The 56520-nt window shown below is 66.2% G+C and carries 51 protein-coding genes, 3 tRNA genes and 2 pseudogenes (2 of these 56 running past the window's edge); 25 read left to right on the plus strand and 31 right to left on the minus strand.

Translation table 11 applies throughout. From position 1 onward, the window contains the following. Nucleotides 1-867, plus strand: partial view of a protease HtpX gene (htpX, locus tag FHR73_RS07730; RefSeq protein WP_007162229.1) — the 3' portion only. 12 nt of this gene lie to the left of the window's left edge; 867 of the gene's 879 nt are visible here — the last part of the coding sequence; the start codon falls outside the window, past its left edge; the stop codon is at nucleotides 865-867. A gap of 39 nt (nucleotides 868-906) precedes the next feature. Here the strand turns inward: htpX and FHR73_RS07735 are convergent, their stop codons facing one another. Both FHR73_RS07735 and FHR73_RS07740 read right to left on the minus strand, forming a co-directional pair. Beyond that, complete coding sequence (locus tag FHR73_RS07735) at nucleotides 907-2082, minus strand: VWA domain-containing protein (protein WP_183630350.1); 1176 nt, start codon at nucleotides 2080-2082, stop codon at nucleotides 907-909. Between the two features lie 8 nt (nucleotides 2083-2090). Further along, the gene (locus FHR73_RS07740; RefSeq protein ID WP_183630351.1) at nucleotides 2091-2924 is read right to left on the minus strand and encodes a MoxR family ATPase; all 834 of its coding nucleotides are present in this window, start codon (nucleotides 2922-2924) and stop codon (nucleotides 2091-2093) included. A gap of 110 nt (nucleotides 2925-3034) precedes the next feature. Here FHR73_RS07740 and cysK point away from each other — a divergent pair, with 110 nt between their 5' ends. Continuing rightward, nucleotides 3035-4009, plus strand: coding sequence for a cysteine synthase A (gene cysK / locus FHR73_RS07745; protein WP_183630352.1), 975 nt, complete (start codon nucleotides 3035-3037; stop codon nucleotides 4007-4009). Nucleotides 4010-4112: 103 nt separating this feature from the next. Here cysK and FHR73_RS07750 read toward each other — a convergent pair whose 3' ends face one another. From FHR73_RS07750 to tig, 5 genes are all read right to left on the minus strand, one after another. Further along, nucleotides 4113-5969, minus strand: coding sequence for a SurA N-terminal domain-containing protein (locus tag FHR73_RS07750; protein ID WP_183630353.1), 1857 nt, complete (start codon nucleotides 5967-5969; stop codon nucleotides 4113-4115). Nucleotides 5970-6143: 174 nt separating this feature from the next. Beyond that, nucleotides 6144-8540, minus strand: a complete 2397-nt coding sequence (lon, locus tag FHR73_RS07755; protein WP_183630354.1) for an endopeptidase La — start codon at nucleotides 8538-8540, stop codon at nucleotides 6144-6146. 126 nt (nucleotides 8541-8666) lie between these two features. Continuing rightward, nucleotides 8667-9947 carry an ATP-dependent Clp protease ATP-binding subunit ClpX gene (gene clpX / locus FHR73_RS07760; RefSeq protein WP_183630355.1) on the minus strand — a complete coding sequence of 427 codons (1281 nt, stop codon included), beginning with the start codon at nucleotides 9945-9947 and terminating at the stop codon, nucleotides 8667-8669. A gap of 109 nt (nucleotides 9948-10056) precedes the next feature. After that, nucleotides 10057-10698: an ATP-dependent Clp endopeptidase proteolytic subunit ClpP gene (gene clpP / locus FHR73_RS07765; protein WP_183630356.1), complete on the minus strand. Its 642-nt coding sequence runs from the start codon at nucleotides 10696-10698 to the stop codon at nucleotides 10057-10059. A gap of 90 nt (nucleotides 10699-10788) precedes the next feature. Next, entirely contained in the window at nucleotides 10789-12099 is a 1311-nt protein-coding gene (tig, locus tag FHR73_RS07770; RefSeq protein ID WP_183630357.1) for a trigger factor, read from the minus strand. A 281-nt stretch (nucleotides 12100-12380) separates the two neighbouring features. On the opposite strand from tig, the gene FHR73_RS07775 reads away from it, so the two are divergent. Continuing rightward, nucleotides 12381-13688 carry an Nramp family divalent metal transporter gene (locus FHR73_RS07775; protein ID WP_183630358.1) on the plus strand — a complete coding sequence of 436 codons (1308 nt, stop codon included), beginning with the start codon at nucleotides 12381-12383 and terminating at the stop codon, nucleotides 13686-13688. Between the two features lie 56 nt (nucleotides 13689-13744). Continuing rightward, nucleotides 13745-14695 (plus strand): 2-hydroxyacid dehydrogenase, encoded by a 951-nt coding sequence (locus tag FHR73_RS07780; RefSeq protein WP_183630359.1) that lies wholly within the window; start codon nucleotides 13745-13747, stop codon nucleotides 14693-14695. Nucleotides 14696-14712: 17 nt separating this feature from the next. On the opposite strand, the gene FHR73_RS07785 is transcribed toward FHR73_RS07780, so the two are convergent. Then, entirely contained in the window at nucleotides 14713-15159 is a 447-nt protein-coding gene (locus FHR73_RS07785; protein ID WP_183630360.1) for a hypothetical protein, read from the minus strand. Between the two features lie 98 nt (nucleotides 15160-15257). After that, nucleotides 15258-16214, minus strand: coding sequence for a LysR family transcriptional regulator (locus FHR73_RS07790; RefSeq protein WP_183630361.1), 957 nt, complete (start codon nucleotides 16212-16214; stop codon nucleotides 15258-15260). A 208-nt stretch (nucleotides 16215-16422) separates the two neighbouring features. Here FHR73_RS07790 and FHR73_RS07795 point away from each other — a divergent pair, with 208 nt between their 5' ends. The 7 genes from FHR73_RS07795 (at nucleotide 16423) to FHR73_RS07825 (ending at nucleotide 24430) form a co-directional block, all read left to right on the plus strand. Further along, nucleotides 16423-18156: an AMP-binding protein gene (locus tag FHR73_RS07795; RefSeq protein ID WP_183630362.1), complete on the plus strand. Its 1734-nt coding sequence runs from the start codon at nucleotides 16423-16425 to the stop codon at nucleotides 18154-18156. Then, nucleotides 18153-19667 carry a CoA-acylating methylmalonate-semialdehyde dehydrogenase gene (locus tag FHR73_RS07800; protein ID WP_183630363.1) on the plus strand — a complete coding sequence of 505 codons (1515 nt, stop codon included), beginning with the start codon at nucleotides 18153-18155 and terminating at the stop codon, nucleotides 19665-19667. Before FHR73_RS07795 ends, FHR73_RS07800 begins: the two co-directional genes overlap by 4 nt. A 13-nt stretch (nucleotides 19668-19680) precedes the next feature. Further along, nucleotides 19681-20577, plus strand: a complete 897-nt coding sequence (gene mmsB / locus FHR73_RS07805) for a 3-hydroxyisobutyrate dehydrogenase (protein WP_183630364.1) — start codon at nucleotides 19681-19683, stop codon at nucleotides 20575-20577. Beyond that, nucleotides 20574-21626 carry an enoyl-CoA hydratase/isomerase family protein gene (locus FHR73_RS07810; protein ID WP_183630365.1) on the plus strand — a complete coding sequence of 351 codons (1053 nt, stop codon included), beginning with the start codon at nucleotides 20574-20576 and terminating at the stop codon, nucleotides 21624-21626. The genes mmsB and FHR73_RS07810 overlap by 4 nt, the downstream gene beginning before the upstream one ends. 11 nt (nucleotides 21627-21637) lie before the next feature. Continuing rightward, a complete protein-coding gene (locus FHR73_RS07815; RefSeq protein WP_183630366.1) occupies nucleotides 21638-22789 on the plus strand; it encodes an acyl-CoA dehydrogenase family protein in 1152 nt (383 codons plus the stop codon). A 138-nt stretch (nucleotides 22790-22927) separates the two neighbouring features. Continuing rightward, nucleotides 22928-23728, plus strand: a complete 801-nt coding sequence (locus FHR73_RS07820; protein WP_183630367.1) for a universal stress protein — start codon at nucleotides 22928-22930, stop codon at nucleotides 23726-23728. A 150-nt stretch (nucleotides 23729-23878) separates the two neighbouring features. Continuing rightward, nucleotides 23879-24430 carry an ATP-dependent Clp protease proteolytic subunit gene (locus tag FHR73_RS07825; protein WP_183630368.1) on the plus strand — a complete coding sequence of 184 codons (552 nt, stop codon included), beginning with the start codon at nucleotides 23879-23881 and terminating at the stop codon, nucleotides 24428-24430. A gap of 62 nt (nucleotides 24431-24492) precedes the next feature. Here the strand turns inward: FHR73_RS07825 and FHR73_RS07830 are convergent, their stop codons facing one another. After that, nucleotides 24493-26250 carry a glycoside hydrolase family 5 protein gene (locus tag FHR73_RS07830; protein WP_183630369.1) on the minus strand — a complete coding sequence of 586 codons (1758 nt, stop codon included), beginning with the start codon at nucleotides 26248-26250 and terminating at the stop codon, nucleotides 24493-24495. A gap of 397 nt (nucleotides 26251-26647) precedes the next feature. On the opposite strand from FHR73_RS07830, the gene FHR73_RS07835 reads away from it, so the two are divergent. Both FHR73_RS07835 and FHR73_RS07840 read left to right on the plus strand, forming a co-directional pair. Then, nucleotides 26648-27055, plus strand: coding sequence for a response regulator (locus tag FHR73_RS07835; RefSeq protein WP_133859315.1), 408 nt, complete (start codon nucleotides 26648-26650; stop codon nucleotides 27053-27055). Nucleotides 27056-27120: 65 nt separating this feature from the next. Next, the gene (locus tag FHR73_RS07840) at nucleotides 27121-27333 is read left to right on the plus strand and encodes a hypothetical protein (protein ID WP_183630370.1); all 213 of its coding nucleotides are present in this window, start codon (nucleotides 27121-27123) and stop codon (nucleotides 27331-27333) included. Nucleotides 27334-27348: 15 nt separating this feature from the next. On the opposite strand, the gene FHR73_RS07845 is transcribed toward FHR73_RS07840, so the two are convergent. After that, complete coding sequence (locus FHR73_RS07845; protein WP_183630371.1) at nucleotides 27349-27810, minus strand: Lrp/AsnC family transcriptional regulator; 462 nt, start codon at nucleotides 27808-27810, stop codon at nucleotides 27349-27351. 223 nt (nucleotides 27811-28033) lie between these two features. Between FHR73_RS07845 and FHR73_RS07850 the strand changes: the two genes are divergently transcribed. Genes FHR73_RS07850 through FHR73_RS07870 form a run of 5 tightly spaced genes read left to right on the plus strand, consistent with a single transcriptional unit; the run spans nucleotide 28034 to nucleotide 34018 of the window. Further along, a complete protein-coding gene (locus FHR73_RS07850; protein WP_183630372.1) occupies nucleotides 28034-29266 on the plus strand; it encodes a thiamine pyrophosphate-dependent enzyme in 1233 nt (410 codons plus the stop codon). Between the two features lie 4 nt (nucleotides 29267-29270). After that, on the plus strand, nucleotides 29271-30329 hold the full coding sequence (locus FHR73_RS07855; RefSeq protein WP_183630373.1) for an alpha-ketoacid dehydrogenase subunit beta: 1059 nt from the start codon (nucleotides 29271-29273) through the stop codon (nucleotides 30327-30329). Nucleotide 30330: 1 nt separating this feature from the next. After that, the gene (locus FHR73_RS07860; protein ID WP_183630374.1) at nucleotides 30331-31617 is read left to right on the plus strand and encodes a dihydrolipoamide acetyltransferase family protein; all 1287 of its coding nucleotides are present in this window, start codon (nucleotides 30331-30333) and stop codon (nucleotides 31615-31617) included. Nucleotides 31618-31619: 2 nt separating this feature from the next. After that, entirely contained in the window at nucleotides 31620-33002 is a 1383-nt protein-coding gene (lpdA, locus tag FHR73_RS07865; protein WP_183630375.1) for a dihydrolipoyl dehydrogenase, read from the plus strand. Then, entirely contained in the window at nucleotides 32999-34018 is a 1020-nt protein-coding gene (locus FHR73_RS07870; RefSeq protein ID WP_183630376.1) for an AraC family transcriptional regulator, read from the plus strand. The genes lpdA and FHR73_RS07870 overlap by 4 nt, the downstream gene beginning before the upstream one ends. On the opposite strand, the gene FHR73_RS07875 is transcribed toward FHR73_RS07870, so the two are convergent. The 9 genes from FHR73_RS07875 to tyrS form a co-directional block, all read right to left on the minus strand. Next, nucleotides 34015-34416: an ester cyclase gene (locus tag FHR73_RS07875; protein WP_183630377.1), complete on the minus strand. Its 402-nt coding sequence runs from the start codon at nucleotides 34414-34416 to the stop codon at nucleotides 34015-34017. The two genes, FHR73_RS07870 and FHR73_RS07875, sit on opposite strands and share 4 nt — an antisense overlap. Nucleotides 34417-34477: 61 nt before the next feature. Further along, on the minus strand, nucleotides 34478-35731 hold the full coding sequence (locus FHR73_RS07880; RefSeq protein WP_183630378.1) for an amidohydrolase family protein: 1254 nt from the start codon (nucleotides 35729-35731) through the stop codon (nucleotides 34478-34480). Next, a complete protein-coding gene (locus FHR73_RS07885) occupies nucleotides 35728-37035 on the minus strand; it encodes an MFS transporter (RefSeq protein ID WP_183630379.1) in 1308 nt (435 codons plus the stop codon). Before FHR73_RS07885 ends, FHR73_RS07880 begins: the two co-directional genes overlap by 4 nt. Before the next feature lie 183 nt (nucleotides 37036-37218). Continuing rightward, nucleotides 37219-38121, minus strand: a complete 903-nt coding sequence (locus FHR73_RS07890) for a LysR substrate-binding domain-containing protein (protein WP_183630380.1) — start codon at nucleotides 38119-38121, stop codon at nucleotides 37219-37221. A gap of 64 nt (nucleotides 38122-38185) precedes the next feature. Then, the gene (locus FHR73_RS07895; protein ID WP_183630381.1) at nucleotides 38186-38971 is read right to left on the minus strand and encodes an enoyl-CoA hydratase; all 786 of its coding nucleotides are present in this window, start codon (nucleotides 38969-38971) and stop codon (nucleotides 38186-38188) included. Between the two features lie 14 nt (nucleotides 38972-38985). After that, on the minus strand, nucleotides 38986-40170 hold the full coding sequence (locus tag FHR73_RS07900) for an acetyl-CoA C-acyltransferase (RefSeq protein ID WP_183630382.1): 1185 nt from the start codon (nucleotides 40168-40170) through the stop codon (nucleotides 38986-38988). 184 nt (nucleotides 40171-40354) lie between these two features. Then, complete coding sequence (locus FHR73_RS07905; RefSeq protein WP_183630383.1) at nucleotides 40355-41122, minus strand: SDR family NAD(P)-dependent oxidoreductase; 768 nt, start codon at nucleotides 41120-41122, stop codon at nucleotides 40355-40357. A 98-nt stretch (nucleotides 41123-41220) separates the two neighbouring features. Beyond that, nucleotides 41221-41898 carry an SDR family NAD(P)-dependent oxidoreductase gene (locus tag FHR73_RS07910; protein WP_183630384.1) on the minus strand — a complete coding sequence of 226 codons (678 nt, stop codon included), beginning with the start codon at nucleotides 41896-41898 and terminating at the stop codon, nucleotides 41221-41223. A gap of 10 nt (nucleotides 41899-41908) precedes the next feature. Continuing rightward, complete coding sequence (tyrS, locus tag FHR73_RS07915) at nucleotides 41909-43153, minus strand: tyrosine--tRNA ligase (RefSeq protein WP_183630385.1); 1245 nt, start codon at nucleotides 43151-43153, stop codon at nucleotides 41909-41911. Between the two features lie 606 nt (nucleotides 43154-43759). Between tyrS and FHR73_RS07920 the strand changes: the two genes are divergently transcribed. Together FHR73_RS07920 and FHR73_RS07925 are read left to right on the plus strand one after the other, a co-directional pair. After that, nucleotides 43760-44929, plus strand: coding sequence for a GAF domain-containing protein (locus tag FHR73_RS07920; RefSeq protein ID WP_183630386.1), 1170 nt, complete (start codon nucleotides 43760-43762; stop codon nucleotides 44927-44929). A 5-nt stretch (nucleotides 44930-44934) separates the two neighbouring features. Beyond that, on the plus strand, nucleotides 44935-45540 hold the full coding sequence (locus tag FHR73_RS07925; RefSeq protein WP_183630387.1) for a histidine phosphatase family protein: 606 nt from the start codon (nucleotides 44935-44937) through the stop codon (nucleotides 45538-45540). Between the two features lie 2 nt (nucleotides 45541-45542). Here the strand turns inward: FHR73_RS07925 and FHR73_RS22755 are convergent, their stop codons facing one another. From FHR73_RS22755 to FHR73_RS07950, 7 genes and pseudogenes are all read right to left on the minus strand, one after another. Continuing rightward, nucleotides 45543-46085 carry a methyl-accepting chemotaxis protein gene (locus FHR73_RS22755; RefSeq protein ID WP_371099719.1) on the minus strand — a complete coding sequence of 181 codons (543 nt, stop codon included), beginning with the start codon at nucleotides 46083-46085 and terminating at the stop codon, nucleotides 45543-45545. Further along, a pseudogene (locus tag FHR73_RS22760) lies at nucleotides 46086-47000 on the minus strand (PAS domain-containing protein); the annotation flags it as partial. A gap of 105 nt (nucleotides 47001-47105) precedes the next feature. Next, nucleotides 47106-48572: a chemotaxis protein CheW gene (locus FHR73_RS07935; RefSeq protein WP_311629338.1), complete on the minus strand. Its 1467-nt coding sequence runs from the start codon at nucleotides 48570-48572 to the stop codon at nucleotides 47106-47108. Continuing rightward, entirely contained in the window at nucleotides 48569-49177 is a 609-nt protein-coding gene (locus tag FHR73_RS22765) for a methyl-accepting chemotaxis protein (protein ID WP_409258678.1), read from the minus strand. Before FHR73_RS22765 ends, FHR73_RS07935 begins: the two co-directional genes overlap by 4 nt. A 3-nt stretch (nucleotides 49178-49180) precedes the next feature. Continuing rightward, a pseudogene (locus FHR73_RS07940) lies at nucleotides 49181-51043 on the minus strand (PAS domain S-box protein); the annotation flags it as partial. A 142-nt stretch (nucleotides 51044-51185) separates the two neighbouring features. Then, entirely contained in the window at nucleotides 51186-51971 is a 786-nt protein-coding gene (locus FHR73_RS07945) for a sulfite exporter TauE/SafE family protein (RefSeq protein WP_183630390.1), read from the minus strand. Nucleotides 51972-52088: 117 nt separating this feature from the next. Then, nucleotides 52089-52451: a hypothetical protein gene (locus FHR73_RS07950; protein ID WP_183630391.1), complete on the minus strand. Its 363-nt coding sequence runs from the start codon at nucleotides 52449-52451 to the stop codon at nucleotides 52089-52091. Between the two features lie 166 nt (nucleotides 52452-52617). Between FHR73_RS07950 and FHR73_RS07955 the strand changes: the two genes are divergently transcribed. From FHR73_RS07955 to FHR73_RS07960, 3 genes are all read left to right on the plus strand, one after another. After that, nucleotides 52618-52821, plus strand: a complete 204-nt coding sequence (locus FHR73_RS07955; RefSeq protein ID WP_183630392.1) for a hypothetical protein — start codon at nucleotides 52618-52620, stop codon at nucleotides 52819-52821. 75 nt (nucleotides 52822-52896) lie between these two features. Next, complete coding sequence (locus tag FHR73_RS22530; protein ID WP_260175664.1) at nucleotides 52897-53025, plus strand: hypothetical protein; 129 nt, start codon at nucleotides 52897-52899, stop codon at nucleotides 53023-53025. A gap of 178 nt (nucleotides 53026-53203) precedes the next feature. After that, on the plus strand, nucleotides 53204-53389 hold the full coding sequence (locus FHR73_RS07960) for a hypothetical protein (RefSeq protein WP_183630393.1): 186 nt from the start codon (nucleotides 53204-53206) through the stop codon (nucleotides 53387-53389). Nucleotides 53390-53490: 101 nt separating this feature from the next. Here FHR73_RS07960 and FHR73_RS07965 read toward each other — a convergent pair. The 3 genes from FHR73_RS07965 to FHR73_RS07975 form a co-directional block, all read right to left on the minus strand. Next, nucleotides 53491-53575: transfer RNA gene (locus FHR73_RS07965), tRNA-Leu, on the minus strand. 51 nt (nucleotides 53576-53626) lie between these two features. Beyond that, nucleotides 53627-53702: transfer RNA gene (locus tag FHR73_RS07970), tRNA-His, on the minus strand. Nucleotides 53703-53737: 35 nt separating this feature from the next. Continuing rightward, a tRNA-Arg gene (locus FHR73_RS07975) sits at nucleotides 53738-53814 on the minus strand. 247 nt (nucleotides 53815-54061) lie between these two features. On the opposite strand from FHR73_RS07975, the gene folD reads away from it, so the two are divergent. Beyond that, entirely contained in the window at nucleotides 54062-54916 is an 855-nt protein-coding gene (folD, locus tag FHR73_RS07980) for a bifunctional methylenetetrahydrofolate dehydrogenase/methenyltetrahydrofolate cyclohydrolase FolD (RefSeq protein ID WP_183630394.1), read from the plus strand. Nucleotides 54917-54958: 42 nt separating this feature from the next. Here folD and FHR73_RS07985 read toward each other — a convergent pair whose 3' ends face one another. Continuing rightward, complete coding sequence (locus FHR73_RS07985; protein ID WP_371099721.1) at nucleotides 54959-55804, minus strand: glycine betaine ABC transporter substrate-binding protein; 846 nt, start codon at nucleotides 55802-55804, stop codon at nucleotides 54959-54961. A 269-nt stretch (nucleotides 55805-56073) separates the two neighbouring features. On the opposite strand from FHR73_RS07985, the gene FHR73_RS07990 reads away from it, so the two are divergent. Continuing rightward, nucleotides 56074-56520, plus strand: partial view of a serine/threonine protein kinase gene (locus FHR73_RS07990; protein ID WP_183630395.1) — the beginning only. 864 nt of this gene lie beyond the right edge of the window; the window shows 447 of its 1311 coding nt (coding positions 1-447); the start codon lies at nucleotides 56074-56076; its stop codon lies beyond the right edge, outside the window.

The following is a 56520-nucleotide window of genomic DNA, read 5'->3' on the forward strand; positions in this document are numbered from 1 at the left end:
CTGTTGTTTCTGGCTACCAACCTGGCGGTGCTGATCGTTGCCAGCATCACCTTGAAGGTGCTTGGCGTGGATCGCTACACCGGTCAGAACTATGGCAGTCTGCTGGTGTTCTGTGCCGTGTTCGGTTTCGCCGGCTCGCTGGTCTCGCTGTTCATCTCCAAGTGGATGGCGAAGATGAGCACCCGCACCGAGGTCATCAGCCAGCCGCGTACCCGCCATGAGCAGTGGCTGCTGCAGACCGTCGAGGAGCTGGCCCGCGAAGCCGGCATCAAGACCCCCGAGGTCGGCATCTTCCCGGCTTACGAGGCCAACGCCTTCGCCACCGGCTGGAACCGCAACGACGCCCTCGTCGCGGTCAGCCAGGGCCTGCTGGAGCGTTTCTCGCCCGAAGAGGTGCGTGCGGTCCTGGCCCACGAGATCGGCCACGTCGCCAATGGCGACATGGTGACCCTGGCGCTGATCCAGGGCGTGGTGAACACCTTCGTGATGTTCTTCGCGCGGATCTTCGGCAACTTCGTCGACAAGGCCATCTTCAAGAACGAGGAAGGCCACGGGATCGCCTACTTCGTGACCACCATCGTCGCCGAACTGGTGCTGGGCATCCTGGCCAGCATCATCGTCATGTGGTTCTCGCGCAAACGCGAATTCCGCGCCGACGAAGCCGGTGCGCGCCTGGCCGGCCCCAATGCCATGATCGGCGCCCTGCAGCGCCTGCGTGCCGAGCAGGGCATCCCGGTGCAGATGCCCGACACCCTGAACGCCTTCGGCATCAACGGCTCGCTGAAGAACGGCCTGGCCGGTCTGCTGATGAGCCACCCGCCGCTGGAAGACCGCATCGAAGCCCTGCGCCGCTACGGCCAGCGCTAAGTTCGAGCCATGAAAAAACCCGGCCAAGGCCGGGTTTTTTCATGGGCGGGTCAACACCCGGATGGCCTCGCCCAGGCCTTCGCCGGTCAGGGGAAACATGCGCTGGGCCATGAGTTCGCGCAGCAGCTGGATCGAGGTACTGCTGGCCCAGCCCTCCTGCGGATAGGGGTTGAGCCAGGCCGCCCGCGGGAAGTGCTGGCACAGCCGCTGGATCCACAGGGCACCGGGCTCTTCGTTCCAGTGCTCGACGCTGCCTCCCGGATGGGTGATCTCGTAGGGGCCCATGCTGGCGTCGCCGACGATCACCAGGCGGTAGTCCGCGCCATGGCGGCGCAGCAGTTCGGCGGTGTCCAGCCCTTCCTCATGGCGCCGGGCGTTGTCACGCCAGACGCGTTCATAGACGCAATTGTGGAAGTAGTAGTACTCCAGGTGGCGGAACTCCAGGCGACAGGCGCTGAACAACTCGCTGCACAGGCGCACATGCAGATCCATGGAGCCACCGACATCGAGCAGCAGCAGCACCTTGGTCGCGTTGTGCCGCTCCGGTCGATAGCGCACGTCCAGCAGACCGCCCTCGCGCGCCGTGGCCGCGACGGTACCCTCCAGATCGAACTCCGCCGCCGCACCCTGGCGGGCGAAGCGCCTGAGCCGGCGCAGCGCCAGCTGCAGGTTGCGGCGGTCCAGCGGCGCACGATCGTCCAGGTTGCGGTAGTCGCGCTGCTCCCAGACCTTGGCCGCCCGACCCTGCCGGGTACCGGCCTCGCCGACGCGTACGCCGAAGGGATTGTAGCCACCGCTGCCGAAGGGACTGGTGCCCCCCGTGCCGATCCACTTGTTGCCGCCGGCATGCCGCTCGCGCTGTTCGGCGAGGCGCTGCTGCAGGGTAGCGAGCAATTCATCCAGGCCACCCAGGGCCTGGAGCCGCTGGCGATCCGCTTCGGACAGCCGCCGCTGCAGCTCTAGTCGCAGCCAATCCGCGGGAAGCGCCTGCGTATCCGCCGATCGCTCCGACCTGGCCAGCTCGCCGGCATAGACCTGGTCGAAACGGTCGAAGAAGCGCTCGTCCTTGACCAGCACGGCGCGCGCCAGCAGATAGAAGGCGTCGGGATCGGCCACCGCCAGACCCGCATCCAGGGCGGCGTGCAGATCCAGCAGTTCGCCCAGGGATACCGGGATGCCCGCCGCCCTGAGCCGGGTGAAGAAATCGAGGAACATGCCTCTCCTCAGCTCCGCCGACGACGCATGAAAGCCTGGCGCTCGAGCAGCTGCAGATCCTGTTCGTTCTTCAACAGGGCGCCCGCCAGCGGCGGCAGACCACCCTCGCCGTGCAATGCCCGCTGCGCCGCCTCATCGCCCAGCAGCAGCGCCAGCCAGTCCACCAACTCCGAGGTGGACGGCTTCTTCTTCAGCCCCGGCACGCTGCGCAGGTCGAGGAACAGATCCAGGGCCTCCTGGACCAGGCGCTGCTGGAGATCGGGATAGTGCACCTGGACGATGCGTTCGAGGGTGTCGCGCTCGGGAAAGCGGATGAAGTGAAAGAAACAGCGGCGCAGGAAGGCGTCCGGCAGTTCCTTTTCGTTGTTGGAGGTGATGATGATGATCGGCCGCCGCTGGGCGCGGATCGTCTCGCCGGTCTCGTAGACGTGGAACTCCATGCGATCGAGTTCCAGCAGCAGGTCGTTGGGAAACTCGATGTCGGCCTTGTCGATCTCGTCGATCAGCAGCACCACCGGATCCTCGGCGGTGAAGGCGTCCCACAGCTTGCCCGGCTTGATGTAGTTCGCCACCTCCTGCACCCGGGGATCGCCGAGCTGGGAATCACGCAGGCGACTCACCGCGTCGTATTCATAGAGGCCTTGCTGCGCCTTGGTGGTGGACTTGACGTGCCAGGTGATCAGCCGCGCGCCCTGGCTCTCCGCCACCTGCTCGGCCAGCAGCGTCTTACCGGTGCCCGGCTCGCCCTTCACCAGCAGCGGACGCCCCAGCTGGATCGCCGCATTCACTGCCAGACTGAGTTCGGCCGTGGCCACATAACGCTCGGTACCCTGAAAGGCCATCACTGATCCTCGGCAGCTGTTTCGCCTGACGATAGCACGCCGCGCCCGGGCTGGACGCCATCGGACGCAAGGCCTAGGCTGCGAGTTTTCCGCGCCGTACAGGATCCGCCATGAGCCGCATCTTCGCTGACAATGCCCAGTCCATCGGCAACACGCCGCTGGTCTACATCAATCGCCTCGGCCCCAAGGGCGTCACCCTGCTCGCCAAGATCGAGGGACGCAATCCGGGCTATTCGGTCAAATGCCGTATCGGTGCCAACCTGATCTGGGACGCCGAAGCCAAGGGGCTGCTCAAGCCCGGCATGAGCCTGGTGGAGCCCACCTCGGGCAATACCGGCATCGGCCTGGCCTATGTCGCCGCCGCCCGTGGCTATCGCCTGGTGCTGACCATGCCCGCCTCCATGAGCCTGGAGCGGCGCAAGGTGCTCAAGGCGCTGGGCGCGGAACTGGTGCTGACCGAGCCGGCCAAGGGCATGAAGGGCGCCATCGAGAAGGCGCGGGAAATCGCCGACTGCGAGCCCGATCGCTATTTCATGCCGCAGCAATTCGACAACCCGGCCAACCCGGCCATCCATGAAAAAACCACCGGTCCCGAGATCTGGAACGACACCGATGGCGCCATCGATGTGCTGGTGGCCGGCGTCGGCACCGGCGGCACCCTGACCGGCATCTCGCGCTTCATCAAGAACACCAAGGGCAAGCCGATCCTCTCGGTCGCCGTCGAGCCGGAGACCTCGCCGGTCATCAGCCAGACCCTCGCCGGTGCCGAGGTGAAGCCCAGCCCGCACAAGATCCAGGGTATCGGCGCCGGCTTCGTGCCCGGCAACCTGGATCTCGCCATGGTCGATCGCGTCGAGCAGGTGAGCGATGAGCAGGCCAAGCTGATGGCCCAGCGACTGATGCGCGAGGAAGGCATTCTCTGCGGCATCTCCTGCGGTGCCGCCATGGCCGCGGCGGTCCGACTGGCCGAGACGCCGGAGATGCAGGGCAAGACCATCGTGGTCATCCTGCCGGATTCCGGTGAGCGCTATCTGTCGACCATGCTGTTCGATGGCCTGTTCGACGAGCAGGAGCTGGTCCAGTAGGACCCGGGCGGCGACTGCCCTCTCCCATCGCGGGGCTGTTCGACAGCCATCGAGCCCCTTGCACCACCCAAGAAAAAGCCCGGTTTCCCGGGCTTTTTTCGTATCAGAGATGCTTGATCTCGGCCTTGGCGTCCAGGGCCCGACGGTAGGCCGCGAAATCGACCTGTCCCGCGCGCGAAGCCAGGTAGCGACGATACAGCGCCTTGTCCTCGGCGCTCAGGGCTTCCTTGGGTACCCCGACGCCCTGCAGACGAATCAGCACGAAGTCGCCATTCTGCAGGCTGATGCCGGCATAGGACGGCTTGTCGGCTTCCGGCTTGGCCATGCGGAAGGCCGCCTGCAGCACCTGGGGATCGACGCCCTCTTGGTTACGGGTAGCGGCTTCGACGGTACGCCAGTCACCCGCAGCTGCCTTGCCACCGGCACGCAGGGTCTTGAGCTGCTCTTCGCCAGCCTGCTTGGCCACCGCGGCGGCCTTTTCCTGGGTCAGGCGGGTCACGATCTCCTTCCTGACCGCCTCCAGGGGTTGCAGCTGCGGCGTGCGATGCTCCTTGTCGCGGATCACCACCAGGGTCTCCGGATCGAGCTGCAGCGCGGTGCTGTTGGCGCCGTTGCGCAGGACGTCTTCGCTGAAGGCCGCCTCGATCACCTGACGGTTGGCGGTCAGCCCCTCGCCGCCTTCACGACCGAAGGGAGCGCTGGTCTTGACCTGCAGACCCAGTTCCTGGGCCGGCTGGCTCAGGTCGGAGGATTCATAGGCGGAGCTTTCCAGCTTGCGGCCCGCTTCCACGAACAGGCGGTCGGCGTCTTCCGCCTTGAGCTGCTGCTCCAGACGCGGCCGGACACTGGCCAGGGTGGGCACTTCCGGCGCCTGGACGCCCTGCAGCTTGATCAGGTGCCAGCCAAAGCTGGTACGCACCGGCGCCGACACCTGCTGGGGCGCCAGCGCATAGAGCGCCTCTTCGAAGGCTGGATCATAGACGCCGCGACCGGCGAAGCCGAGGTCGCCGCCATTGGCTGCCGAACCCGGATCCTGGGAGAACTCCTTGGCCAGCTTGGCGAAGTCTTCACCCTTCTTCAGGCGTTCCTGGACCTGCTGGATCTTGGCCTTGGCCTGCTCGTCGTTCTGCTTGTCGTTGACCTCGATGAGGATATGGGCAGCGTCACGCTGCTCCGACAGGTTGGCGATCTCGGACTTGTAGGCGGCCTGCAGGCGGCTTTCGTCGACCTTGGCCTTGGCCAGGAAGGCGGACTTGTTCAGCTCGACGTACTCGATGACCACCTGCTCGGGGGTCATGAAGGCGTTCTTGTGGCTGTCGTAGTAGGCCTGGACTTCATCCTGGGTCGGCGTGATGCCGGACGGCGAGGCCTTGACGGTACGCATGGCGAAATCACGGGTCTGACGCTCGAGCGCGGCGGAGGCCTCGATGTCGGCATCGGTGACGAAGTTGCTGCCGACGATGCCGGCGCGCAGCTGACCGATCAGCATCTCGTCACGCAGCAGGTCGCGGAATTGCAGGCGGTTGTAGTTCATCTGGCGAACGGCCTGATCGAAGCGCTGGGGATCGAAACGCCCTTCGGTCTGGAATTCGGGGGTATTGAGGATCAGCTGATCCAGCGCCTGTTCGGAGAAGGCGAAGCGATCGGCCTTGGCGCTCTGCAGCAGCAGTTGCTTGTCGATCAGTGCCTTGAGCGCGGATTCGCGCAGCAGACGATCATCCAGGGTGGACGGATCGAAGCCCTGCCCCAATTGCTGCTGCAGCTGGCGACGCTGCATTTCCACGGCCTGGGCCAGCTCCGTCTGCTTGATCTCGTCGCCATTGACCAGGGCGACGGCGCCCTGGTGACCCGTGGCGCGGATGATCGCTTCGAAGCCGGTCAGTGCCATCAGCAGGATGATGAATCCGATGATGACTTTGGCAATCCATCCCTGCGAACGGTCCCTGATGTTTTGTAGCATGTTCCCCCCACGAGCTGTGGCCGGACCGGCCATGGCGAAATCGTCGAATAGCAAATAGCGAAAAGGCGCATCTCGAGATGCGCCTTTTCATCGATCAAGGACCTTGCATCCAGCAGGACGGCGGAGCACCAGCAACCTCGTCTGGCAGCCCGCCCATCAAGCCCAGGTACGCCGTCAGTGGGTACTGACGCGCTCCTTGCCTTCCTGATCCCGCTTCTCGTCCTTGCTGACGAGCTCCGGACCATCGTCCGGAAGCGGCTCCGGCGTGTATTGCAGCGCAACCTCCAAGACCTCGTCAATCCATTTGACTGGCTTGATCTGCAAGTCGGCCTTGATGTTGTCCGGAATGTCCCGCAGATCCCGGACGTTTTCTTCCGGAATGATCACGGTACGGATGCCGCCGCGGTGGGCTGCGAGCAGCTTTTCCTTGAGGCCGCCAATCGCCAGGACCTGACCACGCAGGGTGATCTCGCCGGTCATGGCCACGTCGGCGCGTACCGGGATGCGGGTAGCCGCCGAGACCAGCGCCGTGCACATGCCGATACCGGCACTCGGACCGTCCTTGGGCGTCGCGCCTTCGGGGACGTGGATGTGGATGTCGTGCTTCTCGTGGAAATCCTTGGGAATACCCAGGCTGCGACCACGGCTGCGGACCACGGTCAGGGCCGCGGTGATGGATTCGGCCATCACGTCGCCCAGCGAGCCGGTCTTGATCATCTGGCCCTTGCCCGGAACGACCGCGGACTCGATGGTCAGCAATTCGCCACCCACCTGGGTCCAGGCCAGGCCGGTCACCTGGCCGATCTGATCCTGCTGCTCGGCGAGCCCGTAGCGGAACTTGCGGACGCCCAGCCAGTGTTCAAGGGTGTCCACGGTGACGCTGGCGGTACGCTCCTTGCTCAGGGCGTGCTGCTTGACCACCTTGCGGCAGACCTTGGCGACCTGGCGCTCCAGGCTCCGGACGCCCGCTTCACGGGTGTAGTAGCGGATGATGTCGCGCAGGGCAGCTTCATCGAACTCCACCTCGCCCTTCTTCAGGCCGTTGGCCTTGACCTGCTTGGGAATCAGGTAGCGGGTGGCGATGTTGACCTTTTCCGCCTCGGTATAGCCGGGCAGGCGGATGACTTCCATGCGGTCAAGCAGTGGTGCCGGAATGTTCATGGAGTTGGCGGTGCAGACGAACATCACGTCGGAGAGGTCATAGTCCACTTCGAGGTAATGGTCGTTGAAGGTGTGGTTCTGCTCCGGATCCAGGACCTCGAGCAATGCGGAGGCGGGATCGCCGCGCATGTCGTTGCCCATCTTGTCGATTTCATCGAGCAGGAACAGCGGATTGCGCACGCCGACCTTGGTCATCTTCTGGATGAGGCGACCCGGCATGGAGCCGATGTAGGTGCGGCGGTGACCGCGGATCTCGGCTTCGTCACGCACGCCACCCAGGGCCATGCGCACGAACTTGCGACCGGTGGAACGGGCGATCGACTCGGCCAGGGACGTCTTGCCCACGCCGGGCGGACCGACCAGGCACAGCACAGGGCCGCGTACCTTTTTCACGCGCTTCTGCACGGCGAGGTATTCGAGAATGCGCTCCTTCACTTCCTCGAGACCGTAATGGTCCTTGTCGAGGACTTCCTCGGCGCGCGCCAGATCCAGGCGGACCTTGCTCTCGGCCTGCCACGGCACGTTCACCAGCCAGTCGATGTAGGAGCGCACCACGGTGGCTTCAGCCGACATCGGCGACATCTGCTTGAGCTTGTTCAGCTCGGCATTGGCCTTGGTCAGGGCATCCTTGGGCAGACCGGCGGCTTCGATGCGACGCTTGAGGTCATCGACTTCGTTGTGTCCTTCATCGATGTCACCCAGCTCTTTCTGGATGGCCTTCATCTGTTCGTTGAGATAGTACTCGCGCTGGCTGCGCTCCATCTGCTTCTTGACGCGGCCGCGAATGCGCTTCTCCACCTGCAGGAGGTCGATTTCGGCATCCAGCAGGGCCAGTACGTGCTCGACGCGTGCACCCAGCTCGGTGATCTCGAGGATCTCCTGCTTCTGCTCGATCTTCAGCGCCATGTGCGCGGCCATGGTATCGACCAGGCGGCTGGGGTCCTCGATGCTGTTGAGCGAGGACAAGACCTCGGCGGGGACCTTCTTGCCGAGCTGCACGTATTGCTCGAACTGGCTCATGAGGCTGCGCGAGAACACCTCGGATTCGCGATCCGGGGCTTCGCTGTCCTCGATCAGCGTGACCAGCGCACGGGCATAGGCCTGGCTCTCGACGAAGGACTCGATACGGCCACGCTGCTCGCCTTCGACCAGGACCTTGACGGTGCCATCGGGCAGCTTGAGCAGCTGGAGAACGGTTGCGACCGTACCCATGTGATACATGTCATCCGCAGCGGGATCGTCATCGCCGGGATTCTTCTGCGCGACCAGCAGGATCTGCTTGTCGCCAGCCATGGCGGCCTCGAGGGCCTCGACGGACTTTTCCCTTCCGACGAACAATGGGATGACCATGTGGGGATAGACCACTACGTCACGTAGGGGCAGCAGGGGAAGTTCTATCGTCGTAGTCATGGGATACGGGTCTCGGCAAATAATCGGCCGCAGATGCGGTTAAGGCCTCGGTTTTCTCTAACATGAGGTTGGCCGCCGCAAAATACAACCGTCGCTGAAATGAAAAAGGGGCCGAAGCCCCTTTTGTCACGCGTCCGGCGCCGCCTTGGCGGGCTCGCTGTTCTCATAGATGAGCAGCGGCTGGGAACTCCCGTCGATGACGCTCTCGTCGATGACCACCTTGCTGACTTCCTTCTGCGAAGGAATCTCGTACATGGTCTCGAGCAGGATGCCTTCGAGTATGGATCTCAGACCCCGGGCACCGGTCTTGCGCTCCAGCGCCTTGCGGGCAACCGCCTTGAGCGCGTCGGGACGGAATTCCAGGTCCACGTCTTCCATCTCGAACAGCTTGGCGTACTGCTTGGTCAGGGCGTTCTTCGGCTCGGTCAGGATCTGCATGAGCGCCGGCTCGTCCAGTTCGTCCAGGGTCGCGATGACCGGCAGACGACCGACGAACTCGGGGATCAGACCGAACTTGACCAGATCCTCGGGCTCGGCGTCACGCAGGGATTCGCCGATCTTCTTGCCCAGTTCCGGACTGCGTACCTCGGCGTTGAAGCCGATGCCGCCGCCCTTGGTGGAACGGTTCTGGATGACCTTTTCCAGGCCAGCGAAGGCGCCACCGCAAATGAACAGGATGTTGCGGGTATCGACCTGCAGGAATTCCTGCTGGGGATGCTTGCGGCCACCCTGGGGCGGAACCGACGCCACGGTACCTTCGATCAGCTTCAGCAGGGCCTGCTGCACGCCCTCACCCGAAACGTCACGGGTAATGGAGGGGTTGTCGGACTTGCGCGAGATCTTGTCGATCTCGTCGATGTAGACGATGCCCATCTGGGCCTTTTCCACATCGTAGTCGCACTTCTGCAGCAACTTCTGAATGATGTTCTCGACGTCCTCACCCACATAACCGGCTTCGGTCAGAGTGGTGGCATCAGCGATGGTGAAAGGCACGTTGAGCAGACGCGCCAGCGTTTCCGCCAGCAGGGTCTTGCCCGAACCCGTCGGACCGATGAGCAGGATGTTGCTCTTGCCCAGTTCGACGTCGTCCTTCTTCTCGCGCTGATTCAGACGCTTGTAGTGGTTGTAGACGGCAACGGCGAGGACCCGCTTGGCACGCTGCTGACCAATGACATACTGGTCGAGGATAGCGCTGATTTCCTTCGGCGCTGGCAGCTTGTGCGCATTGCTTTCGGCCTGAGCTTCCTGGACTTCCTCGCGGATGATGTCATTGCACAGGTCGACGCATTCGTCGCAGATGAAGACGGAGGGTCCAGCGATCAATTTACGTACTTCGTGCTGACTCTTGCCGCAGAAGGAGCAGTAAAGCAGCTTGCCGTTATCGTCGCTATTGCGCGTATCTGTCATTCGATCGATCCAATGGAATGTGCTTACATCAACAAGATGGAGCCTATTGCACGGTTTTTCAAGCCTACCTGCCCAAACGACGGCGCCTGGGCAGGTGGTCGAGGCGGGGTCAGGCGGGGATGTGGCGCTTCTCGAGGACCTTGTCGATCAGGCCGTAGGCAACGGCTTCGGGGCCACTCATGAAGTTGTCACGGTCGGTATCGCGGGCGATCACGTCCATGGGCTGACCAGTGTGATGCGCCAGTACCTTGTTCAGACGCTCACGGATGGTCAGAATTTCACGGGCGTGAATTTCGATGTCCGATGCCTGACCCTGGAAGCCGCCCAGGGGCTGGTGAATCATCATCCGCGAGTGCGGCAGGCAGAAGCGCTTCTCGGCGGCGCCGCCTGCCAGCAGCAGGGCACCCATGCTGCAGGCCTGGCCGATGCAGATGGTGGAGACGTCGGGCTTGATGAACTGCATGGTGTCGTAGATCGACATGCCAGCGGTCACCGAACCACCCGGGCTGTTTATATAGAGGTGGATGTCCTTGTCAGGATTCTCCGCTTCCAGGAACAGCAGCTGGGCGACGACCAGGTTGGCCATGTAGTCCTCGACCTGACCCACCAGGAAGATGACCCGCTCCTTGAGCAGCCGGGAGTAGATGTCGTAGGCGCGCTCGCCCCGGGCGGATTGCTCCACCACCATGGGTACCAGACCGCCAGCGGCTTGAATATCGGGCATGGATTGCATGTATGAATTGCGGGACATGTCCTGCACTAGCTCCCTATCTGGATGACCTGTCAAAAACACCTAAGCCAGCACGAGGCTGGCTTAGGTGAACGAGCAACTGGAGGCAGATCAGGCTGCTTGCGGAGCCTCGGCCGGTTTGACCGCGTCCTCGTAGGAGACCTGCTTGTCGGTGACTTTTGCCTGCTTGAGGACAGTATCCACGACTTGTTCTTCCAGTACAACCGAACGCACTTCGTTCAGCTGCTGCTCGTTCTGGTAGTACCACTTCACTACCTGCTCGGGCTCCTGATAGGCCGCTGCCATTTCCTCGATCAGCTCGCGGACGCGGGCGTCATCGGGCTTGAGCTCGAACTGCTTGACCATCTCGGCGATGATCAGACCCAGCAGCACGCGACGCTTGGCCTGTTCACTGAACAGCTCGGCCGGCAGTTGCTCGGGCTGGATGTTGCCACCGAACTGCTGGACGGCCTGGACGCGCAGACGATCCACTTCGTTGCTGATCAGGGCAGCCGGGACGTCGATCTGGTTGGCGGCCAGCAGACCGTCCATGACCTGGTTCTTGACCTTGGTCTTGAGGGCCTGGCGCAGCTCGCGCTCCATGTTCTTGCGCACTTCGGCGCGGAAACCTTCGACGGTGGTCTCTTCCACGCCGAACTGCTTGAAGAAGGCTTCGTTCAGTTCGGGCAGCTCGGGGGCGGCCACTTCCTTGACGGTGACCTTGAACTGGGCGGCCTTGCCGGCCAGATCCAGGTTCTGGTAGTCCTCGGGGAAGGTCAGGTCGAGCACGCGCTCGTCACCGGCCTTGGCGCCCACTAGGCCGTCTTCGAAACCGGGGATCATGCGACCCGAACCCAGCACCAGCTTGGTGCCTTCGGCGGAACCACCGGCGAAGGCTTCGCCGTCCTGGGTACCGACGAAGTCCAGAGTGAGCTGGTCATCGTTGGCGGCAGCGCGGTCAACGGCTTCGTAACGGGTGCCCTGCTTGCGCAGCACGTCGAGCATCTTGTCGATGTCGGCGTCTTCGACGCTTGCGTCCTGACGCTCGATCTCGATGCCGTCCAGGCCCTTGACTTCGAACTCGGGGAAGACTTCGAAGGTGGCGACGTATTCCAGGTCCTTGCCCTTTTCGAACACCTTGGGTTCGACGGCGGGTGCGCCGGCCGGGTTGAGCTTCTGCTCGACAACGGCTTCGTAGAAGGTTTCCTGAATGAGATCACCCAAGGCTTCCTGACGAGCCGAGGCTTCGTAGCGCTGGCGGATGACGCTCATGGGCACCTTACCCGGGCGGAAACCGGGAACCTTGGCACGCCGTGCAGTCTGCTGCAGACGCTTGTTCACTTCGGTTTCAATACGCTCGGCCGGCACGCCAATGGTCATGCGACGCTCGAGAGCAGAGGTGTTTTCAACGGAAACTTGCATGGATATTCCTCGTGGCACAGAAACAGGCCGGCACTCCGACCCCCCAGAATCAAGGGCGACCATTCTAGAGACAGTCTCAGGCGAAGTCACCTGGCTTGATCCAGCGGTGCGCACGGGCGCTACCGAAGCGAGCCCGACCGAGCGGGTCGAGAGCAACATTTTGTTGCCCGCCTCAAGTTGTACGACGTCGTATGTAGTGCTAAACCCTGAAGGGCAAGCTAACGAAAAGGCCGCCTCCGGCCCTATTCACAACAACAACAATCGTTAGGAGACCCGCCCCAATGGACCACTCCGGTTCCGTCGAGAAATCCGTTCCCGAGACAAAGGCGCAAAGCTCCGGCCTGCGCCGCCTGGCGAAGCTGCTGGGCCCCGGCATCATCGCGGTGCTGTCCTGGCTGGGCGCCGGGGACCTCATCACCTCCTCGGTGGCGGGCGCCAACTACGGCTACGCCATGATGTGGGTGCTGGCGGTGTCCCTGCTGCTGCGCTTTCTCATCGTCAACATCATCGCCCGTTTCCAGCTGTGCAATAACCGCGGCATGTCGATCCTCGAAGGCTATGCCCAGCTGCACCCGGTGTTCGCCTGGTTCATGCTCGGCTATGCGCTGATCATGGGGCACCTGACCAACGCCTACATGCTCAAGGGAGCGGGCGAAGCCCTGGCCACCCTGCTCCACCTCGACCAGCCGCTGCTCTGCTCGATGGCGGTGGTGATCGCGGTCTGGCTGCTGGTGGGCCGCAACTTCTATGCGCTGATCGAGGGGGTGATGAAGGTGTTGCTAGCCGTCATGACCCTGGCCTTCATCACCCTGGCGGTGATGTCGGGTCCGGACCTGGGCGGCATCCTGCGCGGCACCATCGGCTTCAGCATCCCGCCGGACGAAGGCGTGCACGGCGCCCTGCTGGTGGCCGTGTCGGTGATCGGCGCCGTGGCCGGCTCCATCGCCAACTTCGTGCATCCCTATGTGATGAAGGAAAAGGGCTGGACCGGCCCGGAACACAAGCGCATCCAGCGCAACGACCTGCTCTTCGCGGTGGTGGTCGGCATCGTCATCAACCTGGCCATCTGGGTGGTCGGGGTGGAGATCCTCAGACCCAACGGCCTGCAGGTGAACACCCTGAGCGACCTGGGCGCAGCGCTGGAGCTGTTCTTTGGCGCCGGCGGTTGGCTGATCTTCTTCACCGGGGTCTTCGCCACCCTGTTCGCCAGCGTGGTGGGCAAGACCACCGCCTTCCCCATGCTGATCACCGATGCCCTGCAGCACATCCGTCCGGAACGCCGCGCACGCTATGGCAAGACCTTTCACAAGGACCCGGCGCACCGGTGGTTCCTGCTCTTCATCCTGGTGACGCCGCTGGTGTGGTCGCTGCCGGGCATGCCCGACTTCGTAACCCTGACCATTGGCGTGAATGCCCTCAACATCGTCGGCCTGCCGGTGATCTCCCTGGGGCTGCTGATCATGTCCAACCAGAAGTCGCTGCTGGGCGACAGGTACCGCAACAACTGGTTCGAGAACCTGGCGCTGGGCTTCGCCACCCTGCTGGCGATCTGGGTCGCGATCCAGTTGGGCCTGCAGTTGCTGGGCTGAGCCCTGCCGTTTCGGGGCGGGTTCACCGCCCCTGCTATTTTTCAAGGAGTCTAGAGATGCCTGAACAGAACGAACGTCCACTGCTGCTGCAGGTGGGTCCGCTGCTGCCTGCCCTGCAGGACGCCCTCACTTCGCGCCATGAGGTGCTGCGGCTCTGGGAAGCACCCGACCCGTCCGCCCTGCTCGCCGCGCGCGGCCAAGACGTGGTGGCCCTGGTCACCTCCGGGGTGCATGGCGCGACGCGTGAGCTGATGAGCGCCCTGCCCGGCCTGCAGGCGGTGTTCAGTTTCGGGGTGGGCTACGACAGCATCGACATCGCGGCCGCACGGGACCTGGGCGTGGTGGTGAGCAACACCCCGGGCGTGCTGGACGACTGCGTCGCCGACACCGCCTTCGCCCTGCTGATCGATGTGGCGCGGGGCATCAGCGCCGCGGATCGTTTCGTGCGTCGCGGCGACTGGCGGCAGGGCAAGTTTCCGCTGACCTCGCGCCTGGCCGGCAAGACCTGCGGCATCGTCGGGCTGGGCAATATCGGCAAGAGCATCGCCCGCCGGGTGGAAGCCTTCGGCATGGAGGTGGCCTACCACGGTCGCCAGCGGCAACCGGACGTCCCCTATCGCTATCACGCCGATCTGGAAGACCTGGCGAAGGCAGCGGATTTCCTGGTCCTGTCGCTGCCCGGCGGACCGGCCACCGACCAGCTGGTCGATGCGCGGATCCTCGCCGCCCTGGGACCGCGTGGCTATCTCGTCAACATCGCCCGCGGCAGCGTGGTCGATGAAGTTGCCCTAGTGGCCGCCCTGCAGGCCGGCAGCCTGGGTGGCGCCGGCCTGGATGTCTTCGCCGAGGAGCCCGCGGTGCCCGCGGCGCTGCTGACGCTGGACAACGTGGTCCTCACTCCGCATCTCGGCAGCGGCACCCACGAGACCCGTCAGGCCATGGCCGACCTGGTGCTGGCCAACGTGGAGCGCTACTTCGCCGAGGGGCGCCTGGTCACGCCGGTCTGACGGCAGACGCCTGCGGGCTATTCGATGGCCGGCAGGGTCTTGCCGCGGATGCGGCGGGCCAGGGAGTCGTAGATCTCGCGGCAGCCTTCGGCCCAGAAGCGGTCGGGATCGTCCTGGGGTTCGAGGGTGACGGAGAATTCGCCCTCGCGCTCCTTCAGCACGAAATGATCGTTGGTATAGAAGAAGGACAGGCCGATGGCGAAGGTCTGGGGGGTACCGGCGAGGTCATCGACGATCACCGTGAGGTCATAGCGGGCATAGACCTCCAGTTCGCGCACGATGTTGCCATCGACGCGCTTTTCCAGGCCCAGGCCGGCATCCACCTGATCGGCCGGGGTGAGGCCCAGGTAGCGGGTGAAGCAGTCCGGCAATTCATGCAGGCGGCGCTCCAGTCCCTGCCAATAGGCTTCTTCCCGCTCGGCCGCCTTGCTCAGCGCCTGACTCAATGCCTGATATCGTTCCATTGCCGTTCCCATCTGTTCACTGGAGGCCGTCGACGGACGACCGACAGCTCTGAGACCCCAGCCGGGTCCCGGGGTGCCGCACCGATCGGCGACGGGCTTCAGGACGCCGGCCAGCCCAGCACCGGCGTGCGGGTTTCACCGAGCAGGAAGTCGCGATTGGCGTCGGTGCAGGCGCGCAGGTAGTCGGTCACCAGGGTGATGCGCCGCAGGCGGCGCAGGTCTTCGCGGTAATAGAGCCAGAATTGCCGGGTGATCTGGATCTGCTCCGGCAGCAGCGCCACCAGCCGTGGATCGGGCTCGGCGACAAAGCACGGCAGGATCGCCAGGGCGTGCCCGCAGAGGGCCGCCTGGTACTGGGCGATCACGCTGGTGCTGCGCAGGCCGCTGCTGGCCTCGGGCAGGATCCGCTCCAGATAGAGCAGCTCGGGGCTGAAGGCGAGATCGTCGACGTAGGTGATGAAGCTGTGGCGCTGCAGATCCGCCAGCTGCGTGACGGGCGGATGGCTGGCCAGGTAGTCGGCGGTGGCATAGAGCCGCAGGCGGTAGTCGCACAGCTTGCGGCAGACATAGGGCCCGCGCTCGGGCCGCTCCAGGGTGATGGCGATATCGGCTTCGCGCCGCGAGAGGTTGACGAAGTGCGGCACCGGCAGCACCTCCAGGGTGATGCCGGGATAGCGGTCCTGGAAGAAACTCAGCTGGGGCGCGACGAAGTAGCTGCCGAAGCCTTCGGTGGCGCCGATGCGCACCTGGCCGGACGGCGCCAGCCGGGTATCGGAGATCTGCTCGCAGGCGGTCTGCAGGGTGCTCTCCAGGGTCTCGGCGTGCACCAGCAGGCGCTGGCCTTCCATGGTGAGGCTGAAGCCGGTGCTGCGCGACTTCTCGAACAGCAGCGCCCCCAGCGCCTTTTCCAGGGCGGCGATGCGCCGCGAGACGGTGGTGTAGTCGACCCCCAGCCGCCGGGCGGCCGCGCTGGCCTTCTGGGTGCGCGCCACCTCGAGGAAGAATCTGAGATCGTCCCAGTCGAGACGCCCAGCCGGGTTATTGGATTTTTGCATATCGGTCGGGCGTTTTTGTCGGAAGCCAGGGGACTTTTGCCGGAACTATACTGCTTACCAGGTCGCGTCACGAGCGGTGACGGCGCGAACCTCTGCCAGCCAACAACAATAAAGAGCAGGCCACCATGACCCACCCGCACGCCCCATCCCGGCGCCAGGCCGGATGCTGCCCTTCCTTTCCGACCCTGCAGGCCGCGGGGTATCGCCCATGACGGCCGGCGACGCCTTCCGTGACGCGCGCGATTTCCTGCTGCGCCATCGCACCGACTACGCCACGGCGGTCCGCGACTTTCGCTGGCCGGAGCTAGAACACTTCAACTGGGCGCTGGACCATTTCGATCGCCTGGCCGAGGAGCATGCCGGTCCGGCGCTGTGGCGCCTCGACGCCGAAGGCCGGGAAGAGCGCTACAGCTTCGCCGAGCTGCGCCAGGCGTCGAATCGCACCGCCAATTTCCTGCGCGCCCAGGGCGTGCGCCGTGGCGAACGCATCCTGGTGATGCTGGGCAACGAGGTGGCGCTGTGGGAGACGCTGCTCGGCGCCTTCAAGCTGGGCGCCGTGGTGGTGCCCGCCACCACCCTGCTCAGCGACGCCGATCTGCAGGATCGGGTGCAGCGCGGGCGGATCGCCCACCTGGTGGTGGGCAGTGCGCACACGGAGCGTTGCGCCAGCCTGGATGCCGGCCTCACCCGCATCTGCGTCGGGGCGCCGGCGGCCGGCTGGCAGCCCTATGCACCGGCCGCCTGTGCCAGCGACTTCCTGCCGGATGGCCCCACCCTCGCCACGGATCCGCTGCTGCTGTATTTCACCTCGGGGACCACCTCGCGACCCAAGCTGGTCCTGCACAGCCACAGCAGCTATCCGGTCGGGCACCTGTCCACGCTCTACTGGATCGGTCTGCAACCCGGCGATGTGCACCTCAACATCTCCTCCCCCGGCTGGGCCAAGCATGCCTGGAGTTGCGTCTTCGCGCCCTGGAACGCCGGCGCCTGCGTGTTCATCCACGACGTGCCGCGCTTCAAGCCCCAGGCGCTGCTGGAGGTGCTGGCGCGCTATCCGGTCACCAGCCTCTGCGCACCGCCGACGGTGTGGCGGATGCTGATCCAGGAGGATCTCGCCGCCTATCGTGAGCGACTCGATCTGCGCGAACTGGTCGGCGCGGGCGAGCCGCTCAATCCCGAGATCATCGACAGCCTGCAGGCGGCCTGGGGGCTGACCCTGAGAGACGGCTTCGGCCAGTCGGAAACCACCGCCCTGGTGGGCAACACCCCCGGACAGCCGCTCAAGCCGGGCTCCATGGGGCGCCCGCTGCCCGGGTGCCACGTCGAATTGCTGGATGCCGATGGCCGGCTGGGCGACGACGGCGAGGTGGCCCTGTCCCTGCAGCCGCGGCCGGCCGGGCTGATGCTGGGCTACGAAGACAGCCCGGAAAAGACCGCCGAGGTTATGCGCGACGGGCACTACCGCACCGGCGACACCGCGGTGCGCGATGCCGAGGGCTACATCACCTTCGTCGGCCGTGCCGATGACGTCTTCAAATCGGCGGACTACCGCATCAGCCCCTTCGAACTGGAGAGCGCCCTGATCGAGCACCCGGCGGTAATGGAGGTGGCAGTGGTGCCCAGTCCCGATCCCCTGCGCCTCAATGTGCCCAAGGCCTTCGTCATCCTTGCCAGTGGCCACGCGCCTTCGCCTGAACTGGCGCAGGAGCTGCTCGGCTTCGCCCGTGGCTGCCTGTCGCCCTACAAGCGGGTGCGCCGCCTGCAATTCGTCAGCGAACTGCCCAAGACGCTGTCCGGCAAGATCCGCCGCATCGAGTTGCGCCTCGGCGAGGCCCAGCGCCGCGCCGGCGGTACCCCCGATCTCCACGACTACGCCGAAGAAGACTTCGCCGCCCAACCTGCCCCTGCCACTCCGGCCACCGCTCAGGAATCCCTGTCATGACCCAGACTGCCATCAAAGACGTGCCGCTGCTGATCGACGGCCAGTTCGTCACCTCCACCAGCCGCGAAAGCCGCGAGGTGATCAATCCGGCGACCCAGGAGGTGCTGGCGCGGGTGCCCTTCGCCACCGCCGAGGAGGTGCAGCGCGCCGTGGCCAGTGCCAAGACGGCCTTCGCCACCTGGCGCAAGACGCCCATCGGCGCCCGGGCGCGCATCTTCCTGCGCTACCAGCAGCTGATTCGCGAGCATATGAGCGAACTGGCCGCGCTGCTCACCGCCGAACAGGGCAAGACCCTGGCCGACGCCGAGGGCGATGTCTTCCGCGGCCTGGAGGTAGTGGAGCATGCGGCAGCCATCGGCAACCTGCAACTGGGCGAACTGGCCAACAATGTCGCCAGCGGCGTGGACACCTATACCCTGCTGCAACCCCTGGGCGTCTGCGCCGGCATCACGCCCTTCAACTTCCCGGCGATGATTCCGCTGTGGATGTTTCCCATGGCCATCGCCTGCGGCAACACCTTCGTCCTCAAGCCGTCGGAGCAGGATCCGCTGGTGACCATGCGCCTGGCCGAGCTGGCGCTGGAAGCCGGGGTGCCGCCCGGGGTGCTCAACGTGGTCCATGGCGGACCGGCGGTGGTGGATGCCCTCTGCGACCATCCGGACATCAAGGCACTGTCCTTTGTTGGCTCCACCCGTGTCGGCACCCACGTCTATCGTCGCGCCAGCGAGGCGGGCAAGCGCGTGCAGTGCATGATGGGCGCCAAGAACCATGCGGTGGTGATGCCCGATGCGCCGCGCGAGCAGACCCTGGCCAACCTGGTGGGCGCGGCCTTCGGTGCGGCGGGTCAGCGCTGCATGGCGGTCTCGGTGGTGGTGCTGGTGGGCGAGGCCAACAGCTGGGTGCCGGACCTGGTGGCCAAGGCGCGCAGCCTCAAGGTGGGTGCGGGTCACGAGCACGGCACCGACGTCGGCCCGCTGATCTCCTGCCAGGCGCTGGACCGGGTCAGCGGCCTGATCGAGCGCGGCGTGAGCGAAGGCGCGACCCTGGAGCTGGACGGTCGCAACATCCAGGTCGAGCGCTACGAGAAGGGCAACTTCGTCGGCCCGACGCTGTTTTCCGGGGTGACCACCGACATGACCCTGTATCGCGAAGAACTGTTCGGGCCGGTGCTCTGCGTGATGCACGCGGCCACCCTCGACGAGGCCATCGCCCTGATCAACGCCAACCCCAATGGCAATGGCGTCGCCCTCTTCACCCGCTCCGGCGCCGCGGCGCGGCGCTTCCAGGAAGACATCGACGTCGGCCAGGTCGGCATCAACGTGCCCATCCCCGTGCCGGTGCCGCTGTTCTCCTTCAGTGGATCGCGCGCCTCCAAGCTGGGTGACCTGGGGCCCTATGGCAAGCAGGCGGTGCTCTTCTATACCCAGACCAAGACCATCACCACGCGCTGGCCCGACGAGCAGGACGTCGGCAGCGCCGGGGTCGTCAACACCACCATCACCCTCAAGTAAGGGAGACGCCAGCATGCATCTGGGATTTCTGGGACTGGGCAACATGGGCGCGCCCATGGCCCGCAACCTGCTCAAGGCCGGCCATCAGCTGACCGTCTTCGACCTCTCCACCGCCGCCCTGGACGCGCTGCGCGCCGAAGGAGCCGAGGTCGCCGCCTCGCCCATCGCCGTGGCGGAGAGTGGCGCGGAAGTGATCATCACCATGCTGCCCGCGGCCGCCCATGTGAAGACGGTCTATCTGGGCGACGACGGGCTGATCGCCCGGGCCCGGCCGGGCACCCTGCTGATCGATTCTTCCACCATCGATCCGCTCAGCGCCCGGGCGGTGGCCAGCGCCGCCGCCGAACGCGGCCTGGAATTGCTGGACGCGCCGGTCTCCGGCGGCACCGGCGGCGCCGCGGCCGGCACCCTGACCTTCATGGTCGGCGGCAGCGAGGCGGGCTTCCAGCGCGCCCAGCCGCTGCTGGCGGCCATGGGCCGCAACCTGGTCCACTGCGGCGCCAGCGGCAACGGCCAGGTGGCCAAGGTGGCCAACAACCTGCTGCTGGGCATCTCCATGATCGGGGTGGCCGAAGCCATGGCCCTGGGTACCCGCCTGGGCATGGACGCCAAGACCCTGGCCGGGGTGATCAATACCAGCAGCGGGCGCTGCTGGAGTTCGGAGGTCAACAACCCCTATCCGGACGTGCTGCCCCAGGCGCCGGCTTCGCGTGGCTACCAGGGCGGCTTCGCCGCCGAGCTCATGCTCAAGGACCTGGGCCTGGCCACCGAGGCGGCGCGCGCCGTGCGCCAGCCGGTGATCCTCGGCGCGGTCGCGCAGCAGCTCTATCAGAGGTTCAGCCGCGCGGGTGGCGGCGGCCTGGATTTCTCGGCCATCATCCAGGACTACCTGGACGAGGACGGTGCATGAGCGACGCCAAGGTACTGCTGGAAAGACGCGGCGGGGTCGGCTACCTGACCCTCGATCGCCCGGCCGGGCTCAATGCCCTGGATCTGGAGATGGTGCGCGCCCTGCACGGGGCGCTGCGCGACTGGGAGCAGGACCCGGGCGTGCGGGTGATCGTGCTCCGCGGCAACGGGCCCAAGGCCTTCTGCGCCGGCGGCGATGTCCGGGCGCTGTATGACAGCTACCAGCGCGGCGACGACCTGCACCTGAGCTTCTTCACCGAGGAATACGCCCTCGACCTGGCGCTGCATCGCTATCCCAAGCCGGTGCTGGCGCTGGCCCATGGACTGGTGCTGGGCGGCGGCATGGGGCTGGTGCAGGCGGCGCGGCTGCGGATCGTCAGCGAGCGCACCCGGATGGCCATGCCGGAAACCGCCATCGGCTATTTCCCCGACGTCGGCGCCAGCCATTTCCTGCCACGCCTGCCCGACCAGCTGGGTCTCTATCTGGGCCTGACCGGGGTGCAGATCGGCCCGGCCGACGCCCTGGCCGCGGGCCTGGCCGATGTCTTCATTCCCGAAGCGGCCAACGACGCCCTGCTGCAGCGCCTGGAGGCGGCCACTGCCCAGGGCCCCACCGACCTGGCCGCGCTGCTGCAGGAATTCGCCGCGGCGCCGGCCGAAGCCGCGCGCCTGACCGATCTGCGCCCGGCCATCGCCGAGCACTTCGCGGCGGCTACCGTCGAAGAGCTGCGCGCCGGCCTGGGGGCGGAGCAGCGCCCCGCCTATCGCGACTGGGCGCAGGAAACCCTCGCCACCCTGGATGCGCGTTCGCCGCTGGCGGTCGCCACCGCCCTGGAGCTGCTGCGCCAGGGCAGCGGGCTGTCGCTGGAACAGTGCTTCGCCCTGGAGCTGCACCTGGATCGTCGCTGGTTCGAGAAGGGCGAGATCGTCGAGGGGGTGCGCGCCATGCTGGTGGACAAGGACCGCACGCCGCACTGGAATCCGGCCCGCTGGCAGGATCTCGACCCCCGTCGCGTCGCGGCCTTTTTCTCCGACTTTCGCCATTCCTGAGGGAGGCTCCCATGCACGACATCGAACTCACCGAAGAACAACGCATGATCCGCGACATGGCGCGCGACTTCGCCCGCCGCGAGGTCGCGCCCCACGCCCGGGCCTGGGAAAAGGCCGAGTGGATCGACGACGCCGTGGTCGCCCAGCTGGGAGAGCTGGGCCTGCTGGGCATGGTGGTGCCCGAGCAATGGGGCGGCACCTATATGGATTACGTCGCCTATGCCCTGGCCGTGGAAGAGATCTCCGCCGGCGACGGCAGCCTCGGCGCCCTGATGAGCATCCACAGCTCGGTGGGCTGCGGTCCGCTGCTGCGCTACGGCAGCGCTGCACAGCAGGATCGCTGGCTGCCCGACCTGGCCGCCGGCAAGGTCATCGGCTGCTTCTGCCTGACCGAACCCCAGGCCGGCTCCGAGGCGCACAACCTGCGCACCCGGGCGGTACTCGACGGCGACAGCTGGGTGCTCAGCGGCAGCAAGCAATTCGTCAGCAACGGTCGCCGCGCGGGCCTGGCGATCGTCTTCGCGGTGACCGATCCGGAGCTGGGCAAGAAGGGCCTGTCGGCCTTTCTGGTACCCACCGACACCCCCGGCTTTCGCGTCGAACGCACCGAGCACAAGATGGGCCTGCGCGCCTCCGACACCTGCGCGGTCACCCTGGACGATTGCCGCATCCCGGCGGCCAACCTGCTCGGCGAACGCGGCAAGGGGCTGGCCATCGCCCTCTCCAACCTGGAAGGCGGTCGCATCGGCATCGCCGCCCAGGCCCTGGGCATCGCCCGCGCGGCCTTCGAGGCGGCGCTGGGCTATGCCCGGGAGCGCATCCAGTTCGACAAGGCGATCATCCAGCACCAGAGCATCGCCAACATGCTGGCCGACATGCATACGCGCCTGAACGCCGCGCGACTGCTGATCCTGCACGCCGCGCGGCTGCGCACGGCGGGCCAGCCCTGCCTGAGCGAAGCTTCCCAGGCCAAGCTGTTCGCCACCGAGACGGGCGAATGGGTGTGCTCCAAGGCCATCCAGATCCATGGCGGCTATGGCTACCTGGAGGACTATCCGGTGGAGCAGTACTACCGCGACATCCGCATCACCCAGATCTACGAAGGCTCCAGTGAAATCCAGCGGCTGCTGATCACCCGGGAACTCGATCGCTACGAAATGTGAGGGCGTCCGGGATGACGGCCGTGACCTGTCCAGCAAAAGCCGAAGATGACACCGAGGCGTCATCTGGACAGCGCTGGACGGGTGCTACGCTCCTGACAGGGATCGTGTCTGGTCCCGGTCTTGCCAAGGAATACCGTTATGGCCTCCCTGCTCGCCTGCATCGATGGATCTCCCCACGCCGAAAGCGTCTGCGACCATACCGCCTGGTTGTCGCGGCGCCTGGATGCGCCCGTTACCCTCCTGCATGTGCAGGAATCGGCCAGCAGCGGCAAGAAGGTCGCCAATGGCACCCCGCTCTATCTGGACGATGACGTCGGTGCCGGCATGGCCAAGGCCTTGCTGCTCAATGCCCGCCAGCGCCTGCTGCACCAGGGCCTGACCTCGGCGCCGCAGATCCTGCGCCGCCCCGAAGGACTGGTGGACACCCTCAAGACCCTGGAGGCGGACACTCGCCTGCTGGTGATCGGCAAGCGCGGCGAGCGCTCCGGCGACAGCGGCATCGGCAGCCAGCTGGAAGCCGTGGTGCGCGCCGTGCACCGGCCGATCCTGATCTGCTCGGGCCCCTTCAAGCCACCGCGCCAGTTCACCATCGCCTATGACGGCCGGGAAGCCACCCACCAGGGCATCCTGGCCCTGGCACGCAGTCCGCTGCTGACCGGCATGAGCGGCACCCTGCTGCGGGTCGGCGAAGACGATCCGATCCTGCGCAAGCGCCTGGATGACCTGGCCCTGCTGCTGCGCAGCGCCGGTTGCCGGGTCGATACCACCGTCGCCCATGGAGATGTGGAGCGCATCGTCCCCCGTCACCTCGACGAGCGCCGGGCCGACCTGCTGATCATGGGCGCCTACAGCCACTCCTCGGTCTGGCGCTTCCTGCGTGGCAGTCGCACCACCCAGCTGCTGCACAAGACCGAAGTACCGATGTTGCTGCTGCGCTGAGACCGCGCCTGCGACCGGGCGCAGGCCGTCCGCCCGGGACGCGCTTCGTCGGCCAGCCGCCGCCAGCGCTCAAGCCCGCCCGAAAGCCGCCGAAGCAGCTCTTATAGAGCCCCGCCCTCCGCCGGGCTCCCCGGCGCGTCGGTAGGCCCCATGAGCACCCATGTCATCCATTTCACCGGTCCCATCAATTCCACCAGTTGCGGCCAGCTGATCGCCCAGTGCTCCCAGGCCGTCCAGCAGGATGCCTCGCGGATTCTGCTGAAGATCGCCACCATGGGCGGCGATTGCAGTTACGGCTTCACGATGTACAACTTCCTGCTGTCCCTGCCGCTGCCGGTGCATACCCACAACCTGGGTACCGTCGAATCCATGGGCAACATCCTCTTCCTGGCCGGCGAACACCGTACCGCCAGTCGCCACAGCAAATTCCTCTACCACTCCTTCTACTGGAATCTGAACAACTCGGTGGACCATGCGCGCATGGCCGAATACGCCATGTGCCTGGACTACGACCTGGATCTCTACGCCCGCATCGTCGCCGAGCGCACCGCGGATGCCGCCGAGGCCCTGGACATCCACAGCTGCCTCAAGGCCAACGCCCGACTGCTGAGCCCGGAAGCGGCCCTGACCACCGGGGTGATCCATGCCGTGGATGAATGCCGGGTGCAGCCGGGTGAGGTCACCACCTTCATTCATCTTTGAGCGCGCAACAAAAAACCCGGTGACCTTTGGCCACCGGGTTTTTTGTTGCCCATTCCTTACGATCAGCGGCTGAAGGACACAAGGGTGTTCGGGTAGCCGACGCTGGCATCCAGGCGAGTGGCGTCGAAGAACACGCCCAGGTTGCTCGCGCCCTCCTGCACATAGCTGATCTTGAGGATCTGGCCGTTGACGAGGCGTACCGAGCCACCCAGCTTGAAGGCCGAGCGATTGGCCGCGGTGGCCGGGATGGAGATGGCCGCGGCGCGACGGTAGACACCGCGATTCCAGTCGGAATTGGTGAAGTCATTGATGGCGCTGCTGACACTGGCGGCGCTGGTCACGCCGGTGGGCGACACGGTCACGGTCTTCGGATAGCCCACGGCGTTGCCGTTGAAGGGCGTGCCCTCGGTGAAGACGCCCAGGCTGTTGCCGGCCTGCACCGAGGAGATCCGCCGCACCTGGCCATCCGCGGTGGTCAGGTAGGCACCGGCCTTGAAGGCGGCGCGATTCACCGCGGTGCCGGGCACCGAGATGGCGGCCTTCTTGAGGAACACCCCCTTGTGCCAGTCCGGATTGGTGAAGTCGTTGACCACCGAGGTCACGGTGCCGGCGGTCGCACCGGTGCTCGGCGGAATCTGCACCTCGGCATTGCCGCCGGCGTTGCCCGTGCTGCTACCGCTGCCGGCATTGCCCACGGCGCCGGCGCTGCCGCCTGCCGAGCCGCTGTTGCCGGTGGCGGTACCACCGGTGGCCGGCGCGGTGCTGCCACTGGCGACCGGGCCGATGGCGGTGCAGCTGCTGTCGTCCAGGTACTTGCGCAGGGTCGGCCACTGCGGCCGCTCCTGGCCATTGATCGGCTCCACGGACATGAAGTAGCTGCCCCAGCCGGGACCGGCGGCCCAGTAGGAGGCCGGGATGCAGTTCTGCTTGAGGTAGGCCAGCATGTTGTCCATCAGCAGATTCCAGCGCGGATTGTTGTCCGGGACGCCGAATTCACCGATGTAGCCGCGCTTGCCGTTCTTCTTCAGCCAGTCGACGAAGGGCTTCACCCGGGTCACGCCGTAGTTGGCATCGAGCTTGTTGACGTCGGTCTTGTCGTAGCTGCCGCCGGCGTTCTCGTCGAAGTAGGAATGCGCCGAGAAGATGATGTTGTTGGCCGGATCCTTCAGCCCCAGCAGGGCGTCGTTGAATTCGGCCCAGCGGGTGGCGCTCGACCAGCCGTTGCCTTCGACGATGACCGGACGGGTGCTGTCCACGGCGCGCACGCCATTGATGCCGTACTGGGCCGCGGTCGGCCAGTAGGCCATGGCATCGTGGGGCTCGTTCATGATGTCGTAGGCGTACAGCGAGGACTGGCCGCTCCACTGCCGCGCGATGTGGGTCATGATCTCCTGGTAGCGGGCATAGGGTACGCCGCTGGTGCCGATCACCTGACCGCGATAGCGGGCATAGTTGTGCAGGTCGAGGACGATCTTGATGCCGTGCTTCTGCGCATAGCCGAAGGTCTGGTTCACCAGGGCGACGTAGGCACTGTCCAGTGGTCCGCCCAGCTTGGGTTGCAGGCGCTCCCAGATGATGGGGAAACGGATCAGCTTGACGCCCCGCGCGCTCCACTGCTGGAAGTAGGCCTCCACCGGGAAGATGTAGTTGGTGCCATTGATGCCGGGCAGCACCTGGGGAGCGAAGCCCGCACCCGACAGATTCAGGCCGACCAGGCTGACAGGCTCGGCCTGGGCAACGCCAGCGGACAGCGCGAGAACGGTGGCGGCCGCGGCGAGCGGACGACGAAGGGCGGTAGCGAAGGAGCGGATAGGCGTCATGGACAGATACTGCTTTGGGAGGCGTGGCGTCGATGTCCTTTGTGTACGAGCGAAGCCTGGGTTTAGGTAAGGCCACTGGGACGTGACAAAAAAGTACCCTGCGTCCTGCAGTTGCCTTACCCAATACAAGTCATATGCCAGGTAGCTGAAACCTTTCACTCGACGGGCAGTCTCGCCGCTTCGCTGGCACGCTGAAAGCCCTGCCCCAGAGCCTTTACGGGAAACGTAACCAAATGTGCGCGGCATGGGGTCGCAGCCGCGAAAAGCTGCGCCCGACAAAATAATCACGCCTTGAAGACAAAAATCTGGCGCCAAATTCATTGACGTCCAGGCTGGGGAATTTTCCCGGGTCGCGGCTATCCAAGGCTCAGCAACGTCTTGTATATAAGGTCCAGTCATGCGCGCAGAACAGCCGGGAACCCCTGTCTTCCGACCCACTCTCCTGGTGGTGGACGACGAGCCACTGGTCGCGGATTTCGTCCGCGAGATCCTCGAACCCGAAGGCTTCAACATCATCGCCGCTGACTCCGCCGACACCGCGTTGACGCTGTTGGAAAAGGAAGACGCCAACATCGACCTGCTGCTCACGGATATCCGTATGCCGGGCTCGATGGATGGGGCGCAGCTGGCCAACATGGTCTGCAAGCGCTGGCCAGACATGCCGATTATTGTCATGTCCGGCTACGAAACGCCGTCCACCGCGAGCATCAAGTGCCAGGTGCGCTTCCTGCCCAAGCCCTGGTCGATCGGTCAGTTGATCGATGCCGTGAATGGCGTCGCCTATTCGGTTACGCCCAGCGCCTAGAGGTTGAGGAACCTCGGCGATGTGAATAATGTCACATCGCCACCTCGACCCTCCGGACGCCCTCCATGCTCGCCCTCACCCACACCTTCGCTGCGCAACTGCCCAACGTCGATTGCCTGTTCGGTCCCCTGGCTCCGGATGGCGGTCTGCCGGTACAGTGCGGCCGCGCGTCCAGCGAGCGCCGCCTGACCCTGATGCTTGATGTCGCCCGCCTGCGGGACAGCGCCTATTGTGCCGCCCAGGCGCAGCAGGTCCGCCATAGCCTGGGCATCCGCTAGCCTCTCTTCTCCCCATCAGAGCAATGGCGCCGGCCTGAGCAGGACGGCCTTGAGCGAAAAGGCCGAGGTCACGCTGGCGACTCCGGGGATACAGGTCAGGGTCTCGGCGAGAAAGTGCTGATAGCTCGCCAGATCCTGCACCACCACCCGCAGCACATAGTCGGCATCCCCGGTCATCTGGAAACAGCTCATCACCTGGGGGGCCTTGACGATCTCCCGTTCGAAAGCCCGCAGGTAGTCGGTGGACTGCTTTTCCAGGCGCACCGAAACGAAGACGCTGACACTGCCGGCCAGCCGGGTTTCGTCGAGCTGGGCGTGATAGCCCTGGATATAGCGCTCCTCTTCCAGTCGCTTGACCCGCCGCAGCGTCGGGGTCAGCGACAGCCCGATCCTTTGCGCCAGATCGCGCCAGCTGAGGCGGCCATCGGCGGACAGGGCGTTGAGGATGCGCAGGTCGATACGGTCCAGACCAGCCATGGTGCAAAACCTCCACTGTTGTTCCTGTACTGAGTTCAATAGCACCAAAAGCCCGGGCTGCCCACCCCGAAATTGCGGCAAAACGGCTAGCAATGCCGGCCTATACTCAGGTGACCAATAACAAGAATGCCGAGGCCTCCACCATGTGGCACCCTGCATCGCATCCGGACGGCCAACCCGTCCTGCGACCCGCCCGCACCCTCATCCAGCTGGAGGGGCGGCCATGAGCGACTACCCACCCCTGCGCCTGCACGTCCCCGAGCCCAGCGGCCGACCGGGACGCCCCACCGACTTCAGTTACCTGCAACTCTGCCCCGCCGGCCGTGCGGAAAAGCCGCCTATCGATGTGGCGCCGGTGGATACCCGCGAGCTGGCGACCCAGCTGATCCGCATCCTCGACGAAGAGGGTCGCGCCGTCGGCCCCTGGGCCATCGAGGAAGCGCCCGAACTGCTGCTGCAGGGCCTGAGGGCCATGCTCAAGACGCGGCTGTTCGATGCGCGGATGCTCAAGGCCCAGCGGCAGAAGAAGCTGTCCTTCTATATGCAGTGCCTGGGCGAAGAGGCCATCGCCGTCGGCCAGACCCTGGCTTTGCGCCCGGACGACATGCATTTCCCTACCTATCGCCAGCAGGGCATCCTCATCGCCCGTGAGGCGCCGCTGGACGAGATGATCTGCCAGCTGCTGTCCAATGCCCGGGATCCGCTCAAGGGTCGCCAGCTGCCGGTGATGTACTCCTACCGCGACCTCGGCTTCTTTTCCATCTCCGGTAACCTCGGCACCCAGTACATCCAGGCGGTGGGCTGGGCCATGGCCTCGGCGATCAAGGGTGATACCCGCATCGCCGCCGGCTGGATCGGCGACGGCGCCACCGCCGAAGGCGACTTCCATGCCGCCCTCACCTTCGCCCACGTCTACCGGGCGCCGGTGATCCTCAACATCGTCAACAACCAGTGGGCCATCTCCACCTTCCAGGCCATCGCCGGCGGCGAGGGCATCAGCCTGGCCACCCGCGGCCTCGGCTATGGCATCGCCGCCCTGCGGGTGGATGGCAACGACTTCCTCGCCGTGCTGGCCGCTTCGCGCTGGGCCGCCGAACGCGCCCGCCGCAACCTGGGGCCGACCCTGATCGAATGGGTGACCTATCGCGCCGGTCCCCACTCCACCTCGGACGATCCGTCCAAGTACCGTCCCGCCGATGACTGGACGCATTTCCCCCTGGGCGATCCCATCGACCGGCTCAAGGCGCACCTGATCGGTCGCGGCCTCTGGTCGGACGAACGGCAACAGGCGCTGACCGCCGAACTGGAAGCCGAGGTGGCGACCGCGCAGAAGGCCGCCGAAGCCCACGGCACCTTTGCCAGCGATCTCGCCCCCAGCGCCGCCGACATGTTCGAGGAGGTCTACCAGGACCTGCCGTCGCACCTGCGCCGCCAACGCCAACAGCTCGGGAAGTGACGCCATGACCGTACAACAGGAAACCGACCTGCCGACCCAGGCCGGCAGCCGCAGCACCCTGACCATGATCCAGGCTATCCGCTCGGCGATGGACGTGATGCTCGAACGCGATGACAACGTGGTGGTGTTCGGCGAGGACGTCGGCTATTTCGGCGGCGTCTTTCGCTGCACCGAGGGCCTGCAGGCCAAATATGGCGCCTCGCGGGTATTCGATGCGCCCATCTCGGAGAACGGCATTGCCGGCGCCGCGGTGGGCATGGGCGCCTACGGCCTGCGCCCGGTGGCGGAAATCCAGTTCGCCGACTATGTCTACCCGGCCATCGACCAGATCGTCTCCGAGGCGGCGCGGCTGCGCTATCGCTCGGTGGGCCAGTTCACCGCGCCGCTGGTGTTCCGCATGCCCTGCGGCGGCGGCATCTATGGCGGCCAGACCCACAGCCAGAGTCCCGAGGCCATGTTCACCCAGGTCTGCGGCCTGCGCACCGTGATGCCTTCCAATCCCTATGACGCCAAGGGTCTGCTGATCGCTTCCATCGAGAGCGACGATCCGGTGATCTTTCTCGAACCCAAGCGCCTCTACAACGGCCCCTTCGACGGCCATCACGACCGCCCGGTAACGCCCTGGTCGGGGCATCCGGCCAGCGCCGTGCCGGACGGCTATTACCGCGTCGAGCTGGAACGGGCCGCGGTGGTCCGTCCCGGCAAGCAGGTCACGGTGCTGACCTATGGCACCACCGTCTGGGTCGCCCTGGCGGCCGCCGCCGAGACCGGCATCGACGCCGAGGTGATCGATATCCGCAGCCTCTGGCCGCTGGACCTGCAGACCCTCACCGATTCGGTGAACAGGACCGGCCGCTGCGTGGTGGTTCACGAGGCTACCCGCACCTGCGGCTATGGCGCCGAGCTGGTGTCCCTGATGCAGGAGCACTGCTTCCATCGCCTGGAGGCACCCATCGAGCGCGTCACCGGCTGGGATACCCCCTATCCGCATGCCCAGGAATGGGACTACTTCCCGGGTCCGTCCCGGGTCGGCGCCGCGCTCAAGCGCGTGATGGAGGTCTGAGATGGGTACCCATGTCATCAAGATGCCGGATATCGGCGAAGGCATCGCCGAGGTGGAACTGGTCAAGTGGTACGTGGCGGTAGGGGATGAAGTCGGCGAGGACCAGACCCTGGCCGACGTCATGACCGACAAGGCCATGGTGGAGATTCCCTCGCCGGTGGTGGGCCGGGTGGTCGCCCTGGGCGGCGAGCCTGGCCAGGTACTGGCGGTGGGCGCCGAGCTGATCCGTCTGGAGGTGGCCGGCGACGGCAATCTACGCGAGGCCAGTCGCCCCGCACCGGTGGCAGCCGCGCCAGCGCCGGCACCGAAGGCGGCAGCGCCCAAGCCCGCGGCAGCCCCTGCCCCGCGGCGCCCGGAAGCGGAGGCACCGCGCGAGGACGAGCGACCGGCTTCCCGCCCGGCCCCCGGCAGTCCGCCGCTGGCGTCTCCCGCGGTGCGCCAGCACGCCTGGGAGCTGGGCATCGAATTGCGCTTCGTCACCGGCAGCGGTCAGGGCGGACGCATCCTGCATGAGGATCTGGACGCCTATCTGCAGCAACGCGGCGCCGGACTGCCGCCTGCCACCGGCGGCGGTGGCCTGGCGAAACGCACTGGCGAGGAGCGCATCCCGCTGATCGGCCTGAGACGCAAGATCGCCGAGAAGATGCAGGCTGCGAAGCGGCATATCCCCCACTTCACCTATGTGGAAGAGGTGGATGTCACCGAGCTGGAAGCCTTGCGCGCCACCCTCAACCAGCGCTGGCAGGGGCGTCGTGCCCACCTCACCCTGCTGCCCTTCCTGGCGCGCGCCCTGGTGGTGGCCGTGCGCGACTTTCCGCAGATGAATGCGCGCTTCGACGAAGAGAGCAGCACCGTGACGCGCTATGGCGCGGTGCACCTGGGCATCGCTACCCAGGGCGAACAGGGGCTCGCGGTGCCGGTGGTGCGCCACGCCGAAACGCTGGATCTCTGGGGCTGTGCCCAGGAAGTGGCCCGGCTGGCCACCGCGGTCCGCGGCGGCAAGGCCGGTCGCGACGAACTCTCCGGCTCGACCCTGACCATCAGCAGCCTCGGTCCGCTGGGCGGCATCGCCTCCACGCCCATCATCAACCATCCCGAGGTGGCCATCATCGGCGTCAACCGCATCGTCGAGCGCCCGGCCTTCCGCCATGGGCTGGTGGTGCCACGCAAGCTGATGAATCTCTCCGCCTCCTTCGACCACCGGCTGATCGATGGCCAGGACGCCGCCAGCTTCATCCAGGCCGTGCGCCAGCTGCTCGAACAACCCGCCACCCTCTTCCTGGAGTAGCCATGGACACCCGACTCCTCATCATCGGCGGCGGCCCCGGCGGTTATGTCGCCGCCCTGCGCGCCGCCCAGCTGGGCATCGCCACCACCCTGGTGGAGGGCGCCGCCCTCGGCGGTACCTGCCTCAACGTCGGCTGCATCCCCTCCAAGGCGATGATCCATGTCGCTGAGGAATACCAGCGCGCCTGCACTCGCGCTGACCAGGGCGCCCTCGGCATCCGCCATGGCCGCCCGGAACTGGACCTCGGCCAGGCCGTGGCCTGGAAGAACGGCATCGTCGATCGCCTCACCACCGGCGTCGCCGCCCTGCTTAAGAAGCAGGGGGTGACGGTGATCGAGGGCTGGGCCGAGATCCTCGACGGCAAGACCGTCGAGGTGCAGCGCGCCGGTGGCGAACGGCTGCGCATCCGCACCGAGCACCTAGTGCTGGCCATGGGCTCCACCTCGGTGGAATTGCCCAGCCTGCCCTTCGGTGGTCCGGTGATCTCGGCCACCGAGGCCTTGTCGCCCACGGCGATCCCCGAGCACCTGGTGGTGGTGGGCGCCGGCTATATCGGCCTGGAACTGGGCATCGCCTATCGCAAGCTGGGCGCCCGGGTCGCTGTGGTGGAAGCCCAGTCGCGCCTGCTGCCCGGCTACGACGCCGAACTCACGGCGCCGCTGCGCCAGCGGCTGGAGCGCCTGGGCATCGAATTGCACCTGGACTGCACCGTCGCCGGTCTGGCTGCGGACGGCGCTGGCCTGCGAATGAGCCGCGGTGACGGCCAGGAGCAGATCCTGCCGGCCCAGCGCATCCTGGTGGCGGCCGGTCGCCGTCCCCGCACCGAAGGCCTGGAGCGCCTGCCGCTGGACTACGACGGCCGCTATATCCGCGTCGACGACGGCTGTCGGACCAGCATGACCGACGTCTGGGCCATCGGTGATCTCACCGGCGAACCCCTGCTGGCGCATCGCGCCATGGCCCAGGGCGAGGTGGTAGCGGAGTTGATCGCCGGCAAGCGGCGGCACTTCGCCCCGGTGGCCATCCCGGCGGTCTGCTACACCGATCCGGAGATCGTGGTGGTCGGCCTCACCCCCGAACAGGCCAGGGCCCAGGGCCTCGAGATCAAGGTCGCCAGCTTTCCCTTCGCCGCCAATGGCCGCGCACTCACCCTGGAAGCACCTGAAGGCTTCGTGCGGGTGGTGGCCCGCGCGGACGACCATCGCATCCTCGGCTGGCAGGCCACCGGGCAGCAGGTGGCGGAACTGGCCACGGCTTTTTCCCACAGCCTGGAAATGGGCATGCAGCTGGAAGACGTCGCCGCCACCCTGCACCCCCATCCCACCCTGGGCGAAGCGGTGCAGGAAGCGGCGCTGCGTGCCCTGGGCCGGGCCCTGCACCTGTGATCGGCCTACCGCGCGACAGCCTGGCGCCGGGCATCCTCGATGAGGCCCTCGCGGGGCTGTGCCGACGCAGTGGTCTGGCGCCGAAAGCGCTGCTCGCCGGAGAAGGCGTCCGGCTGTCCGAGCTGCTGCTCGACAGCGAGCGCCTCTCGGCGCCGCTGTTCGGCCAGCTGTGGTATCACCTGGCGCGGCGTTTCGATGATGAATTCTTCGCCCTTGGTCCGCGTCGGCTGCCAGCGGGCAGCTTTGGCTTTCTCTGCCAGAGCACCCGCCTGCAACCGACCCTGGGCGATGCCCTGCGGCAGAGCGTCGACTTCCTGAGGCTGACCCTGGGCGTCGAGCTGCGCCTGCAGCGCACTGGCGCGCAGGCGACCCTGCGGCTGGCAGCGGGCAGCTTGCCGGGCAGCTTCGCCGTCTTCACCCTCTGGCTGATCCTGCATGGCCTGGCCTGCTGGCTGGTGGGTCGCCGCTTGCCACTGGCGGAGATCCGCCTGACCGCCCCGGAGCCGCCAGGGGAGCTGCTGGCCGACTACCGGCAGCGCTTCGGCGCCAACCTCAGCTTCTCCTGCGGCGAAGACTGCCTACTGCTGGACGCCGCCATGCTGAACCTGCCGATCCGCCGCACCGCCGCGGACGCGCGTCGCTTCATCGCTGCCGCACCGGGCAATCTGCTGGTGCATTATCGCGACGACGCCAGTCTGATCGCCCGCATCCGCGCCCTGCTGCGCAGTAGCGCCCCGGAGCACTGGCCGGACGCCGTCAGCCTGGCCGAGGCCCTGGGTCTTGCGCCCGCCACCCTGAGGCGCCGGCTGGCCGCGAGCGGCCAGACATACCAGCGCCTCAAGGACGAACGTCGCTGCCGCCTGGCCTGTCGCCAGCTGGACGAGGGCGCCCTGCCCCTGGAGGAACTGGCCCTGCGCCTGGGTTTCGCCGATCCCCGCTCCTTCCAGCGTGCCTTTCGTAAGTGGACGGGACTCAGTCCCCTGGGCTATCGCCAGCGCCAGAGTCGAGCAGGTTAGCCGTCGGCCAGCTGGGCGGCGATGGCGGCGGTGTCTATCACCGAGCGCACCTCGCGGATTCGCCCGTTCTCGAAGCGATAGAAGACGTGCTCGCTGAAGCGTACCCGCCGTCCGTTCACCGCCAGTCCGAACAGCTCGCCACGTGGCGTGCAGTCGAAATCCAGCTGCGCGGCCAGCCAGGGCGCCTCCACCACCAGCAATCGCGCGGCGAAGTGCAGATCGGGTATGGCGGCATGATCGCCTTCGAGCATGGACTGGTAGCCGGTCAGACCTAGCGGGCGGCCGTTATGCTCGACGGCCTCGTCGACATAGCGGCCCAGCTCTGCCCAGGCCTGACGATTGAGGCAGTCGAGGTAGGCCTGGTAGTGGCTGCCGAGTTCGGTTGCGGTGAGCGGCATCGCGCGTTCTCCATGGGCATTGACTGCTACAGGGGACCGCGCCGAGCCGACAAGACTCCCGTCACCCAAGGCGATTCTTCACCAGGCGGCCACCCTGCAGGATGAGGTCGAGTCTTTCGCCCTGCCCCACCAGGCAGGAGATATCGGTCAGCGGATCGCCATCCACGACCAGCAGATCCGCCAGGGCGCCAGCCGCGATGCAACCCAGCTCGCCCTCGCGTTCGAGGATGCGCGCCGCGACGCTGGTGGCGCTGCGCAAGGCTTCCAGGTTGCCCAGCACCTCGGCGCGGATGCGCAGTTCCTGGGTCTGGTATTCGTGCATCTCGCCCAGCAGGTCGGAGCCGTAGCCCATGGGTACGCCCGCCTCGGCGAAGAATTCCAGGGCGCGACGGCCGGCCAGGCGGACGTCTTCGATCTTGGCCACGGAATCGGCCGGCAGCCCATAGCGGGCGCCGTGCTCGGCGAGCATCTCGTAGGTCACCTGGGTAGGCACGGCGAAGGCGCCCCGCTCGCGCATCAGCTGCGCCGTCTCCCGGTCGACCAGATTGCCGTGCTCGATGGTGCGCACCCCGCACGCGACGGCGCGGCGAATGGCGCGGGCGGTGTAGGCATGGGCCATCACATAGGTGTTGGCCGCCTCGGCTTCCTCGACGATGGCGCGGATCTCGGCTTCGCTGTACTGGGTGTTGGCAATGGGATCGGTGGGCGAGGACACACCGCCGGAGGCCATGATCTTGATCTGGCTGGCGCCCTGCTGCAGTTCTTCGCGCACCGCCTTGCGCACGTTGTCCACCCCGTCCACCACCCGGGCGATGGCGCCAGCACGGAAGCAGCAACTGCACGGTTCGTTCAGCAGCAGTTCCCCACGCGCCCGCATGTCGCCGTGGCCGCCAGTCTGCGACAGCGCCTTGCCAGAGGCGAAGATCCGCGGACCCGGCACCAGTCCCAAGGCGATGGAGCGCGCCAGCGCCCAGTCCGCACCGCCGGCATCGCGGACGGTGGTGAAGCCGCGCTCGAGCATCGCGCCCAGGATGGGCAAGGCGCGATACATGATGATGGCGTTGGGTTGCAGGGCGTTGAAGCCCAGGTTGGCACTGGAGGCCAGTACATGGACGTGGCAATCGATGAGGCCCGGCATCAGGGTGCGACCCCCGAGGTCGATGACCGTGGCAGCGACCGGCGGGTTAGCGCCCTGATCGCGTACCGCGGTGATGCGCTCACCCTCCACCAGGACTTCCTTGCCGGTGATCAGGGTGCCGCTCGCCAGATCCAGCAGCTTGCCGTTGCGCAGCAGTAGCGCGGTGCTTTGAGTCATGCGGATTCTCCCGAGGGTTGCTCGCTGGTGGCGTCGCGGAACAGCGCGGCGCCCCCGGCACTGATGGCCGCGGCGAACATGATGTAGAAGGCCGGCGCCAGCGGGCTGCCGGTGGCGGCGATCAGCCAGGTCACGGTAAAGGTGGCGAAGCCGCCGAACAGGGTTACGGCGAAGTTGTAGGCCACCGACAGTCCGGTGGAGAGCACCCGGGTCGGCAACAACTCGCCAAATGCGGCCAGCAAGCCACCCAGATAGCCGGAGATCAGCAGTCCCAGCACGGCCTGGAACACCAGCAGGGAAGCCAGGCCCGGCCAGCGATTGAGCATCCAGAACAACGGCCAGGCGAGGCAGAAGATAGCGATGGCCGACCCCAGCAGCCAGGGTCGCTTGCCATGGCGATCCGCCAGGCGCCCTATCAGCGGCGTCGCCACCAGCAGCACCAGGCCACCGAGTACGCCGGCGGTGAAGCCCAGGCCACTGGGCAGGCCCAACACCCGGGTGGAGTAGGACGGCAGGTAGAACAGTACGGAGTAGGTGCAGACCGTCCAGAGCACGACCATCGAAAAGGTGATCGCGGTCTGGCGGGGATAGATGCGCACTACCTCCCGCAGCGGCGACTGGGCACGCTCGACGGTGGCATAGGCCGGGGTTTCGTCGATGCGGCTACGGATGTAGAAACCGACGGGGCCGATCAGGGAGCCGAACAGGAACGGCAGGCGCCAACCCCAGCTCTCGAGTTGCTCCGGGGTCAGCAACGCCGACAGCAGCGCGCCGGCGCCTGCACCCAGGGCGACCGCCACCCCGATGCTGGCCTGGATCCAGCTGGAGTAATAGGCCTTCTGGCCAGCGGGTGCGTGCTCGGTGAGAAAGGCGGTGGCGCTGCCCATCTCGCCACCGGCGGAAAAGCCCTGCAGCAGCCGGGCGAAGACGATGAGCGCCGGCGCGAACAGGCCAAGCTGGGCATAGCCTGGGGTCACGGCGATGATCAGGGTACCGGCGGCCATCAGCAGGATGGTCAGGGACAGCGCCGCCTTGCGGCCACGGCGATCGGAATAGATACCGAGCAGAATGCCGCCGACCGGGCGCATGAAGAAGCCGACCCCGAAGGTGGCGAGGGCCAGCAGATAGGAGGTGAGTTCGCTGGCGGTCGGAAAGAACACCTTGGCGATGATGACGGAGAAGAAGCTGTAGACGGTGAAGTCGAACCATTCCAGACCGTTGCCGATCACGGTGGCGACCACCGCCTTGTTGGCCTGGCGGCGGTGGGCGGTGGACGGCTGCGGGAAAGTCGTAGCGCTCTGCATTGTTGGCTCCCTGAATGCGAGTCGCGCAAGAACCTCGGGGTCCCTGCACCGGCGACGGCAGTTTCGATAAAGGAAACAGGATGAGGATCTCTGCCCTCTGTCGCCGAGCTTAAGGGGCTACCCGGAACGCAGGAAAACGCTGATTGCAGGTATTTGCATGCGTATGGCGCATGCAAGAAGAGGTCAGGGCTGCAAGCCCAGGCTGTCGTTCAGCCAGGCCTCGAAACGGCGCGCTGCCAGGCCCGGCTGACGGTCGCCCGGCCACAGCAGGTAGTAACCCCCCTGCCCCTGCACGCATTCGCTACAGGCTTCCACCAGGGTGCCCGAGCGCAGGTGGGCATCGATCATGGGGCGCCAGCCCAGGACGATACCGTGGCCGGCCACCGCCAGATCGACCAGGATGGGGTACTGACTCACGGTGAGCCGCTGGCGGATCCGCGGGGCGGGATAGCCCAGCCGCGCGAACCACTCCGCCCAGGACAGCCAGCGCCGCTGCCCGTCCTCGATCATCAGCAGGCGCCGCTCGAGCAGTTCCGGGGGTGACAGCTGACGCCCGCCCAGATAGTCCGGCGCGCAATAGGCGCCCACCCATTCCGGAAACAACTGGCGACCGGCCAATCCCGGGGGCGGTGGTTCACGCAGGAAATAGAGCGCCAGATCGAATTCGGGCTTGAGCAGGGTATCGAGGTTGTCCAGCACCCGCAGGCGCACGTCGATGCCGGGAAAGGCACTGGCGAAGCGGCCGATCAGCGGGCCCAGCCACAGCGCGGCCACACCCGAGGAGCAGGCCAGCACCAGCTGCTGCTCGCCGCTGAGATCCATGACGTCCGCCGTGGTTTCCGCGAGACCCGCGAGCAACTGCTGAACCCGCTCGGCATAGCGCTGCCCGGAGACGGTCAGGTGCAGCCGCTTGTGCTCTCGACGAAACAGCGCGCGACCGAGAAAGGCCTCCAGTTGCGCCACCTGACGGCTGATGGCGCTCTGCGTGAGATTGAGCTCCAGCGCCGCCCGGGTAAAGCTGCCAAGCCTGACCGTTGCCTCGAAGGCAATCAGATTGGTCAGGGGTGGCAAGGGCTCGATACGCATCCGGAGGCTCTGCGACGCTGGGCGGAAACGCCAGTCTAGCGCCTCCTGAAAGCGCCGGGTGCGCTCAACGATGCTCGAACTTCGCCGGGCGCTTCTCGACGAAGGCGGCCATGCCTTCCTTCTGGTCGGCACTGGCGAACAGCGAATGGAAGACTCGGCGTTCGAAGCGGATACCCTCGGCCAGGCTGGTCTCGAAGGCGCGATTGACGCTCTCCTTGAGCAGGAGGGTCGCCGGCAGCGAACGACTGGCGATGCCGCGGGCGGCTTCCAGGGTGCGCTCCAGCAGCTCGTCGGCGGGAAACACCTGGGCGACCAGCCCGGCACGCTCGGCTTCGGCGGCGTGCAGCTGTCGTCCGGTCAGGCACAGCTCCATGGCCTTGGCCTTGCCCAGGGCGCGGGTCAGGCGCTGGGTGCCGCCGATGCCGGGAATGACGCCCAGGGTGATCTCCGGCAGGCCGAAGCGCGCGGTGTCGGCGGCATAGATGAAGTCGCACAGCAGCGCCAGTTCGCAGCCACCGCCCAGGGCGTAACCCGCCACGGCGGCGATCAGCGGCTTGCGCCGCTCGGCGATGCGATCGGCGACGCGGAAATAGTCGTCCAGGTAGATCTGCGGATAGCCCTGCCCGGCCATTTCCTTGATGTCGGCGCCGGCAGCAAAGGCCTTGGCGGAGCCGGTGAGCACCACGCAACCGACCTCGGGATCGGCGTCCAGGCGCGCCAGCATGGCATCCAGCTCGTGGAGCAGCTGGGCATTGAGGGCGTTGAGCGCCTTGGGACGGTTGAGGGTGATGAGGGCGACACGCGCCTCGATCTCCAGCAGCAGGGTCGATTCGGCAGAGGGTTCGCTCATGGTCTTGTCCTTGTCTAGTCGTTGAGTTCCAGCGCCAGGGCCGTGGCCTCGCCACCGCCGATGCAGATGGCGGCCACGCCCCGGCGCAGACCGCGCTGGCGCAGCGCCTGGATCAGAGTCACCAGGATCCGCGCGCCGGACGCGCCGATGGGATGGCCCAGGGCACAAGCGCCACCGTGCACGTTCAGGCGTTCCGGGTCCAGCCCCAGGGCATCCTGGGCGGCCAGGGCCACCACGGCGAAGGCTTCGTTGATCTCGAACAGGTCGACGTCGATCAGCGACCAGTCGATGCGCGCGAGCAGGGTGCGGATGGCGCCGATGGGCGCGGTGGGGAAGTCGCCCGGGGCACCGGCATGGGCGGCATGGCCACGGATCGTCGCCAGCGGCCGTAGGCCTTCGCGCGCGGCCGTGCTGGCGCGCATCAGCAGCAGCGCCGCGGCGCCATCCGAGATGGAGCTGGCGTTGGCCGCGGTGACGGTACCGCCTTCGCGAAAGGCCGGCTTGAGGGTGGGAATGCGTGCCGGATCGGCGCGGCGGGGTTGTTCATCGGTGTCGACGCTCAGGGTTTCCTTGCGCCCCGCCACCTCCACCGCGACGATCTCGGTGGCGAAGGCGCCGCTGGCCTGAGCCTGGCGCGCCCGGGCGAGGGACTGCTGGGCATAGGCATCCTGGCGCTCGCGGCCGATACCCAGCCGCGCCGCGCAATCCTCGGCGAAGGTGCCCATCAGGCGCCCGGGTTCGTAGGCGTCTTCCAGGCCGTCGAGAAACATGCTGTCGATCAGGGCGCCATGGCCGAGGCGGTAGCCGCTGCGAGCCTTTTCCAGCAGATAGGGCGCGCGACTCATGCTTTCCATGCCGCCCGCCACCACCACCTCGGCACTGCCGGCGCGCAGCAGGTCATGGCCGAGGATGGCCGCCTGCATGCCCGAACCGCACATCTTGTTCAGGGTGGTGCAGCGCGTGCTCTGGGCCAGACCGGCGCCAAGCGCCGCCTGGCGTGCCGGTGCCTGGCCGAGGCCGGCGGGCAGCACGCAGCCCATGAGCACCTCGTCGACCGGTTCCGGCGACCAGCCGCCCCGTTCGAGCGCGGCGCGAATCACGGCGCTGCCCAGTTGCGGCGCCGACAGCGCCGCCAGTTCACCGCCCAGGGCGCCCATGGGCGTACGGGCGGCGGCGATGATGACAATGGGATCGTTCATGACAACTCTCCTAGGCCCTTACGAAAAGTGCCTACACTCGGTGATGCTTCGTTGAATAGCGCCTGGATGGCCAGCCCCGTCGTAATGCTCATTTACCACTCGTAAACTCGCTCGCGAGCCCGGTCCGCTTCCTCAGCGCTTTTCGCCTCGCCTGACCATCGCTCGGCGACTTTTTGTACAGGGCCTAGCGCGGGGCCATGCGCAGCGCGCCGTCGAGGCGGATCACCTCGCCGTTGAGCATGGGATTTTCGATGATGTGGCGGACCAGGGCGGCGAATTCCTCGCCGCGACCGAGGCGCGGGGGAAAGGGCACATTGGCGGCCAGGGCGTCGCGCACCTCGGGGGTCATGCCGGCCATCATGGGCGTCTCGAAGACGCCGGGGGCTATGGTCATGACCCGGATGCCCTGCCCGGCCAGTTCGCGCGCCGCCGGCAGGGTGAGCGCGGCGACGCCCCCCTTGGAAGCGGCATAGGCGGCCTGGCCGATCTGGCCGTCGAAGGCGGCGATGGAGGCGGTGTTGACGATCACGCCGCGCTCGCCGCCGGCATCGGCCTCACCCCTGGCCATGGCCGCGGCGGCCAGGCGCAGGACATTGAAGCTGCCCACCAGGTTGACGTTGATGATGCGCGCGAAGGCGGCGAGATCGTGAGGGCCGTTGCGCCCGAGGATGCGTGCGCCGCCGACGATGCCGGCGCAGTTGATCGCGCCCTGCAGACTGCCCCAGCGGACCAGGAGGGTATCCATGGCGGCGCTCAGGGCCTCGGCATCGGTCACGTCCACGGGCAGCGCCAGGGCCTGGTCGCCGAGGCGTTCGGCCTGGGCCTGCACGGCCTCGGCCTGCAGATCCAGCAGCGCCACCCGGGCGCCCGCCGCGATCAGCCCCTCGGCGGTGGCGGCGCCCAGGCCGGAACCGGCACCCGTTACCAGAAAGGTTCGCTCGTCGATGCGCATGGTGGCACTCCCCGGGATGATGGACTCATCTTCGATCCTCGGCAGGGGTCGGACAAGGGCCGGATCGCTCAGCCGCACTGAGCGATCCGGCCCCTCGCTCACCAGGGCAGGACTTGGCCCTGGTAGTCGAGAAAGGCGCAGCCACGCTGGCCGGCCCGCACCTCGATCGTTGCCACCAGCCCGGCGACGCTATCGGCCACCTCGACCGGCGCGCCGGCCCCGCCCAAGGCGGTGCGCACCCAACCCGGGTGCAACGCCAGCACGGCGAACGCCGGTTGCCGCCCGGCGACCCAGCTCTGCAACAGACTGTTGAGCGCCGCCTTGCTGGCGCCATAGAGCGGCATGTCGGCGGCCCGTGCCAGGCTGACACTGCCCATCTGCGAACTCAGGCAGGCCGCCACTCCCGCAGCAGCCAGCCGCGGTGCCAGGGCCTCCAGCAGCCGCAGCGGCGCCACGGCATTGGTCAGGAACAGCTCGCCCAGCTCCGCGACGGTCGCCCGCTGCCCCTCCGCCTCGTGCGGCCCCATGATGCCGGCATTGACGATCAGTCGATCCAGCGGCTCATCGCGGCTTTCGCTCAACAGTCGTGCGCCCAGGTCGGGATCGCACAGATCGCCGGTCACCACCTGCAACCGCCCCGCGGCGGTCGCCGCCAGGCCGTCCAGCGCCGCATTCGGCGTTCGCACCAGCGCCAACACCTCGTCGCCGCGTCCCAGATAGCGCTCGACCAAGCCCAGTCCTATGCCTCGCGAGGCGCCTATCACCCAGACCTTCATCGCCTTCTCCTCAGTCCACCGCTGTGATGCGCAGATGCCGCTTCTTGCCCAGACTTACCCGTCGACCCACGTCGCTCGCCGTGAGCAGCACATCGGGATCGGATACGGGCCGCTCGTCCAGGCGCAGGCCACCGCCTTCGGCCAGCCGGCGGACCGCACTGCGCGACGGCTGCAATCCCGCTTCGACCAGCAACTGGAGCAGACTGACACCCGTCGCCAGCTGCCGGCGACTCAGGGCGATGTCCGGTAACTGACCCGTGTCCTCCCGGTCGGTGAACACCCCGGCGGCGGCCGCCTCGGCTGCGCGCTGCGCCTGCTCGCCATGGGCCAGGCGGGTCGCCTCGTTGGCCAGCACGACCTTGGCCAGATTGATTTCAGCGCCACCCAGGGCGGCCAGCCGGCGCACCTCGTCCAGCGGCAATTCGCTGAACAGCGCCAGGAAACGCGCGACGTCGGCATCGTCGCAGTTGCGCCAGAATTGCCAGAAGTCGAAGGCCGACAGCCGCTCTTCGTTGAGCCAGACCGCGCCCTGGGCGGACTTGCCCATCTTGCGCCCGTCGCGGGTCGCGAGCAGCGGCATGGTCAGGCCGTGGAGCTGGGGGCCGCCCTGCCGGCGCGACAGCTCCACGCCGTTGATGATGTTGGCCCACTGATCGGCGCCACCCAGTTGCAGGGTGCAGCCATAGCGCCGCGACAACTCGACGAAGTCGTAGGCCTGCAGCAGGGTGTAGCCGAATTCCTCGAAGGACAGCGAGTGCTCGCGGTCGAGACGATTCCTGATGGCATCGAAGGTCAGCAGCCGATTGATGGAAAAGTGCCGACCCACGGCGCCGAGGAAGTTCAGGTAGCCGAGGCCGTCGAGCCATTCGGCGTTGTCCACCACCTGGGCCCGGCCATGGCCATCGCCGACCTCCAGGTAGCGGTGGAAGGCCTTGGCGATACCGGCCATGTTCAGGGCGATCTGGCCGTCGGTAAGGACCGGGCGGCTGCTGTCACGAAAGCTGGGATCGCCGATGCGCGTGGTGGCGCCACCGATCAGCAGCAGGATGGGGTGACCGGCGCGCTGCAACCAGCGCATCAGCATCAGGCCCTGCAGGTGGCCGACGTGAAGGCTGTCGGCGGTGGCGTCGAAGCCGAGATAGCCAGTGACCGGGCCGCTGGCAAAGGCGCGCGCGAGGCCGTCACGATCGGTGGTCTGGTGGACGAAGCCGCGGGCTTCGAGGGTGGCGAGCAGGTCTTGCTGGGTGCTGTCCATGGGGTCTCCTGTGGCTGGACGGTGCCAGGGAGACCGGGAGAAGTTGCCTTGACCGAGCCGCCCTGGGCGGTTCGGTCATGCAGCGCAGTACCTACCACCCGATATTGGTCAGGTAGCGGTAATAGGCGCTGATGGGACAAAGGAAGGTTCGCATGGGGCGCCACGCTACCGGCTCGCCTGCCGCTTGGCAACTGCGAACCGCTCGCACTGCCGCTTCGACCAGATGTCGCACCTCCTCTGGCGGCGGCTGAACGAACGGCGACAGTGGCGTTCCGACTCCTGTCCTTTGCCAGCAGTATCGAGACGCAGAGATGAACCTACCTGCTCCACCTCCCGAGATCCCCAGCACCGGCATGGCAGCCCCAGGTGTACCTGGACAAGGAACCGCCCTTGCGTGAAAGGATCTCCCCGATGAAAAGCATTACCCCGGCCAACCTGCTGTTGCTGCTGCTCTGCCTGACCGTACTGGCCTACGCCACCGACCTGATCGGCTAGACGGCGGCTGCCCGAGCGTCCGCCACGCGGATCGCTCGGCGGGTTAACGGTTGCCCTCTGGCGTCTCTTGGCCTAGCGTTCAGGGCCTGTCCGTCAGAGAACTACCGCGCCATGCCCAGCCAACCCTCCAGTACCGTCGAAAGCATCGAGCTGCTGACGTCCCTGGATTCCGTCGCGGCGCTCCTGCGCGTCGTCTGCGATGTCAGCGGCCTTGGGGTCGCCACCATTGCCGAGGTCACCGAGCAGCGCTGGATCGCCTGTGCGGTGGAGGATCGCATCGCCTACGGCCTGCAACCCGGCGCTGAACTGGATCTCGAATCCACGTTGTGCAACCACGTGCGCTCCTCCCACGACGCCGTGATCATCAGCGATGTGACCCAGAATCCCACCTACTGCGATCATCCGGCGCCCGGCCTCTATGGCTGGAAGAGCTATCTGTCGGTCCCGGTGTTTCGTCCCAATGGCACCTTCTTCGGCACGCTGTGCGCCTTCGATCCGCAGCCCGCGCCGCAGCTGGAGCAGCGCCCGGTGACCGCTACCCTGGACGGCTTCGCGCGCCTGCTGGGCGAACTGCTCGCCCGGGAAGAACAGCGTCGCGAGGAAAGCCCCGGCGCACGCGGCGACCTCGATCTCACGCCGTTGCGCGAACAACTGCTGGTGCTGCTGGAAGAGGATCTGCAGCGTCCGCTGCAGGCGCTGGCCAAGGAGGCGTCAGCGGACGCCGGCCAGGCGCAGCGCTGGCAAGCCGAGGCCCAGCGCCTGGCCGAACGCAGTGCCATGGCCGCCGACTTCGTGCGCGCGCGCCTGGGTCATGGCCTGCCCCTGAAGCCGGCCCTAGTGGAAGGCGTCAATGAACGGCTCCTGGACCTGCTCGCCAGGCTGCAGACGCGCTTCCCCGACCAGACCTTGCGCAGCGAGCTGCCGGAACTACCCGCCGCCCTGCGCCTCGACCTGCCGCGCCTGCTGCAGGCCGTGACCGCGCTGCTGGAGTGGGTCGCGTCCCGCAATCCTGCCGGCGGCACCCTGCTGCTGCGCGGCGAGCTCGACGAACGCTGCTATCGCCTCGCCGTGGAAAGCAGCACCGCCGTGGTGGATCCCGCTACCCTGAACCAGGTGTTCCAGCCGCTGCTGACCCAGGCCGATCCCGAGCAACCCGTCCGCCTGGACCTGGGCTGCTGTCTCGCCCAGGAAATCGCCCGCGGCCATGGCGGCAGCCTGGTCGCGCGCCGGGAAGATGACCGCCTGCGCTTTATCCTTACCCTGCCCACTGCCCTGGATTGATACCCTTGCCCTTGCCCTCTCCCTTGCTGGTGATCCGTCACGGCGAAACCGACTGGAATGCCAACGGCCGCCTCCAGGGTCGCCAGGACATACCGCTCAACGCCCGCGGCCGGGCCCAGGCCGAAGCCGTGGGCCTGGCCCTGCGCGAACGCCTCGACGTCTGCCGATTCGCCTGCCTGAGCAGTCCGCTGCAACGCGCCAGTGCAACGCTCGATCTGATCCTGGCGCAGCTGCCGGGTACGCCGAGAAGCCTGGGCCGCGATGCGCGCCTGGCGGAAAAAGCCTTTGGTGACTGGGAGGGACTGGACATGCCGACCATCGCCCAGCGCTATCCCGAGCAGCACGCCCGGCGCGCCGCCGAGCCCTATACCTTTCGGGTACCCGGGGGCGAAAGCTATGCCGATGCCGCCGAGCGGGTGCGCCCGCTGCTGGCAGAACTCCAGGGTCCCACGCTGCTGGTGGCCCATGGCGCCCTGATCCGCAGCCTGCTGGTGGCGACCGGCCTGGCCAGTCCGGAGGTGGCGACCCGGATGGTCATCCACCAGGGCCGCTGGCTGGAACTCGACGCGACCGGTTATGCGTGGCACAGCGCCCCCGGCTGGGACGCTTAGCCTTAACTCAGCCGCCGGGCGAACTGGCTGACCGCGCCCACCACCTGGCGGGCACCTTCCTGGATCTCGGTGATGCGCACCCCGGCGTTGCTGGCCAGATGCAGGCCCTGCTCCGCCTGCTGCCGGCTGGCAGCCATGTTGCTGACCGCGGTCTGCGCCAGTTGCTGGTTCTGCTGCACCACCCCGACGATCTCCTCGGTGGCCTTGCTGGTACGCCCGGCCAGTTGCCGGACCTCGTCCGCCACCACCGCGAAACCCCGGCCCTGCTCGCCCGCCCGGGCGGCTTCGATGGCCGCGTTGAGCGCCAGCAGATTGGTCTGCTCGGCGATGCCGCTGATGGTCTTGACGATGGCGCTGATCACCAGCGACTGCTTGCCGAGGTCCTCGATGCCATTGGCGGCGACCTGGATTTCGTCGGCGATGCGGGTCATCACCGCGACCGTGTCCTGCACCACGGCCGCGCCCTGACGGGCACTTTCGTCGGTGGTCTGGGAAATGTCGAAGGCGACCCGGGCCGCTTCGGCCACCGCCAGTTCCTGTTCCACCTGCTCGGTGATGACGGTGGCGAACTTGATGACCTTGTACAGCTCGCCGCGGGTGTTGAGCACCGGGTTGTAGGAGGCTTCCAGCCAGACCGTGCGGCCATGGCTGTCGATGCGCTTGAAGCGACTGGCGACATAGTCACCCCGGTTGAGCCGCTCCCAGAAGGCGCGATAGTCGGCCGATTCGGCCTCTTCGCGGCTGCAGAACATCCGATGGTGCTTGCCGACGATCTGCGCCAGCGAATAACCCATGCCCTGCAGGAAGCGCTCGTTGGCCGTGAGCACCTCGCCGGACAGGTTGAATTCGATCACCGCGGTCGAGCGCAGCAACGCATTGATGATGCCCGAATGCTCGGTGGAGGTTTCCACCTGCTCGGTACGGTCATAGGCGTAGCAGCGGATCTGCTTGACCCGACCCTCGGTATCCCGCACCGGCGTCCAGATGGCGTAGAGCCAGGCGACGCCGCCGTTCCCGCGCAGCAATCGATAGATGCCACTGGCCTGGCGCCCTTCGCTGAAGCTGCGCTTCAGGTCGCCGTAGCAGACCAGCTTCTTCACATACTCCGGAATGATGTCATCCACGCTCCGCCCGGTCAGGCTGCCCGGGGCATAGCCCAGGCAGAGGGCGAAATTCTCGTTGAAATCCTCGATTCGGCCCTGGGCGTCGAGCAGCAGGCAGATCGCATCGTTAGAGAACGCCGTGCGCAGCTGACGATGATCGGCCAGTTCAGCTTCGAGTTCGGCGATGCGGCGTTTGAGTGCGGAGTTGAACATGGGATCACCCAGGAAAGTTGTGTCTTCCTCTGGTTCGACGCGCCGTGAAATTTCTTGACAAGATGCTGATGAACGCCACCACTCGAGCCAGGCGAAAGGAGCACCAATAGCACGCCTCGCCTGGCACCCACTGGAAAACACCATGGGCTCTAGCCTGCCGGTACCGCTTCGATGAAGACCGCCTCTGGCGCCTGACAAAGCCACGGACGGCCCGTTACCCGACCGCTCGGCGAAACGACAGGCGGTAGGTCAAATCGCCGCAGCCAAGGGCTCCGGCAGGGCCTGCCGGGCCTGACCTTCCAGACGTTTCACCAGCGCACCGAGGTCGATCAGGGTCGCCTGGCGACTGTTGCCCGGAGACCCTACGCCCACCCAGCTCTGCACCCGCTGCGCCGGTACCGCCCCGCCCTCGCCCGGCAACTGCCAGCTGCGCGCCAGGGCATCGGCGCGCAACTCGGTAAAGGCCTCGATGGCCTCCACCCGCTGCACCACGAAACCCAGGCGCTGGCGCTGCCCTGCCACCACGATCACCTGATCGCCGGGACCGGGCTCGACCGCTGCCGCCCCGGCCAGGGTCCGCAGGCAGACCAGGGTGATCTGCTGGCCACGGACCTCCATCAACCCCAGCAGTCGCGGATCCCGCTGACCGAGCCGCAGGTAGTGCGCCGGCAGCGGCAGGACCTCGGCAACCTGCTCCAGCGGGACGGCGAACAGCAATTCGGCGAGAAAGGTCAGGCACGGCTGGCGCCGCACCTGACGGCGCTCTTCGCGCAACAGGTCGCGATCGGTGCGATAGATCCGCGCATAGGCCACCGCCGCTTCCTGGCACCCCAGGGCCAGGTGATCGATCACGATGGCCGCTTCGCCCTCCGCAGCGCTGAATATCCCGCGCAACAGTCCCGGCTGCTCCAGACCGAAGCCGAGCAGCGGCGCGCACTGCGCCGGATCCCGGCGCCACATGCCGAGCAGCCGCTGGAAGCCGAAGGCGACCCGATACTGACCCTGGTCGCCCGCCGCCAGCACCAGCAGTTGCTCATGCTGGCCGTTGGCGGGCGTGGCCAGGCCCAGCAGCTCGGACAGCTCCAGCACCGGCAAGGCCTGGCCTCTTAGCTGCACCTGGTAGCGACAGCTGTCGCTGGCGAATTCGCTGGGCGTCAGCTGCGGTCGATCCACCAGCTCCTGCACCACTGCCGCATCCAGGCACAGGCGCCGCCCATCGCACTCGAACAGCAGATAGAGCCGCTCCTCTTCCTTGCCCATGGCGACCTGCCGCTGTAGCGCCAGTGGCCTGTCGGCACTGACTTCGAAGCCCGGCAAGGCGTCCAGGGCATCCAGGTCCAGCAGATGCACCAGCCGGCCGGTCTCCGGCTGCAGATGCACCTGTCCCAGCAGGCGCCCGGGCGCCCCCTGCAATTGCACGATGGCGTCATCCGCCAGCTTGAGGATGTCCACCACCCCGTCGATGGCCAGGCCGAAGCGTCCGCCCCCCTGCCGGATCACGGCGATCCGGCGCTCGTGCTCGACCGCCGGCAACCCCAGCAGGCGATGGCCATCCACCAGCGGCAGCGGCTGGCCGCCCAGCTCGAAGAGGCCCAGCAACCAGGGCACCGGACTCGGATGAGGAGCCAGGCGCTCCGGCCAGGGCACCACGCGTTCCAGGGCCTGCGCGGACAGGGCGACTTCCAGTTCGCCGATCCGCACGACACCCAGGGTCACGGCCGTCCTCCCCCGACCACCGGCGGGAGGGTGGTGGCCGCGTCCAGTTCCTGGATCAGCTGATTGACCCGCGCCGCATCGTCGAGCTGGGCCGCGGTGGAGCCGTTGATGGCCTCGATGGACTGCTGGGTCTTGCCCACCCCTTCGGCGATCAGGCCGAAGGCCTCACCCACGCTGCGCGAGATCTCGCTGCCCTGGGCGATGCTCTTCACCGATTCCAGGATCAGCTTGTTGATCTCCTTGGTCGCCTGGGACGACTTCTCGGCCAGCTTGCGGACCTCATCGGCCACCACCGAGAAGCCCAGGCCGTGCTCGCCGGCGCGGGCCGCCTCGATGGCGGCGTTGAAGGCCAGCATGTTGGTCTGATTGGCGATGTCGCTGATCACCTGGACGATGTCCTGGATGCCTCCCGCCGTGGTGCCTATGGCCTCCATGGCGTCCAGCGAGCGGGTCAGCGTCAGAGAGCCGCGCTCGGCTTCTTCCAGGGTGCGGCGGGCCATGCGGTTGGCGTCGTCGGTGGTCTCGGCGATCTGGTTGATGGAACGGGTCAGGGCGTGCAGCGAAAGATTCATCTGCTCGATCTTCTGCCGCACGTGCTGCTCCATCTCCACCTGGCGGGTGATGTCGGTGGCGAATTTCACCACCTTGTGCACCTGGCCTTCGGCGTCGAAGATGGGGTTGTAGGTGGCCTGGATCCAGATGCGCTGGCCGAACTTGCTCAGCCGCATGAAGCGCCCGCCGAACACCTCGCCCTGCGCCAGGCGCGCCCAGAATTCGCGGTATTCGCCAGAGGCGACGTGCTCCGCCTCGCAGAAGATCCGGTGATGCTGGCCGCGGATCTCCTCCAGGCGATAACCCAGGGTCGCCAGGAAGTTGCGATTGGCCTCGAGGATCTTGCCGGTCAGGTCGAATTCGATCACGGCCTGGCCGCGGTCGACGGCCGCCACCTTGCCGGCGTAGTCGCTGTTGCGAATCTGGCTCTCGGTGATGTCCACGGCGAACTTCACCACCTTGCACGGTTTGCCATCGGCGTCGAAGATCGGATTGTAGGTCGCCTGGATCCAGATCTCCTCGCCCCGGCTGTTGCGCCTCTTGTACACCCCGGCGTCGAATTCGCCCCGCCCCAGCTTGTCCCAGAACAACCGGTACTCCGCCGAGCGGGCATAGTCGTCGGGACAGAAGATGCGGTGATGCTTGCCCACCACTTCATCGGTCTGGTAACCCAGAGCCAGCAGGAAGTTGCGGTTCGCGGTGAGCACCGTGCCGTCGAGGGAGAACTCGGCGATGGCCTGGGAGCGGTCGATGGCCGCCACCTTGCCTTCGTAGTCGCTGTTGCGCAGCTGACTCTCGGTGACGTCGCTGGCGAACTTGACCACCTTGTAGGGCTTGCCCTCGGCATCGAGGATGGGGTTGTAGGTGGCCTGGATCCACACCTGGCGGCCGTCGCTGGCGCGTCGCTTGTACAGCCCGGCATCGAAATCGCCGCGACCGAGCTTTTCCCAGAACAGGCGATAGCCCGGCGAGCGGGCATGCTCGGGTTCGCAGAAGATCCGGTGATGCTTGCCGCGCACCTCGTCCAGGCCGTAACCCAGGGCCGACAGGAAATTCTCGTTGGCCGTCAGGATGTTGCCATGCAGATCGAATTCGATCACCGCCTGGGCGCGGTCGATGGCGGCCATCTTGCTTTCAAATTCGGCGGCCTGCAGTTGCGCATCGGTCACATCGGTGGCGAACTTCACCACCTTGTAGGGCCGCCCGTCGCTGTCGAGGATGGGATTGTAGGTGGCCTGGATCCAGATCGGCCGGCCATCGCGGCGGATGCGCTTGTAGACCCCGGTGTCGAAGACGCCCTGCCCCAGGCGATTCCACAGCAGGGCGTAGTCCGCCGAACGTGCGTAGTCGGCCGGGCACATCAGGCTGTGATGACGCCCGCGCAACTCGTCCAGCGCATAGCCGGTCAGGCCGAGGAAGTTGTCATTGGCCCAGAGCACATTGCCCTGCAAATCGAATTCGATCACCGCCTGGGAGCGATGGATGGCTTCGATCTTGCCTTCGTATTCGACCGCCTGCAGGCGCGTTTCGGTGATGTCGGTGGCGAACTTGATGATGCGCTGCGTGCGCCCTTGCGCATCCAGCAGCGGATTGTAGGTCGCGCGGATCCACCTCAGGCTGCCGTCCTTGTGCTTGCGGCGATAGACGCCGCTGTGGAACTCGCCCCGCCCCAGCGCCGCCCAGAAGTCCTGATAGTCCTCGCTCTCCGCCACCCCGGGCGGGCAGAACAGGCGGTGCTGCCGCCCGCTGATCTCGTCGAGGCGATAGCCGAAGGTCTCCAGGAAGTTGTCGTTGGCGTGAAGGATCGTGCCCTGCAGATCGAATTCGATCACTGCCAGGGAGCGATCCAGCGCCTGGCGCAGGGCGTGGTAGGCGGAGGCATCGTCGACAGCGGCGGATTCGGCAGTGGCGGAAAACATGGGGCAGCTCCAGGAGAGGACTCGGCGATCAGGTTATCGGAAATCGCGATAACAAATTGAGTGCCGCCTATCCTAGAGATGTTTTCGCCTGGCGGATCGCCAGTAGTCGTCCGATGAACGACCTTAAGTTTCCGGCTGGCGTTCAGACCACCAGCTTGGTGCCTATAACCAGCAGCATGACGGCCAGGCAGGGCCGCAGCACGCCATCCGGTACGCGTCCGGAGAGATGGCTGCCCAGGAAGATGCCTGGTAGGGAACCCAGCAGCAGAAAGCCCAGCACATGCCAGTCCAGATTGCCCAGGCCGGCGTGGCCCAGGCCCGCCACCAGGGTCAGGGGTACCGCATGGGCGATCTCGGTGCCGACCAGACGCCGGGTCGCCAGCAGCGGATAGAGCAGGAACAGCGCCACCGTGCCCAGGGCGCCAGCGCCAATGGACGTCAGGGTCACCATGAAGCCCAGCACCGCGCCGGTAAGCACCGTCAGGGCATTGAGCCGTCCGGCACTCAGGTGAAATCGGTCGCTGGCATGGCGACTGGCAAAGGCGAAGATCTGCTTCTTGAACAGGATGGCCAGCGCCGTCATCAGCAGCACGATGCCCAGGGCATGCTTGATGAGGGTATTGGTGGCGTGCTGATCACCGGGCAGCAGCGCCAGGGCGAGCAGCGTCAGGGCTGCCGTGGGCACGCTGCCGGCGGCTAGCCAGCCGGTCACCGTCCAGTCGATGTTGCGATTGCGCTGGTGGACGAAAACGCCGCCCGCCTTGGTTATGGCGGCATAGAGCAGATCGGTACCTACCGCCGCAGCGGGGTTGATCCCGAACCAGAGCAGGATGGGGGTCATCAGCGAGCCACCGCCTACACCCGTCATGCCAACGATGAAGCCAACCACCAGCCCCGCGACCACGAAGCCCAACGACCCTACTTCCATTACCGTCCCAATTGCCGTTGTCGGCTCATCTTGCGGCCGCACAGGATAACTACTCAGGTTATACCGACCTATATTGAAAGGGTCTTTGCTTATAACCGATAACGCTAAACGTGGAGGTCAGCGGGCCTGGTGTGCATTCAGATAGGCCGCGACCTCCTCGTCGCCATAGCCCGCGCGCCGGGCATGGGCTTCGATGGCGTCTCGGCAGGAGGGATCGGTAATGGTTGTTGGCATGACGGTGCCGCAAGGTGCCAGGGTCGTCTGCGCCAGGAAGCTTTCGAGATCCTGCTTGTGTTCGTCTGCGACCGGGTGGGTACCCGTAGTGGGTGCATGGGCTGCGACCGGCGGCGTCGTGGTCGCCACCACGGCCGGCTCGCTGCCGGTCGAATCGCTGCGGTGGGTGGTTGCCACGGCGGCCACCACCAGCAGGCCGAAACCTGCGGTCAATACCAGCAACTTGCGAGTTGAAGTCCCGCTCATGATTTCTTCTTCCCTATGAAAAAGCTGACAGCTTGGACCTGAAAACGACGTGGACTGCCGAAAGTCCGACTTTTAACCAATCAAGTCAGACAATATTTTCCCAGCCGGTGTTCAGTCGAAGGTGACGCATGCCACACTCGGCGGTATCAGGAGACAGGAGCGGCTCATGCAGCAGAAGGATTTCATCGGCCCCCGGTTGCGCCAGCTCAGCGCGGATCTCTCGCTCGCCGATCGCCTGGCGGAGAGTGCCCAGGTCGACCTCAATGCCGATCTCAAGCGCCGGGTCCGGGAAGACCTCGAGCAGGCGCTGCGCGAGGTCGGCCAACTCAGCGAAGAGCAGACCCTCTGGCTGAACTGGGCGACCAGCTAGCCCGGCACGCCTGCCGTCGTCGCGCTGTAACGCGCGGCTGCTATCTGTAGCGGCATCCACCCTCTGGAACCGAGCATGAAAGCGGAATACGAAATCAGTGACGACATCGCCCACTTCGTGGGAGGCGCCCTGATCAGCCTGGTGCTGCTCAGTGGCGGAGCCATCGGCGGCGCCCTGTTCCTGCTGGCCGAGACCTTCAACTGACCGTCCGTCGCCAGCCCTGCCGCTCCCGCGGCAGTGGCGAGGCCGTCCTTGACCGGGTGGGTGTTCGACAGCGCAGCCGTCACTCGCCGGGAAGCCGTCCGCACCTTGCATTACCCGCCCGCCGCATTAGTCTTGAAAGTGCCAATAACAACTCGTGCAGACGGCAAGAGGTCGGATCATGCGAACCCAACTGACCCGCTCGATCACCCTGTTCGACAGCCCGGATCATCAGCCTGCGACCACCGAGGTCCCGTCTTCCCCGGGCGGTCGCAGACGCACCCTACAGAAGTGGACCAAGACCCTGGTGTTCGGCACCTCGCTCGCCTTCGCGCTCTGCGCGCCACTGCTGCGGCATCTGCACTGAAGCCGGGTACCAGCGCCAGCGCTTACGACCCGCTGGCCGCGACCTGAATCGCGGGCACAAAAAAACCGGCGCTGGGCCGGTCTTCTGCTGTGCATCTTGATTGGTGCGGACGGAGAGACTCGAACTCTCACACCTTGCGGCGCCAGAACCTAAATCTGGTGTGTCTACCAATTCCACCACGTCCGCGAGACGCTTGAAAGACGAACGCCAGACACGAGGTCTGGCGTTCGCTGAATATGGGGTGGACGATGGGAATCGAACCCACGACACCAGGAGCCACAATCCTGTGCTCTACCAACTGAGCTACGCCCACCATATCTTACGTGCTTGCCGTCGCCGAACCGCCAATGGCGCGCCCGGCAGGACTCGAACCTGCGACCATCCGCTTAGAAGGCGGATGCTCTATCCAGCTGAGCTACGGGCGCCTGTTACGGCAGCTGCCCTAGCAGAGACTTCCTTGGTGAGAAGCCTCTTGCCTGGCCCTTGTCAGTGACTTGGGCTGTGCTCGGCAAGCGGGGCGAATGTTATAAAGCTCCCGCCGGTCCGTCAACTAATTTTTAAAAAATTTTTAAGCAGAAGAATGAGTTAGCCGCCGCAGAGGCTTCTCTGTTGTCAGCGGGCCCGTCCATGCGAAAATAGCCGACCCTTTTCCGTCACCACCAGAAATCGCCCATGACCGCCCAACTGATCGACGGCAAGTCCATTGCCGCCCGCCTGCGCCAGGATATTGCCCAGCGAGTCTCTCAACGTCGTAGCGCCGGACTGCGCGCCCCTGGCCTCGCCGTCATCCTGGTCGGCAACGATCCCGCCTCGAGCGTCTATGTGGCGCACAAGCGCAAGGATTGCCAAGAGGTCGGTTTCGACTCCTATGCCCACGACCTGCCAGCCAGCACTACCCAGGCAGAACTCGAAGCCCTGATCGACCGGCTCAACGACGACACCAGCGTCGATGGCATCCTGCTGCAATTGCCGCTGCCGGCGCACCTGGATGCCACTCAGCTCCTGGAACGCATCCGCACCGACAAGGACGTGGACGGCTTCCACCCCTACAACCTGGGTCGCCTGGCCCAGCGCAATCCCCAGCTGCGCCCCTGTACGCCCAAGGGCATCATGACCCTGCTGCACAGCACCGGCGTCGACCTCTATGGGCTGGATGCGGTGGTGGTCGGCGCCTCCAACATCGTCGGTCGGCCCATGGCACTGGAGTTGTTGCTGGCCGGCTGCACCGCCACCGTGACCCACAGATTCACCCGTTCCCTCGAACACCACGTCAGCCAGGCCGATCTGGTGGTGGTCGCCGTGGGCAAGCCGGGACTGGTCAAGGGTGAATGGATCAAGCCTGGCGCCATCGTCATCGACGTGGGCATCAATCGCCAGGCCGATGGCCGCCTGGTGGGCGATGTGGAATTCGAAAGTGCCTCTGAGCGCGCCAGCTGGATCACCCCGGTGCCCGGCGGCGTCGGCCCCATGACGCGGGCCTGCCTGCTGGAAAACACGCTGTACGCGGCCGAGCAGCTGCACAGCTAGCAAAACGGGCCCCGCGGGGCCCGTTTTCCATTCAGCCAACCCTCAGGGCAGCCAGGACTTCACGCGATCCGGATGGGCAGCAATCCAGGCCTTGGCCGCCTCTTCCGGCTTCTTGCCCTCCTCCACGGCCAGCATCACCTCGTTCACCTCGCCCGGCTGCCAGGCGAACTTCTTCAGGAAGTCCCAGACCGGCTTGGCCTTGGCTTCCAGGGCCGGATTGGCCACGGTGTCCACATGCTCGGAGCCACCGAACACGCCCTTGGGATCCTCGAGGAACTTCAGTTTCCACTTGGCGAACATCCAGTGCGGCACCCAGCCGGTCACCACGACCGGCTTCTGGTCCTTCTCGGCCCGGGTCAGCTCGGCGATCATGCCGCTGCCCGAACTGGCCACCAGCTTGTAGTCCAGGCCATAGTCCTTGATCGCCTGGTCGGCCTTGAGCATGACCCCGGCACCGGCATCGATGCCGACGATACGGCCACCGAAGTCGGCCTTCTGCGCCTGCAGATCGGCGATGCTGTTGGCCTTGACGTACTCCGGCACGATCAGACCGATCTTGGCGTCGGGGGTGTTGACGTTCAGATCGACCACCTGATCCTTCATCTTCTCGTAGTAGGCGCCATGGGTGACGGGCAACCAGGCGGACAGCATGGCGTCGAGTTTGCCGCGGGCGACGCCCTGCCACATGATGCCGGCGGCAACCGGCATGAGCTTGACCTCGTAGCCCAGATTCTGGCGGATCACTTCAGCTGCGGTATGGGTCGTGGCCACGCTATCGGCCCAGCCATCGACGTAGCCGATGGTGATTTCGGGCTTGGCCGCCTGGGCCAGGCTCATGGCCGAGGTCAGCGCGACACCGAGTCCTATTCCCAACAGTTTCTTCACCATGCTCATGCAGCAGTCCTCTCGCTATGGAAGTCGGGCGGTTGCCCCACTCCCATCATTCGGGCAATGCGAGATGGCCACTACCGTCTGGGCGACGCATAACGACCGGTTAGCGACAAGGGCTGCACTTTTCACGACATGCGATGTCGCTTGACGCAGCCTGTCGACCGCTCTGTAATCGACGCCGCGCAGAAACCTGCACCCGCCGATGCAACCTATTGGCGGACCGTTGTCTTACCTACGCTCTCAAGCCCTCTGAAAGGACTCTGTCCATGCGTCTTTCGTTGCGCGTCGCCGCCCTGCTGGGCGCGCTGTTTTCCGGCCTCTGGGGTACCGCGCACGCGGCCGCCGAAGTGGATGCCGCCACCTATGGCTATCCACTGGTCAATCCGTTCGAAGCCACCATCGTCACCACGCCGGAAAAATTCCGTCCCGAGCTGCCGCCCGAAAGCACCATCGACCAGGATGACTACAGTCTCAACCTGCGTCCGGAGCGGGAATACCAGCTGCCTGGCAACTTCTGGCCGGTGAAGAAATTCCACTACCGCCTCGCCCGCCAGGACCATCCGGCGCCGCTGATCTTCCTGATCGCCGGCACCGGGGCCAACTATTCCTCGAGTACCCAGGAATATCTCAAGCGGCTGTATTACGCGGCCGGCTACCACGTGGTGCAGCTGTCCTCGCCCACCAGCTGGGACTTCATGGTGTCGGTGTCGCGC

This window comes from Pseudomonas sp. AS2.8 (genome assembly GCF_014190935.1).
Lineage (GTDB): Bacteria > Pseudomonadota > Gammaproteobacteria > Pseudomonadales > Pseudomonadaceae > Chryseomonas.

Coding starts and splice junctions, on each gene's coding strand:
- FHR73_RS07735 (WP_183630350.1), bottom strand. CDS start 2,082: ATGTTCCTCGATTTCTTCACCCGGCTCAGGGCGGCGGGCATCCCGGTA.
- FHR73_RS07740 (WP_183630351.1), bottom strand. CDS start 2,924: ATGGCCTTTCAGGGTACCGAGCGTTATGTGGCCACGGCCGAACTCAGT.
- cysK (WP_183630352.1), top strand. CDS start 3,035: ATGAGCCGCATCTTCGCTGACAATGCCCAGTCCATCGGCAACACGCCG.
- FHR73_RS07750 (WP_183630353.1), bottom strand. CDS start 5,969: ATGCTACAAAACATCAGGGACCGTTCGCAGGGATGGATTGCCAAAGTC.
- lon (WP_183630354.1), bottom strand. CDS start 8,540: ATGACTACGACGATAGAACTTCCCCTGCTGCCCCTACGTGACGTAGTG.
- clpX (WP_183630355.1), bottom strand. CDS start 9,947: ATGACAGATACGCGCAATAGCGACGATAACGGCAAGCTGCTTTACTGC.
- clpP (WP_183630356.1), bottom strand. CDS start 10,698: ATGTCCCGCAATTCATACATGCAATCCATGCCCGATATTCAAGCCGCT.
- tig (WP_183630357.1), bottom strand. CDS start 12,099: ATGCAAGTTTCCGTTGAAAACACCTCTGCTCTCGAGCGTCGCATGACC.
- FHR73_RS07775 (WP_183630358.1), top strand. CDS start 12,381: ATGGACCACTCCGGTTCCGTCGAGAAATCCGTTCCCGAGACAAAGGCG.
- FHR73_RS07780 (WP_183630359.1), top strand. CDS start 13,745: ATGCCTGAACAGAACGAACGTCCACTGCTGCTGCAGGTGGGTCCGCTG.
- FHR73_RS07785 (WP_183630360.1), bottom strand. CDS start 15,159: ATGGAACGATATCAGGCATTGAGTCAGGCGCTGAGCAAGGCGGCCGAG.
- FHR73_RS07790 (WP_183630361.1), bottom strand. CDS start 16,214: ATGCAAAAATCCAATAACCCGGCTGGGCGTCTCGACTGGGACGATCTC.
- FHR73_RS07795 (WP_183630362.1), top strand. CDS start 16,423: ATGACGGCCGGCGACGCCTTCCGTGACGCGCGCGATTTCCTGCTGCGC.
- FHR73_RS07800 (WP_183630363.1), top strand. CDS start 18,153: ATGACCCAGACTGCCATCAAAGACGTGCCGCTGCTGATCGACGGCCAG.
- mmsB (WP_183630364.1), top strand. CDS start 19,681: ATGCATCTGGGATTTCTGGGACTGGGCAACATGGGCGCGCCCATGGCC.
- FHR73_RS07810 (WP_183630365.1), top strand. CDS start 20,574: ATGAGCGACGCCAAGGTACTGCTGGAAAGACGCGGCGGGGTCGGCTAC.
- FHR73_RS07815 (WP_183630366.1), top strand. CDS start 21,638: ATGCACGACATCGAACTCACCGAAGAACAACGCATGATCCGCGACATG.
- FHR73_RS07820 (WP_183630367.1), top strand. CDS start 22,928: ATGGCCTCCCTGCTCGCCTGCATCGATGGATCTCCCCACGCCGAAAGC.
- FHR73_RS07825 (WP_183630368.1), top strand. CDS start 23,879: ATGAGCACCCATGTCATCCATTTCACCGGTCCCATCAATTCCACCAGT.
- FHR73_RS07830 (WP_183630369.1), bottom strand. CDS start 26,250: ATGACGCCTATCCGCTCCTTCGCTACCGCCCTTCGTCGTCCGCTCGCC.
- FHR73_RS07835 (WP_133859315.1), top strand. CDS start 26,648: ATGCGCGCAGAACAGCCGGGAACCCCTGTCTTCCGACCCACTCTCCTG.
- FHR73_RS07840 (WP_183630370.1), top strand. CDS start 27,121: ATGCTCGCCCTCACCCACACCTTCGCTGCGCAACTGCCCAACGTCGAT.
- FHR73_RS07845 (WP_183630371.1), bottom strand. CDS start 27,810: ATGGCTGGTCTGGACCGTATCGACCTGCGCATCCTCAACGCCCTGTCC.
- FHR73_RS07850 (WP_183630372.1), top strand. CDS start 28,034: ATGAGCGACTACCCACCCCTGCGCCTGCACGTCCCCGAGCCCAGCGGC.
- FHR73_RS07855 (WP_183630373.1), top strand. CDS start 29,271: ATGACCGTACAACAGGAAACCGACCTGCCGACCCAGGCCGGCAGCCGC.
- FHR73_RS07860 (WP_183630374.1), top strand. CDS start 30,331: ATGGGTACCCATGTCATCAAGATGCCGGATATCGGCGAAGGCATCGCC.
- lpdA (WP_183630375.1), top strand. CDS start 31,620: ATGGACACCCGACTCCTCATCATCGGCGGCGGCCCCGGCGGTTATGTC.
- FHR73_RS07875 (WP_183630377.1), bottom strand. CDS start 34,416: ATGCCGCTCACCGCAACCGAACTCGGCAGCCACTACCAGGCCTACCTC.
- FHR73_RS07880 (WP_183630378.1), bottom strand. CDS start 35,731: ATGACTCAAAGCACCGCGCTACTGCTGCGCAACGGCAAGCTGCTGGAT.
- FHR73_RS07885 (WP_183630379.1), bottom strand. CDS start 37,035: ATGCAGAGCGCTACGACTTTCCCGCAGCCGTCCACCGCCCACCGCCGC.
- FHR73_RS07890 (WP_183630380.1), bottom strand. CDS start 38,121: ATGCGTATCGAGCCCTTGCCACCCCTGACCAATCTGATTGCCTTCGAG.
- FHR73_RS07895 (WP_183630381.1), bottom strand. CDS start 38,971: ATGAGCGAACCCTCTGCCGAATCGACCCTGCTGCTGGAGATCGAGGCG.
- FHR73_RS07900 (WP_183630382.1), bottom strand. CDS start 40,170: ATGAACGATCCCATTGTCATCATCGCCGCCGCCCGTACGCCCATGGGC.
- FHR73_RS07905 (WP_183630383.1), bottom strand. CDS start 41,122: ATGCGCATCGACGAGCGAACCTTTCTGGTAACGGGTGCCGGTTCCGGC.
- FHR73_RS07910 (WP_183630384.1), bottom strand. CDS start 41,898: ATGAAGGTCTGGGTGATAGGCGCCTCGCGAGGCATAGGACTGGGCTTG.
- tyrS (WP_183630385.1), bottom strand. CDS start 43,153: ATGGACAGCACCCAGCAAGACCTGCTCGCCACCCTCGAAGCCCGCGGC.
- FHR73_RS07920 (WP_183630386.1), top strand. CDS start 43,760: ATGCCCAGCCAACCCTCCAGTACCGTCGAAAGCATCGAGCTGCTGACG.
- FHR73_RS22765 (WP_409258678.1), bottom strand. CDS start 49,177: ATGGAGCAGCACGTGCGGCAGAAGATCGAGCAGATGAATCTTTCGCTG.
- FHR73_RS07945 (WP_183630390.1), bottom strand. CDS start 51,971: ATGGAAGTAGGGTCGTTGGGCTTCGTGGTCGCGGGGCTGGTGGTTGGC.
- FHR73_RS07950 (WP_183630391.1), bottom strand. CDS start 52,451: ATGAGCGGGACTTCAACTCGCAAGTTGCTGGTATTGACCGCAGGTTTC.
- FHR73_RS07955 (WP_183630392.1), top strand. CDS start 52,618: ATGCAGCAGAAGGATTTCATCGGCCCCCGGTTGCGCCAGCTCAGCGCG.
- FHR73_RS22530 (WP_260175664.1), top strand. CDS start 52,897: ATGAAAGCGGAATACGAAATCAGTGACGACATCGCCCACTTCGTGGGA.
- FHR73_RS07960 (WP_183630393.1), top strand. CDS start 53,204: ATGCGAACCCAACTGACCCGCTCGATCACCCTGTTCGACAGCCCGGAT.
- folD (WP_183630394.1), top strand. CDS start 54,062: ATGACCGCCCAACTGATCGACGGCAAGTCCATTGCCGCCCGCCTGCGC.
- FHR73_RS07985 (WP_371099721.1), bottom strand. CDS start 55,804: ATGGTGAAGAAACTGTTGGGAATAGGACTCGGTGTCGCGCTGACCTCG.